This is a genomic window from Rhizobium sp. NXC14, from assembly GCF_002117485.1.
Classification (GTDB): domain Bacteria; phylum Pseudomonadota; class Alphaproteobacteria; order Rhizobiales; family Rhizobiaceae; genus Rhizobium.
Genome location: NZ_CP021030.1, coordinates 747,671 through 805,341, shown reverse-complemented (window position 1 = coordinate 805,341; position 57,671 = coordinate 747,671). Strand labels below are relative to the sequence as shown.

Below are 57,671 nucleotides of genomic sequence, written 5' to 3'. Positions count from 1 at the left end.
TCGCCCTAATTTGCGCGGATCCGGGCAGCACACGCTTTGCGCCCGCCGTCCAAAGCTGACATTTGGTTTCGGACGATATGAAGTCGCTTGCCCTGTTTAAAATTCGACAGCCACCTTCCCCCGCACCCCATCGGCAATCGCCGTCATCCTGCCCGCCGTCGCATGGCCGATCAGCATGAAGGCATGCGTCGCATTCGACCAGTAGACGACATTCATTCCCTTGCGGTTTTCAAGGTCCGGCGCCTTCGGCCCCGCGTCGGATTTCACGATGCAGAGCGCCATCGGCCCAGTCTCGGGATCGAGATAGGCGATTTGGGCGAGCGGCTTGCCGTCATATTGCAGCAGCAGGGCGCGTTTGAAATCGACCCCAGTGAGCGAAACGGCTTCAGGGGAGAGCGACAGGCCGAGCTTCTCGTCAAGACTGGCGAGCTGGGCGGCCTGGTCCTGCCTGCCAGGCACGGGGCCCGCAAGCGTTTCGGCGGTATAGAGCAAGATATAATCGGCGACCACGGCGCGCCATTCGCTGTTTTCGTCCTTTGCGGAAAAGCCCCTGCCGATGCCGATGGCGGCGCGGTCGATGGCGATGCCGGCCACAAGCGAGGCGGCGAGAGCACCGAGGAAGCGGCGGCGCGTGGCAGCGGGCGCAGAGGCGGACCTCGCGCCGTCATGCGCAGGAATGGCGGCGAGCATCGCCTCCAGTTTTTCGCGCGGGGCTTCGGTGAGCAGCGGAGCAAAGGCCGGCTCGAACGGCAGGCTGGCGCGGGCCAGGAAATCCAATCGTTCGGCGACGCTCTCATCTTCCTTGACGATGGCTTCGATGCGGGCTCTTTCTTCCGTCGTCAGCTCGCCGTCGATGAAGGCTGTGAGATCCTCGTCGGAGGGAATGGTGTGTTTCGTGCTCATGGGCGTCCCCCTGCCGGTCCGGCGCCGGAGAGCTTGGCGCGGGCGGCCGCCAGCCGGCTCATCACGGTCCCGATCGGAATATCCAATATGCCTGCAACCTCGCGATAGGATAGTCCTTCTACGTAGGCGAGGAAAACCGCCGTGCGTTGCGCCTCGGGCAACGCATTTACCTGCTTCAGCACCTGCCCTGCCATCACATGCGTTTCAGTCTCGTGCGCGCCGTCGAAGGTCAGCGCCTCGCCGGCATCTACGAAACCCTGGCCCTGGCGCACCCGGCGCGAGCGGATCTCGTTCAGCCAGATCGAATGCAGAATCGAAAACAGCCAGCGGTCGAGTCGGGTGCCGGGAACGAACTGGCCGGCGCGCTCGAGCGCGCGAAGGCAGGTCGCCTGCACCAGATCGTCGGCGACATCACGCTGATGCGAGAGAACGAAACCATAACGCCAGAGCCTGGCCAGGTTTTCCGTCAGACCGCTCCTGATATCCGCTTCGCTCGCGATGACCGCCTCCGCCAATCCTGCATCCCTTGGAACCGCCTGATGAACAGGCGATTCCATTCTCGCGCGACTATAGGCAGGAATTGTAGCGTGCGCGACCGACATGCGGATATCCTTTCCCGCTAGTGGCCTAAGCTCAGATCTTCGATGGGTCGAGGATAACAGCGTTCAGATCCTGATATTCCTCGCAAACCGTGCCGCAGATCGTCTTGATCGTGTTCAATTGCTCCTTTGCGAGATCGAGCCGGCCCTTGATGACATAGGCTTCGCCGAGATATTCACGGACCTTGGCGTATTGCGGATCCATTTTCACCGATTGCAGGTAGTAGGAGATGCCTTCGTCGGTGCGCCCGAGCTTGCGGGTGGCGTAACCGCGATAGTTCAGCACCTCGGCGCTGTTCTGGTCCTTACCGTATCGAGCATGGCAAGCGCCTCTTCATAACGGCCGGCCTTGGCCAGCGAATAGGCATAGTCGGTACGGTTCTCGTCCGAGACATTGGCGCTCTGCTGCTTGACGCATTTCTTGGTCTTCTGGTCGTAGATCTCGCCCTTCTTGCAAGTTGGCATCGTGCTGTTGTCGTTGCCGACAGCAAAGACCGGGCCGGAGAAGAGCGAAGCGGCAAGGCAGCCGCCAAGAAGGACGGAAGCGATACGGGCTGTCATGATCGTCATGGAAAAACTCCTCGAAAGTGACGTTGCGGAGAGAGAACACCGCTGCCCTGGGCTTTATTCGCCGGCCTCTCTATTTTCTCCATCACTGCTTCGTGAAGTCCAAAGCCGAATAAATCATCGGGACTGGGTGTTTTCAGCATTGCGCCGGAACGACAAGGAGAATTCCGTGACCGATACCGTCAGTCTCGTCAGCCTCGCCACCGCCACGCCCGAACATATCATCTTCCAAAACCAGGCGGCCGAAGCCTCGGCCCGGCTGTTTGCCGACCGCTACGAGGATTTCCATCATTTAGCCCGCGTCTTCGACAGCGCCGGTATCAACAAGCGCCATGCCGCGCGGCCGCTTGCCTGGTTCGACGAAACGCATGGCTGGCAGGACCGCATGCAGGCCTACGGAGAGGTGGCAGGCGGCCTTTTCGTTGAGGCGGCCAGCGCGGCGCTTCGCCGGGCCGATCTCGGCGCCTGTCATGTCGACTGTATCGTCACGGTCTCTTCCACCGGTTTTACGACGCCGAGCCTTGATGCGCAGCTTGCCCGCCGCATGGGCTTCAGGGCCGATATCGAGCGGGTGCCGGTCTTCGGGCTCGGCTGCGCAGCCGGCGTCTCGGGCTTTGCCATCGCGGCGCGGCTGGCACGGAGCCGCCCGGGCGCCGTCGTGCTTTTCGTCTCGATCGAGCTTTGCACGCTCGCCTTCCGGCTGGACGAGCTGACGCGGCCGAACATCATCGCGACAGCGCTTTTCGGCGACGGCGCGGCCGCCTGCGTGCTCCGCGCCGGCGAGGGCGGACTGGCCCAGGTGGAATCAACAGGCGAGCACCTCTTCCCGGATACGCTCGATATCATGGGCTGGAAGATCGACGATGGCGGCTTCGGCGTCGTGCTGGCGCAATCATTGCCGCCCTTCGCCGAACGGGAACTCGCCCCTGCGGTGGCGGCCATTCTGGGGCGCAACGGGCTGAGACCAGCAGATATCGACCGCTTCATCTGCCATCCCGGCGGTATGAAGGTGCTGGCCGCGATGGAGAGCGCGCTTTCACTGACACCTGGCACGCTCGATCACGAACGGGCCGTACTTGCCGAATATGGGAACATGTCCTCACCGACCGTGCTGTTCGTGCTGGAGCGGGCAATCCGCGCCGGGCTGCCGGACCGGGCGGCGATGGTCGCCATGGGACCAGGTTTTTCGGCAAGCTGTGTGACGCTGCGGAGGGCGGCGTGATGTGGCCGTCGATAGCGCTCCTGACATTCGTGACGCTGCAGCGGTTGGGCGAGCTCATGCTCGCCCGGCGCAACACTGCTGCACTTCTCGTCAGAGGCGGCAGGGAAGTCGCCACGGAGCACTATCCCGTCATGGTGGCGCTGCATGCCGCCTGGATCATCGGCCTTTGGCTGCTGGCGCCGGGTAGGCAGGTTCAACCCTTCTGGTTTCTGCTGTTCATCGGACTACAGGGGCTGCGGCTCTGGGTGCTGGCAACGCTGAAGGACCGCTGGACGACACGCATCATCGTCCTGCCCGGCGCGCCGCTGGTGAAATCGGGACCCTATCGCCTCCTCCGGCATCCGAACTATGCGATCGTCATCGGCGAGATTGCCGCTCTTCCCTTTGCCTTCGGCCTGCCCGCCTATGCGATCGTCTTCTCGCTTTTCAATGCCGCCATCCTGCATGTGCGCGTAAAGGCCGAAAATGCCGCATTGGAAAGCGCAATGATTTTGAAATAAATACAATTTTTCGTTTGCGCCGCGGGATCGGCAGGGGCATTTTCAACATATGACAATGCGGAATGCAGGGGAATGACGAAGAACGCAATCGTGCTTGGCGCCGGTATCGTCGGGGTGTCCACCGCAATACATCTTCAGCGGCGCGGCCGGCAGGTGACGCTGATCGACCGCAAGGATCCGGGCAGCGAGACCTCCTTCGGCAATGCCGGCCTGATCCAGCGCGAAGGGGTTGCGCCTTACGGCTTCCCCCAGCAGCTCGGCATGTTGCTGCGTTATGCACTCAACAACGAAATCGATGCCCATTATCATCTCAGTGCCTTGCCTAGCCAGCTCGCGTTCCTTGCCCGTTACTGGTGGAATTCGAATGCCCGGCGCCACGCGGTCATCACACGGGCTTATGCACCGCTGATCGTAAACTCGGTTGCCGAGCACAAGGACCTGATCGAGGCCTCGCAGGCACAGGCGCTGATCCGCAAGGACGGTTGGGTGAAGATCTTCCGGACCGAGACGATGCGCGACGAGGCCCTCGCCGAGGCCGCGCTTTGGCAGAGCGAATTCGGCGTGACCTATGACAGTCTGACGTCGGCCGATATCGCCCGCATGGAACCCGATATTACCGTCCCTTTTGCGGGCGGTATCCGCTGGCGCGATCCCTGGTCGGTGCTCGATCCGCATGCGCTGACAGCAGCCTATCGCCGCTATTTCGAAAGCCTCGGCGGGCGCTTCGTCACGGGCGATGCCGCTTCGCTCGGCCAGTTCGGCAGTGGCTGGAAGATGATGACCAGCGAGGGCCCGCTCGAAGCGGAGGACGCGGTCCTGGCGCTCGGCCCCTGGGCAGCCGTCGCGACGCGCCGGCTCGGCTATTCCTTTCCGCTCGGCGTCAAGCGCGGCTATCACATGCATTATGCCGCCAAGGGCAATGCCATGCTCAACAACTGGATCCTCGATGCCGAACGCGGTTATTTGCTGGCGCCGATGAACCGAGGCATCCGCCTGACGACCGGGGCGGAGTTCGCAAGGCTTGACGCACCGAAGACGCCGGTGCAGCTCGACCGGGCCGAAGCCGTGGCGCGTACCATTTTTCCTCTCGGAGGAAGGCTCGATCCCGAACCATGGATGGGCGCGCGCCCCTGCACATCAGACATGATGCCGGTCATCGGCAAGGCGCCGCGCCATCAGGGGCTATGGTTCGCCTTCGGACACGCCCATCATGGGCTGACGCTCGGGCCGGTGACCGGCCGCGTGCTTGCGGAACTCATCACCGGCGAGACGCCGTTCATCGATATTTCGGCCTACTCGCCGCAGCGCTTCAGGCCATAACACCGAGGGTGGAGAGACCCCTGAGGGCCGTTGCCGCAATGCCTTCGATGGTGTCGCCGATATCGACGGTGACGACACCGGATTCGCCTGTCGGCACCTCGAGCGTCGCCAGCTGACTTTCGAGCAACGAAACCGGCATGAAATGCCCCTTGCGCTCGCCCATGCGCTTGGTCAGCAGCGCCTTCGATCCTTCGAGGTAGACAAAGAGCAGATTGCCGCCGGCAGCAGCCCTCAGCCTGTCGCGATAGATGCGCTTCAGCGCCGAACAGGAGACGATGATGCCTTCTCCTTTGTCCAGCGATGCCTGCATGCGTTTGCCGATCAGGTCGAGCCAGGGCATCCGATCCTCATCAGTCAACGGAATGCCCTCCGACATCTTCTCCACATTGGAAGCCGGATGAAGCGCATCACCTTCAACGAAGTGGAGGTGCAAGGCCTCGGCGAGTTTCTCGCCGACCGAGGACTTACCGCAGCCGCTGACCCCCATGACGATGATCGCATGAGGTTTGTTGATCCGATCGTCCTGCATGTTTCCTCTCAAACGGCGGTTTCCCGCTCAATCGAGCGGGAAGTGACAGGCATATTGTTGTGCGCCTTCTCCACTTAATTCGGGAGAAACCTGGCGACAATAATCCTGCGCCTTCCAGCAGCGCGGGTTGAAGTGGCAGCCGGACGGCGGCTTCAGCGGCGACGGCAGTTCGCCCTGCAGCCGGATGCGGGTCTTGGCGCGCTCGGGGTCGGCGATCGGGGTCGCCGACAGCAGGGCGGCCGTATAGGGATGGCGCGGCCGGGCGAAGACTTCGGCGGCGGGACCGGTTTCGATCGGGCGACCCAGATACATCACCATTATCTCGTCGGCGATGTGGTGGACCACCGAGAGGCCGTGCGAGATGAAGAGGTAGGCAAGGCCCATCTCCTTCTGCAGGTCCATAAGCAAGTTCAGCACCTGCGCCTGGATCGACAGATCAAGGGCCGAAACTGGCTCGTCGAGCACCAGAACCTTCGGCCGCAGCATCAGCGCGCGGGCAATGGCGATGCGCTGGCGCTGGCCGCCGGAGAACATATGAGGGTAGCGGCCGTGATGCTCCGGGCGCAGGCCAACACGGGCCATCATCTCCTCCACCTTGCGGCGGCGGGCGCTGGCATCGAGATCGGTATTGATCTTTAGCGGTTCTTCCAGGATCGCACCGACCTTCTGGCGCGGGTTGAGCGAACCGTAGGGATTCTGGAAGACGATCTGCACCTGGCTGCGCAGGCTGCGGTCGCCGACCCGCGCCGGCTTGCCGTCGATCAGCAATTCGCCGGCCGTCGGATCTTCGATCATCGTGACCAGACGGGCAAGCGTCGACTTGCCGCAGCCGGATTCGCCGACGACGGCAAGGGTCTTGCCGGAATGGAGGCTGAAGCTGACGCCGTTCAGCGCCTTGACCGTGGCGTCGGCTTTGAAGAGGCCGCGGTTGACGGTGTAGAAACGGGCGAGATCCCTGCCCTCTAGAACAGCGCCCGTCATACCAGGTCTCCTGCAGTTTCAACGCGCATGACACCGGGATGGCCCAGCGGCTTTCCGTCCTTCAGTGGATAGTTGCACAGCGCCCGTCCGAGTTCAGGCCCCTGGCGCACGACGCCGCGTTCGCATTCGACGGTGGCATAGCCGCAGCGAGGAGCGAACAGACAGCCCGTCGGGCGGCCATGCTGGCCGGGAACGACGCCGGCGATAGAGGGAAGGCGCTGGCCGACTTCGGCGCGCTCAGGCAAGGCGGCAAGCAGGGCTGCCGTATAGGGATGGTGTGGATCTCGGAACAGCGCCTTCACCGGCTGCTCCTCGACCTTCTGACCGGCATATTGCACCTGCACGCGCTCGGCGGTTTCGGCGACGACACCCATGTCGTGAGTGATCAGCACCAGCGCCATGCCCTGCTCCTTCTGCAGGCGCACGAGCAGATCGAGGATCTGCGCCTGGATCGTCACGTCGAGTGCGGTCGTCGGCTCGTCGGCGATCAGGAGCTTCGGATTGCAGGCGAGCGCCATGGCGATCATGACACGCTGGCTCATGCCGCCCGACATCTGATGCGGGAAGTTCGACAGGCGGTCTTCGGGGGCTGGAATGCCGACGAGGCTTAGGAGTTCGATCGACCGTTCGCGGCGCTCCTTCCGGTTGAGGCCCATATGGACGCGCAGGGTCTCGCCGAGCTGGAAACCGACGGTGAAGCACGGGTTCAGGCTCGACATCGGCTCCTGGAAGATCATCGCCATCTCCTTGCCGACGATCCGGCGGCGCTGGCGGCCGGAGATGCCGCGCAGATCCTTGCCGTCGAACTGCATGCGGTCGGCGGTGATCCTCGCCGTCCACGGCAGCAGCCCCATCAGGGCCAGCATGGCGACGGATTTGCCGGAGCCGGATTCACCGACGACAGAGAGGATCTCACCCTTGTCGCAGGTGAGCGACACGCCGTCGACGGCGCGGAAAAGACCGGAGGACGTCTGGAATTCGACGGTCAGATTTTCGATTTCGAGGAGCGGCATCACGACCTCTTCAGTTTGGGGTCAAGCGCATCACGCAGGCCGTCGCCCATCAGGTTGATGGCGAGAACGGTGATGAGGATGGCGAGGCCAGGAAATGTGACGACCCACCAGGCGCGCGAGATGAATTCGCGGGACTCGGCAAGCATGGTGCCCCATTCGGGTGTCGGCGGCTGGGCGCCCATGCCGAGAAAGCCGAGGGCGGCGGCATCGAGGATCGCCGCCGAGAAGGCAAGTGTGGCCTGAACGATCAGGGGGCCGAGACAGTTCGGCAGGATCGTCTTGAACATCAAGCGGAGCGTGCCCGCGCCGGCGACGCGCGAGGCGATCACATATTCCTTCTCACGCTCGGAAATGACCGAGGCGCGGGTCAACCGCACGAAATGCGGCTGGTTAACCAGCGAAATCGCGATCATCGCGTTGGTAAGGCCAGGACCGAGGACCGCCACCAGCACGAGCGCGAGCAGCAGCGACGGGAAGGCCAGGATAATGTCCATCAGGCGCATGATGGCGGTATCGATCCGGCCGCGGAAATAGCCGGCGACGAGGCCGATCAGGACACCACATATGACCGAAAGTGTGACGACGACGACGCCGATGAAGAGTGAGAAGCGCGCGCCGTAGATCAGCCGCGATAGGATATCGCGGCCGACGGCATCCGTTCCGAGCGGAAAGGAGGCGTGGCCTCCTTCCATCCAGGCCGGCACTGCCAAGAGCACTTCACGATTCTGCTCGTTCGGCGCATGCGGCGCAAAAACCGGTGCAAAGATCGCAACGACGAGGATGATGACGAAAACAACCAGGCCGATGACGGCGCCCTTGTTGCGGGAAAAATAATGCCAGAATTCCGCAAAAGCGGATGGCTGGCCGGTTTTGACGGTGACCGTGCTCATGGACCGCTCCTAGTGACGAATGCGCGGATTGATGAAGCCGTAGAGGACGTCAACAATCAGATTGACCAGCATGATGACGCCGGCGATCAGGAGAAGGCCGCCCTGGACCACCGCATAATCACGCTTGAACACCGAATCGACCATCCATTTGCCGATGCCCGGCCAGGAGAAGATCGTCTCGGTGAGGATGGCGCCTGCAAGAAGGACACCGATCTGCAGGCCAATCGTGGTGATGACGGGAATCATTGCATTGCGCAGTGCATGCACGCCGACGACGCGCAGCGGCTTCAAACCTTTCGAGCGCGCGGTGCGGACATAATCCTCGCCGAGAACCTCGAGCATGGCCGAGCGCGTCTGGCGGGCGATGACGGCGAGCGGGATGGTCGCCAGCACGATGGTCGGCAGGATGAGATAGCTGACGGCCGAAGCAAAGGCCCCTTTCTGACCTGACAGCAGGCTGTCGATCAGCATGAAGCCGGTCACCGGCTTGAAGAAATACATCAGCGAAATGCGGCCCGATACCGGGGTCCAGCCGAGATAGCCGGAGAAGAATATGATGAGCAGCAGACCCCACCAGAAAATCGGCATGGAATAACCGACGAGGGCGACGCCCATCACGCTCTGATCGAACCACGTGCCGCGCTTGACGGCGGCAAAGACGCCGGCGGGCACGCCAAGACAGACCGCAAGGATGATGGCGCAGAAGGACAGTTCCAGCGTTGCCGGAAACAATGTCAGGAATTCGCCGAGAACGGGCCGCTTGGTGACGATCGAGGTGCCGAGATCGCCCTGCAGCACTTTTCCGAGATAGTCGAAATACTGCATATACATGGGCCGGTCGAAACCGAGATCGTGCATGATCTGGGCGTGCCGCTCCGGCGCCATCACGCGTTCGCCCGAGAGCAGCATGACGGGATCTCCGGGCAGCAGGCGGATGAACGAGAAGGCAATCAGGGAAACGCCGAGAAATGTCGGGATCAGCACCGCAAGGCGGCCGATAAAAAAACGCAACATGGCAGATGTCCAATAGTTTCCGGCGGTCAGGAGGCCCTGACCGCCGGCTGCGCCCAGCTATGCCGGGCATTCTTACATTATTCTTGTTATTCGGATACGTCGACGCCGTCGAAACGGTGAATGCCGAGCGGGTCCATCTTGAAGCCCGAGACCTTCTTGCTCATCGGAACGAAGACGAGCGAATGGTCGAGGGTTGCCCAGGGGGCTTCCTTCTTGAAGATCAGCTGCGCCTGCTCATAGGCCTTGGTGCGCTCGCCGACATCGGCGGTCAGCTTCGCCTTGGTCATGAGGTCGTCGTATTCCTTGTTGCACCACTGGGCACGGTTGTTGCCGCCGACGGCATCGCAGCCGAGCAGCGTATCCATGAAGTTGTCGGGATCGCCATTGTCACCTGTCCAGCCGAGAATGACGGCGCCATCGCGCTTCACGTCGGAAGAGAGCTTCAGGTACTCGGCCCATTCATGCGTGACGATCTCGACCTTGACGCCGATCTTGGCGAAGTCGGCCTGGATCAGTTCGGCAGCGCGGCGGGCATTCAGCATGTAGGGGCGCGATACCGGCATCGCCCAGACCTTCATGCTGAGATCCTTGACGCCGGCAGCGGCCAGAGCCTTCTTGGCTGCGTCCGGATCGTACTTCTCGTCCTGAACGGCGTCGTTATAAGACCACATGGTCGGCGGGATCGGGTTCTTGGCAACGGTGGCCGCACCCTGGAAGACCGCGTCGACGATCGCCTGCTTGTTGATCGCCGAATTCAGTGCGCGGCGAACTTCCGGCTTGTCGAAGGGCGCCATCTGCGTGTTGTAGGCAAGGTAGCTGACGTTGAGGCCGGGCTGCTCCAGGACGGTCAGATTTTCATCCTTCTTCAGTTCGGGAACATCGGCGGCATTCGGATAAGGGATCAGGTGGCATTCGCCGGCCTTCAGCTTCTGAGCGCGCACGGCAGCGTCAGAAGTGATGGCGAAAACCAGATCGTCGATCTTTTCCTTGCCCTTGAAATAGGTCTCGTTCGCCTTGTAGCGGATGACGGCATCCGGCTGATAGGCGACGAAGGTGTAGGGGCCGGTGCCGAGCGGCTGCTGGTTCAGCTGCGCCATCTTGCCGTCGGCGGCAAGCTTGTCGGCATATTCCTTGGACATGATGGAAGCGAAGTCCATGGCGAGGTCGGCCAGGAACGGCGCTTCGGGATGGTTGAGCGTGAACTTTACCGTAAGGTCATCGACCTTCTCGACCGACTTGATCAGTTCCGGGAAGCCCATGCCGGCGGCGTATTCGTAAGAACCGCCCTCGACATACTTGTTCCACGGATTGTCGGACTTCAGCTGGCGCTCGAAGGAGAACACGACGTCGTCGGCATTGAAATCGCGCGTCGGGGTGAAGAAGTCGGTGGTCTGGAACTTGACGCCGGGATGAAGCTTGAAAGTGTATTCCTTGCCGTCGTCGGAAACGCTCCAGCTGTCGGCCAAACCAGGCTCGATCTCGGTGCCGCCATGCTTGAATTCGACGAGGCGGCTGTAGACGGTGCGCGAGGACGCGTCGAAGGTCGTGCCTGCCGTATAGAGGCTCGGGTCGAAGCCTTCCGGCGAACCCTCGGAGCAATAAACAAGGGTCTTGGACCAGGCGGACGTCGCCATGACCGAAATCAGGGCCGTCGCTGCCAGCATGACAGAGATCTTTTTCATAATATTGTTTCCCGGTTGTTCTTTTTTGATGTCTGGAGACCCGTAGGCATCCCGATCGACGGTCGATGGAACGACATTTATCTACTGAAAGCAACGGCCTACGGAGAAAATTTTTCCAGCTGGACAATTTTAGAAATTTTTGGTCAAAAATCAGCCTTATTCGGAAATATTCGGACAAAAATGTCCGGGATTTCGTCGCATTTTGGATAATTGCGCCCTCTCAGCAGCGCATGTTGGACATTTCAGCACCCTTATGTGCAAGCGGATGGCGCAAACAAAAACCGCGATCGCCGAGGCAACCGCGGTTTCATAAGTCAGACCTGTTTCTTGAAATTAGGCGGCGGGGGCAACGGCCGCCGGCTTGCGGTAGTGCTGCTCGCCGGTAATTCCCAGGAGGAAATTGATCTGAGGACGGGCTTTGACGAGGTCGTCGATCGAGTATTCCGAAAGCACGCCGAAGAAGGCGTTCAACGCCTTGCGAAGCGCCGAGTTCAAGCCACAGCTGTCGACCAGCGGGCATTCGACCATGCCGTCGTCTTCGAAGCATTCGGCCATGGCGAAACTGTCTTCCGTGACCCGCACGACATCGAAGAGCGTGATCTCGGGCGCCGGCTTGCCCAAACGCACGCCGCCGTTACGGCCCCGCACGGTTTCGACCAGACCCGCCTTGTTCAGCGGCTGCAGGATCTTGAAAAGAAAGAGTTCGGAAACCCCGTAGGCCTTGGCAATTTCCGGAATCCGGCTCAGCTGCCCTTCGTTGGCAGCACAATACATCAACATGCGAACCGCATAGTTGGTCTGCTTCGTCAACCGCATGCCGATCTCCTGACTCGTGCTAGTTCAGACGTATATAGGCGGTTTGGCAGTTTTGAACAATTCCAAAATATGAAATTCGCATTCAGCTTATGAGGCCATTTGCCGCGACGTCAATCCTGCTCCGATCGTCTGGTTATAAGCCGGAATGGCCTGCCAACGCTCAAATGAAACGGGGGCCGAAAGGCCCCCGCATTGCAGATCGATCTGTCGCGCAGATCACTTCATGGTCGGCATGACGAACTCGGCGCCGCTCTTAATGCCGGAGGGCCAGCGCGCGGTGACCGTCTTGGTCTTCGTCCAGAACTTGATCGAATCCGTGCCGTGCTGGTTGAGGTCGCCGAAGCTCGAGGCCTTCCAGCCGCCGAAGGAGTGGTAGGCGAGCGGAACCGGGATCGGAACGTTGATGCCGATCATGCCGATATTGATGCGCGAGGCAAAATCGCGGGCGGCGTCGCCGTCGCGGGTGTAGATCGCAACACCGTTGCCATATTCGTGCTTCATCGGCAGCGACAGCGCTTCCTCATAGTTTTGGGCGCGAACGACGGAAAGAACAGGCCCGAAGATCTCGGTCTTGTAGATGTCCATCTCAGGGGTGACGTGATCGAACAGGCAGCCGCCGACGAAATAACCGTCTTCATAGCCCTGGAGCTTGAAGTCGCGGCCATCGACCACGAGCTTGGCGCCTTCCTCGACGCCACGGTCGATAAGGCCGCGAACGCGGTTATAGGCTTCCTTTGTGACGAGCGGGCCCATGTCTGCCTTGTCGTCGGTATAGGGGCCGATGCGCAGCGATTCGATCTTCGGCGTCAGCTTCTCGACGAGGCGGTTGGCGGTTTCTTCGCCGACTGGAACGGCAACCGAGATCGCCATGCAGCGCTCGCCGGCCGAACCATAGCCTGCGCCCATCAGCGCGTTGACGGCCTGATCCATATCGGCATCCGGCATGATGATCATGTGGTTCTTGGCGCCGCCGAAGCACTGGGCACGCTTGCCGTTCATGGCTGCCGTGCCGTAGACGTAGCGGGCGATCGGCGTGGAGCCGACGAAGGAAACGGCGCCGATATCGGGATCGGTGAGGATCGCGTCGACGGCACCCTTGTCGCCGTTGACGACGTTGAGGATGCCGGCCGGCAGACCGGCTTCGATCATCAGTTCGGCAAGACGGATCGGCAGGGAGGGATCGCGCTCGGAGGGCTTCAGGATGAAGGCATTGCCGCAGGCGATCGCCGGCGCGAACATCCACATCGGGATCATGCCGGGGAAATTGAAGGGAGTGATGCCGGCGCCGATTCCGACCGGCTGGCGGATCGAATACATGTCGATCGCCGGACCCGCGCCCTCGGTGAACTCACCCTTGGCGAGATGCGGGATGCCGCATACGAATTCGCAGACTTCGAGGCCACGAACGACGTCGCCCTTGGCATCCTCGATCGTCTTGCCGTGTTCTTTCGAAATCAATTCGGCAAGTTCGTCCATATGCTTGTTCAGGAGCTCGACGAATTTGAAGAAGACGCGAGCGCGGCGCTGCGGGTTGGTGGCAGCCCATTTCGGCTGCGCGGCCTTGGCGTTCTCGACGGCGGCGCGAAGCTCCTCGACGCTGGCGAGGGCGACGGTCGCCTGCACTTCGCCGGTCGCCGGATTGTAGACGTTGCTGACGCGGCCGCTGGTGCCGGCGACCTGCTTGCCGCCGATGAAATGTCCAATCTCACGCATGGATGTTCCTCCTGTTTGGATGGCCTATAATCGCACTTCAATTTGCACAAATCAACGCGTTGATATAAGCAACTGTTGTGCGAATTTTATAGTTCCGAGGCAGGCGCTGCTGCTTCCGAACTTGCCGCCTCCTGCGGACAAGTCAAACTCAGAAAGGTCGACCGATGAGCCAAAATCCTGTCGTGCGAATGGCGGAGCTGGAGATCGCCGCCGAGAGGCTCGACGACTATCGGACGTTGCTTGCGGAGGAAATCGAGGCTTCGGTCGCGCTGGAAGGGGGTGTCCTTTCGCTCAGCGCCGTTTCCATGCGCCAGGTTCCAAACCGCGTTCGCATTCTCGAAGTTTACGCCGACCAGAAGGCCTATGAGGCCCATCTGCGGACACCGCATTTCCTCAAATACAAAAAGGCGACGGCCGGCATGGTGACGTCGCTGACGCTTATCGACGTCGATCCGATTGCAATGCGGGCCAAGTGATGAACTGGGATGACGTTCGAATTTTCCTCGCAGTCGCCCGAACCGGACAGATCCTTGCCGCTTCGAAGCGCCTGGGGCTCAACCACGCCACGCTTTCGCGCCGGCTGACGTCGCTCGAAGACGCGCTGAAGACGCGGCTCTTCGTGCGCCGCACGAATGGCTGCGAGCTGACGGCCGAAGGCGGCATCTTCCTTAATGCCGCCGAGCGAATGGAAACCGAAATGCTCGCGGCGCAGGCCAATCTCGGCCACACCGATACGGCGATCGCCGGGACGGTGCGCGTCGGCGCGCCCGATGGTTTCGGCGTCTCCTTTCTTGCACCTCGCATGGGCCGGCTGATCGAGCGCCATCCGGAGCTGAAGATCCAGCTCGTGCCCGTGCCGCGCTCCTTCTCGCTGTCGCAGCGTGAGGCGGATATCGCCATCACGCTGGAGCGTCCCGAACAGGGGCGGCTCGTCTCCTCCAAGCTGACGGACTACACGCTCGGCCTCTATGCCTCGCGCGACTATCTCGCCCGCCATGGCAGGCCCGGCGATGTCGAGGCGCTGAAGGTGCATCCGCGCATCGGCTATGTCGAAGACCTGACCTTCACCGCCTCGCTGAATTTCTCCGGCGAGGTAATGCGCAGCTGGGATGCCGGCTTCGAAATTTCGACGGCGATCGGCCAGACGGAGGCGGTGCGATCAGGCGCCGGCATCGGCATCCTGCATGATTATATCGCGCGGCAATATCCGGAACTGCAGCGCATCCTGCCTGACATTTCGATCCGGCGCGCCTATTGGACGACCTATCACGAAACGGCGCGCGACCTGGTGCGCGTCCGCAGCGTCGTCGACTTCCTACAGGAACTCGTCGGCGCCGAGCGTCACATCTTCCTCTAAGTCTCCGAGACGTGCTTGGCCGGCTCGTCGTTCTCATCGGGGTTGGGAACAGGCGCCTCATCCGGAAGCCGGTCCGGCTCCGGCTCGGTGATCGGCGGCACCGGCTTCCAGCCGGGTGCCGGCATTGGCGGCTGATCGGGAATGGGTTCGTTGGGCACGGACATGACCGCCTCCCTTTTATGTTTGCGATGTTCGTCGGGACTATTTGTCCGACTTCAGCGTCTCGGCAGCGCGCATCGGCATGCTGTCGATAATGGCGAAGAGCTCGCCACTGATGATCGGCTCCCTGACCTTGAGTTTGACGGTTCCGTCCTTGCCGACAAGGAAGGCGGCGAATTCACCCGTCTCCGGCGCATCGAGATCGCGGCGGATCATTTCGCCGTCGAGGGCATCGGCAGCGCCGAAAAGCGCCCGCACTTTGCCGCCCGAGACCTTCAGCACCACCATATCGCGCTCATCGAGCGCGCTGCGGTCGGCCAGCAGCTGGTTTTCCTGGCGCGCCGCGCGGGCATTATCCCTGTCGGCGAAAAGAATGAACACACGGTACTTCCACTGGACGGCGGCCAGGCTTTCGATCGGCGAATAGGCGCCGTTCGTCTCGTCGATCTTGGTCGCGCCGTAGAGAAGCGTTTTCGACATGCATATTCTCCCATCACTTGGAGAACGGCCCGAGATGGCATGTGTTCCATGCCGTGTCGAATGGGCCTAAGATGTCGGCCGCTATCTGAATTCCTCTCTCAAGCAGACGCCGGATCAGTTCTTACCTCAACGCGCCGACACACTGACGGTGACAGCAGGAGAAAATTCAGTTAGTGACATCCTCGAAGCTGTTCAGGTCCAGCGACTCTCTCTTCGGACCCAAAGCTGCCAGCACGGTTAATGTTGCCTGCGAGCGGGGTAGACAGCTTTGGCGAAACCTGTGAGGCAGAAGACCGATAGGGCCGCGTTAAGGAGTGACGCCGGTAACGTTATATGGAGCTTGAAAGCTTGAAAGCCACGGAAACATACACAATTGACAGTGACGGTAGCCCGGGCAACGGAGTAGATTTTCTTGACATCCTCTTAATTCTCGCGAAATCAATTCGCGTCATAGTTGCAGTCCCACTTCTGGGTTTTTTTATAGTATTCAGCTTTTTGTTCTTTCTCCCCGGACGCTTCGAATCGGAAGCTATTGTTCAAATGCCTATCGAAAGGAGCTTACTGCTTCAGTCGGCCAGCTTCCTCGATGATGCAGTAAAGACCAACCAATGGCTCTTAGCGCAGTACGAAAAACAATACCAGGCTCGAGAGAAGTTCAAAAAATCTCTAAGAATTGTCAGTATCTCGGGAACGGATATATATCGGCTTCAATATATCGCTGACACGCCCGATCATGCAGAAGAGGCATTGTCATCAATTTTGAAAAAGCTTCTCGTTGCATCAAAGCCTTCGCCGGGCAAACTGGAAGAACTTAAGGCACAGTTGCTATCCCAAACCATTCTTCAGCAGACTCTACAAAAATTGTTGGAGCGGTTTAACGACCCTAGCGCAGGTCAGGGAAACTCGCCCGAGGTCCCGGGACAGTCAGTGGTTGCCATCGCAGATGCACTGGAAAAATCAAATCAAGCCATCTTAGCCATAGAAGCCTCCATGAAAGGAAGTATGTCGGATTCGGACATACTACAGTCCCCCACTCGCCCAGATGAACCTTTAGCGAAAGGCAGCCTTTCGAAGGCGGTCGCCGCTGCCGTCATTTTATTTTTCATTATGTTAATGTGGGCCTTCGTCCGGGAAGCTCTACAGAGAGCTGCTTTGGAGGAGCGCGGTATTAAGAAAATCCAAAGCATTAAGTCCCTGCTTTCGGTACGTCGAACGTAGCTCTAGCTGCTCTATCGCCGTCGACTCTCGGTCTCACTCACGTCATCCGAGTTGGAAGACGGACAACCGGTTGAGAATTGCCCTTCATCGGTGGCGCTCCGCTGACCTTGCCCCAAGTTTTATCCAGTTTTGAGTTTGCTCCAGCGGTTTTGGGTTGCTGTATTCGGGGCGGTAGCGGCGGGTTGCGGTGCGGAGCCATTTCGGCTGCGCAGCACCGCATCACGTCGCGGTTTGATTGTCTGAGCGAACTCGGCAGGTGTCATCCAGCCGAGTTCAGAGTGCGGTCGGTGATCGTTGTAATCGCTGCGCCAGTTTAAGAGCGCTGATCGAGCTTGGGTCAGTGACGAAAAGAGAGTTTCATTCAGGAACTCGTCTCGCAGCCGCCCTTTGAAGCTTTCGATGAAGGCGTTCTGGATCGGCTTGCCAGGCGCGATGTAATGCCATTCCACCTTGGTCCGATCCGTCCATTGCAGAATCCCGTTGCTGGTGAACTCGCTGCCATTGTCGCTGACGATCATCTTCGGCTTGCCACGCGCTTCGATGATCCGGTCAAGTTCGCGGGCAACCCGTAGACCGGAAAGTGATGTATCGGCGACGAGTGCCAGGCATTCCCTGGTGCAATCGTCGACGACCGTCAGCACCCGGAACCTGCGACCATCGGTGAACTGATCCGACACGAAGTCCAGCGACCAGCGATCATTGGCCGCCATCGGGACAAGCATCGTGAGCGTCCGGCGAACGCATTTTTCGGGTGTCGAGAGATGGAAGCTATAGGCCGCGTTTCATCTCATCGGCCATGATGCGGTCGATTATTTCAGGATCGCACTGTGTGTCGATGAGGAACTCGCGGATACCGCCGTCCCACGTCCTGATGTCGGCAAGTAGGCTTTGAAGTTCTTCGATGCCATTCTCGGTCAGACCCTTCGTGCCATCTTCAGTGCCATCGCTGACGTAAACCAGTTCGCCTTCGGAGATGTTGTCCGAGTTGGCCGTCACTTCTTCGATCAGTTCGAGGTTCTCGCCGATCATGCCGGCGACTTGCCTGAGTGTGTAAATGAACCTCGAGCGCGCCATCAGGCAGCCTCGCACCGAGCGTTTGCCGGCGTCCAGTTCCAAGGCAGCAGGTCTTCAACTCGGTCTTTGGGATGATCCTGGATCCGGGTCAGGACATCTGTCAGGTAGACCTCCGGATTATGGCCTTGCAGTTTGACCGTCTCGATGATGGTCAGGATGTTGGCGATGCGCTCGCCGCCCTTATCCGAGCCGGCAAACAGCCAGTTCTTCCGGCCGATTCCGAGCGGACGCATGGCTCGTTCAGCAATGTTGTTGTCAATCTCGACACGGCCATCATCGATGTAGACGCTCAAGGCTGTCCATCGCGAGAGGGCATATCGCATAGCCTCGGCCAACCTCTGCTTCTGTGGCAGCGTAGAGAGCGTGGCTTCGATCCAGGCTTTGAGCTCGTCCAGAATGGGCCGGGCATGGTGTTGGCGCAGGATGCGCCGCTCGTCAGCCGACATGCCTCGGATACGGTTCTCGATATCGTAGAGAGCGCCGATGCGCGACAGCGCTTCCTCAGCGATCGGACAAGGCTTCAGCTTGATCACATCATGGAACTTGCGCCGCACATGCGCCATGCAGGCGGCTTCAATGATCTGGTGGCCGTAGAGTTTCTTGTAGCCCCCGTAGCCGTCGGCATGCATGACGCCGCTGAAGCTTGCGAGGTGGTCAGCCGGATGCGCGCCCTTTCGGTCAGGACTGTAGTAATAGGCGATGGCTGCGGGAGTGGCGGATTGATAGCCACTGCCGTCAAAGACGTAGACCCAGACCCTGCCGGTTTTTGTCTTGCCCCGCCCGGGGTCGAGAACATCGACCGGGGTATCATCCGTATGTATTCGGTCGAGCGCGGCGATATGGGCTCTGATCAACAAGACGAGTGGTGTCAGCAAAGCGGATACGCGGCCGACCCAGCGGCCATCACGGATCGGGAGATGTCTATCCCGAGCCGGTCGTACATCTCTGACAGGCGGTAGAGGGGAATGTGATCGTCGAATTTGGCGATCATGATATGGGCGAGCAGTCCCGGCCCGGGTTTGCCGCGCTCGATCGGCAAGGTCGGCATTTCGCCTGCCACCGTCGTATCGCATTCCCTGCAGATCATGCGCTTCTCGACATGCCGAACAATCTTGACCGACGCCGGCACGTGCTCCAACACCTGAACCACCCTGTCGGGCGCCTTCAGGAATGAAGTGCCACCGCAGGTCGGGCAATTGCAAGGAGCCGCATAGACCAGTTCTTCGGTGGCGAGATCATCGGGGAGAGGCTTGCGCTTCGGCTTCTCGGATGCGTCGTCCAACTCCGGCAGAGGAGTTTTCCCGGAGCGCTGTTCAGCCTCGGCACGGGAGGCCTCGATCTCCTCCAGCATCAGCTCGAATTGCTCGATCTTCCGGTCGATCTTTTCCGAGGACGCGCCATGCTGCCGATGTCGGAGAAGCTCCAGTTGCGCGCGAAGAAGCCCAAATATGGAGTCTCGCTTGATGACCTCGGCTTCCTGGCTCTCAAGTTTCGCCGCCTGTTCGGCGACGAGTGCGCGCAAAGCAGTGAGCTCGTCCTGACTGTCCAGCGGCGCTGTTTCCATACCCGCGAAACTAGCCGATTTGCCTCTGACGCGCCAGCATTAAGCCTCGGATGCCTCTGCAAAATATAGCTTTTATCCCGTTCGGCCGGGAGCTGACGTCCACGCCGGGCGTCGCCAATCGATCCCCTCAACGAGCATGGAAAGCTGCGCTTGCGTCAGGTGCGCTACCCCATCCTTCGCCGTCGGCCAGGGAAAGTATCCGCGCTCCAAAATCTTGTAGAACAGGCAGAACCCCTGACCGTCCCACCAGAGAAGCTTGATCCGGTCAGCGCGCTTTCCGCGGAAGCCAAAGATTGCGCCCGAGCCCGGCGCCTCCTTCACGACCGTTTCGACCAGCGCCGATAGGCCATCGATGCCACGCCGCATATCCGTCACTCCGCAGGCCAGGTAGACCCGCACATTTCCCGATGGCCCGATCATGCCGCCTCCACGCAAGCGACCAGCGGGCCAAGCAGCTTCAACTCAACGTCAACCGGAACCTTCAAGCTCCGGCCGTTTCGAAGCAAGATCTCGACGATCGCCGGCCTCGTTGCTGCGGTAGACGGCTGGCTTACGCCAACCTCCTCGGTGACTTCCACCGGGAGGAACACCGTCGGCCGATCGGCATAGCTGAATGATTGCCGCCACAAGCGGATCTGGCCCGGATGAATGTCGTGCCGGCGCGCCACATCGCCAATGCGAGCACCGGGCTCATCAGCTTCCGCAAGTATCCTCAGCTTCGCCTCGTCCGACCAACGCCGTCTGCGCTCGGTACCGGACATGATCTCTATGCGAGCCATGAAACCTCTTTGTTCTGGTATTAATGTCAGCACTAATGCTGGTTCTAATGCCAGAACATCGCCTGATTTGCCCGATCAGCAAAAACAGCTCACCGGACGCTCACCAAGCATCGGTGCTCGTGTGCCGATCGCTCGCTTGCGGCCTCCGCGCTTGCGCACCGTCAGCTTCTCTTCCCGATAGAGCCGGAAGAGCCTCTTGTGGTTCACAATGTGGCCCTCGCGCCTGAGCAGCACGTGAATACGTCGATAGCCAAAGCGGCGACGTTCATGCGCCAATGCCTTCATTCGCTCGCGAAGGTCATGGTCGTCGCTGCGGCTCGTTTCATAACGGATCGTCATCCGGCAAACGCCGATGGCTTTACACGCCCGCCGTTCACTCATCTGATGGTGGCTCATCAGATGCGTTACAGCGTTCCGCTTTGCTGCGGGCGTCACCACTTCTTTCCCAAAAGGTCTTTCAAAGCAGCATTGTCGAGCATGGCATCCGCCAGAAGCCGCTTCAGTTTCGTGTTCTCGTCCTCCAGCGTCTTCAACCGCTTAGCCTCGGACACGTCCATGCCACCGAATTTGGCTTTCCATTTATAAATGCTGGCATCGCTGACGCCGTGCTTGCGGCAAAGCTCCGAGACTGGCGTGCCGGCCTCGTGCTCCTTCAGAATGCCGATAATCTGTTCGTCTGTGAAACGATTGCGCTTCATTCCCTGGTCCTCTCAATGGGCCAGAGCTTACTTCAAAATGGATTATTTCAACGGGGCAAGGTCATCAAGAGTTCCAGTTGTCGAGGCAACCATGATCTCGGTGCCACACGCGTCGATCCGTCCTAAAAGCTTGAAAGCAAAACTGCAGCAGCGATCGCGGCAGCAATAATGAGGCCGCCATACAACACTGCAGATTGTGATAGGTCGACATTTGTACCAAAACCGGCGGTCTTGTAATATGGAACCGCCATCAGAATATGTGCCGTGCCGAAGGCGAACGCCACCGCAATAGGACCAAGAACAAAGGTCAGCCCAAAGCTCGCGATAAACATCACTACAAGCGTACATGCGCTTAGGGACAGCATAGTAATAGTTCTGGATTGCATGAACAAGGAATGCTGCGCAGGCAGCGTCAGGAAGCGACAAAAATGTCCAGTTGCTACGCCTATTGATGCTACGACGGCTATCGCAAGCTGAGCGTGATCATTGGTGATGAGGTAAAATAGCGGCCAGCCCAGTAAGCAAAGACCGATCACGGGCAGTCCAACAATCTTAACTCCGAGATGCATCGTCTCCTTGCCGGTTTGAGCCGCGGAACGGATACCCCGGCTGGATTTCACCGATAGCACACGCGCTGAATATGACGACCAGAAGGATGTGACAATAACCGCCATTCCGCTTCCCACCATTGACCCAAGCGCGTAATGACCTTGTAATGACAGATTGGCGAAGCGGCTGAGAACGATACGATCTGCGTTGAGCAGCAACGATGTCATCAGAGAACTGGGCAGCAGAGGAAGTGAGAAGTAGACTCCGCGACGAAGACTTTCTAAGTCGAAGGAAATTTTAAATTCACGTGAAGTTAAAAGAAGATTGACGACGGCACCTACAAGTTCCGCTGCTATCAGCGCCTGCAGTGCACCAATAAGGCCGAGATCCGCCGACACTACTAAGGTTAGCCCTGGCAGTAGGATTATGCCATAGAGACCGGTAAGTTGCAGCACCTGCCAAGGTTTCTCTTGAACCTTGGCGACCGTCATAAGAAGCGTCCGGAACGTTGCAAAAAGCCACCAGAAGATCGCCCAAGTGAAGGCGGGATCTATCGGTATATCGACATTCGGAAAAAGTGCACGAATTGTGGAATGCCGAAAAATCCACAGCAGACCCAGGAGAGCTGTCTGTGAGACGGTTCCTGCCAGCACGGAAGTCCATATTAACTTGTGACGATCGGATTCATTAGTTGCGGCGTAGAAACGTAGCAATGACTGCGAAAATAATGTCGTCCCGAGAACCTGCATAAGTGAGCCAGTTTGGACGAGGATAGTGTAGAAACCCCACTCTTGAGCTGTCAGTGTCCTCAACATCAAAGGCACGGACAAAAGCGGAAATAGTTGCGCAAGGACGCTTGCGAGCGCAAACTGGAGGCCATTTGAAATGATGACCGATGAATCGTCTCCCCTTCCAAGACGCGCTAGGCTGCGGCACACTTTTTCGCGTACTGTCCGTTGTTCAGAGCTCATTGCATCAGCCGCCGGGCGATATGGCTAATCGCTTCTTCAGCTGTTTGCTCGGGGGAAATCCATTCGAAGAGATAGTTGGAAAATGATTGCGCTCGATCCATATGCTCAATAAAATGAGCTATCTTGTCCACAGGATTATCATTTTCTGAAATCTGGCATAGAAGTTCCGGTTTGCTGAAAAAATGCCTATCAAGATGCACCCAACGATTCGCTTGCGTAACCTCGGGAAACTTGGCTGGATCATTTAGCCGCAATTGAATTATTGGGATTCGAGCCGCTGCAGCGTCGATTGCGAATGTAGTGCCCAAGTTAATGACGGCGAAACAACGGGACAAAAGCTCCAATCGTTCGGCATTGTATTGTTCGTCCAAAAAATACCCGGTTGAACCGTCGTTGTCCTTGTAAGGAGCTATGCTGACGTGAGTGCCTTGATCAAACAGATCATCGAATTCACCACGAATACCATTGGGTTTAGGCTTAACGATTAGTTCGATGCCCAATTTCCTGGTGGCTTCGCATATGACCTTAAGCAATCTCAGTTCCGCCGCAAAAAAAATCGGGTCCGATCTTTTGCTGAAGGATGCGGGATAAAGGACCGCATTCCTAGCGACGGTCTGCTTTTGAAATCCCTCTAGAACATACCGCAACTTGAAGGGATAGCCGATACGAATGTCCCCATCTCCCTGGAATTCACGCCAATCTCTTTGGAGGGCGCGATTCCAGACGAATGCCGTATCCGAACGATAGCCCATCGGCGCCTTTGGCGGGTGATCCCAGCTCTCCATTAAGGACACGACGTCGAGATCGGGGTGGCACAAAAGATGACGGATGTCAGATCGAGTGACTACCAATATCCTGTTGCTCGGAAAAACCCGCGGCACGAAGGGAGCATAGAGCCGCTCCAGGTAGGAATTGACGTACTGTTTCGGTGCGCTGGGGAATGCCGATCTCAATCGAAGAGAAATGCCCGCCAGTCCCGCTCTGGAACAGGCAGGATCCCATTCTCGAAAACGATAGGTTTCCGAAAATTCAGGTCCCGCAACAAGTAGTTCTGTGTATCGGTGCGCGAGGCGCATCATGCGCGCCTTGGATAGTAGCTGATTGTAGCTGCGTATGCGTGAAAATGTCCCTCCCAAGCGTTGCCCGACAAACTCTCTATATCGGTCTGGAACGAAAAGAATTGTCTCTACGCCTGCCTGATCGAGCCTTCGCAGCGACGGCTCGACGGCGTTGTAATTTATTAGCGTGCTCGCCAGCACGGTAACCGCATTCGACGAAACACTCACAGTATTCCTCATTCCAAATTAGAGCACAGCCTGCAACGGAATTCCGCCGGTCAGGTTTTTTGTCCCCAAACGAGGAATGCCTGACCGTCTCCTTCTGGGCAAAGCCAAGGATTCTTGCCTGTCTGTTGATGCCGCTTTTCGAGAATCAGCTCGAAATGTTTCACGAGAACACGTTCAGCGTCTGAAGGCAGCAACGTGAAGGGAAAGTCCGGGGAATTGCTGATCATCGGAAGCGGATAAGTTCCGCTAGCACCAACATTCTTCAAACCCGCAGCCCCCATTGCGGCGAGATAGGGGGGAGACAGTTGATCGGATCTGTAAAGTGGTGTTTTCGTCTGCGCAGACGTCAGCGGTAAGATTGCCCTAAGAATATCACAGACCCAAGCATATTCTTTCTGCACGTTCTCAGGGATATGTGGAACAACATAACCAATGAACAGACCATTCGGCGCCAGGATTCGTACTTGCTCGGCTATTGCGTCTTCAATCTCCTCGAAATGCTCCAGAAGACCTATGGAGAACACTAAATCATAGCCGCCTGTTTCAAACGGCATGTCGAGGCAGTCGCCGACCTTGAATCTTGCGTTCAATCCTTGTGCTTCGAATGCAGCACGCGCAAGATTGATCGCAGCCGGCGAGATGTCGAGCAGAGTACAATCCCACCCGGCATCCGCGAAATATGCACTTAGAGATCCGCGCCCACAACCAACCTCGAGTACACGTTTGCCAGCGAGATTCGCCGGAAGCAATTCTTGAAAAGTTTTCCAATGCTGGCGGAATGCGAGCTGAATCTGATTTTCGGGTTCGCGACGCGTCCAGTGCAAGTAATGGGCCTCCTCCGTGGAGTTCCAGTTGCGTTCAAAACTGTCGCCGTCGCCGCGATATTCGGGCATGAGTTATCTCCTCAAAAGAAATTCCGCTATTTGGAAATCACGTTCTTCGTCGATGGTCAGTGCCCGTTCCTCGGAAACGACCAAGCAGAATATGCGCTCTCCATAGATCGATCGCCGCTGAACGAGGGTTTCTGTGCTGATCACATAAACAAGTCCCGTCCGAATAAAGTAGTCAGGCAGATCCTGTCTCCGTGACATCCGTTGCTCGTCGGCTAACAACCATGTCACCTCGTCATTCGCCGAGAGTGAGAACATTGTTGCCGGATGCCTTTGACCGGCGTGGAAGCCGGTTATCACCGTATCTGCTTGCTTGGCGATCGCCATTGCCACAGCGGAATCGATATCACCGGTCGTGACTGTGGGACTTGTCGCCTGCACGAGCGCGACGTACTCGTAGTCTAAATCACCTTCTCTTGCCAAGGCATCCAGCGCATGCAGGATGACGTCCACGACAAGACTCGAGTCATGTGATATCTCCGGCGGCCGCATCCACGGTACTTCCAGGCCACTATCAATCGCGGCTCGAGCGATTTCGGGGTCATCCGTACTACAAATAGCACGGCGCACAGATGACGAGGCAGAAAGCGCCTTACCCGCCCAATCGATGAGAGGACGGCCGTTCAGCGGCCGCACATTCTTTCGCGGCAGCCCCTTCGATCCCCCTCGCGCCGGAAGCAATCCCAGAACCTTTTTTTCCACGTCAGCCGCCAAACTTCTTGAATGCCACATCCGCAATACTTTCCTCTGTGACATGCATCGCATCCGAGGTACAGCCTCCAATGTGGGGGGTAATCAACACATTGAAGCCGTCTTTTGCGGCTCTGATTAAGGGAGACTCCTTCATCCAACCCACACCCTCGTCTTCGTCCCTCAAAACATCGACTGCAACGCCGCCTAGCTTTCCATCTCGAAGAGCATCGGCTAGAGCCGCCTCATCGATCAGCCCACCACGAGCCGTATTGACAACGAGTGCATGAGAACGCATCTCAGCTATCTCCGCACGCCCGAGAAAACCATAATTTGCGCCGGTCAACGATGCATGGATAGAAATGATGTCAGCTTCCTTTAGTAGAGGAAGCAAATCCGATCTGCGCACACCCAGTTCATCAAACTTCTCTTGTGGCTGATACGGATCATAAGCGACAATTTCCATGCAGAGCGCCTTCGCATACCGAGCCATATGCCGCCCAAGCCTGCCAAGACCTATAATCCCCAAGGTCATCCGTGACAATTGCCTGGAACGAAAGGCATTTCTATTCCAACTGCCATTTCGAACCACCTCGCTGGAAGCACACGGGATAGCTCGCAACAGCGATATCATAAGCCCAAGGGCGAGCTCGGCAGTCGACGTGATGTCGTTGATTGCATCCCGGCAATCCGACAGCGAAATCACCTCGATTCCGCGGCGCCGGCACTCTTCCACGTCAACGTGCGTGAGGGCGGTCGTCGGTGAAACGACTGCCTGCAGCGATGGGAAGCGATCCAGCAACGTTCCATCTATTCTGTAGGCGAGCCGTACAACGATAATGGACACTTCTGTGTTCGATTCCGCCTGACCCAACCAAACCTTTCCCATCTGCCTATAGGTTGCCAAAGCATGTGGACTGTAGTTTTCGGGCTCAAGGACAAGGATGTTAGTAATCTGAGACATATTGCAGCATTTTCTGCTGGTAGGGTTCGAAATTCTTGATCTTCTCAACGATGCGCACGCTTGCGTTACCTTCACCGTAGAGATTGGATACGGGATAGCGCCCATGTGCAATCTGGGCCTTGATGGCATCTATGATTAATTGCTTCTCTGGCCGGACGGCAGTTAGATTTTCACCGTGTTCCCGGCCGGCCTGCCTTTCGCCTACCAAGACAACAGGTGTTCCGGAAAACGTACTGTCCCTGATGAAGCTCGACGAATTGCCGATAGCGCATGTCGCCTTCTTGAGACACTTCTGAAAGGTGATCGGTTCAAGATTTTTGACAAGATGCAGCCACTCAGCCTTGTAATGCTCGCGATGAGTTCGCAACGCCTTTGATATGTCATCGGCACCCGCATCAATGTTCGGCCAGATCCAAAGGGTCGGGTGCGCCAGTTCGGCTAACCCTTCTATAAGCTGCTGAACCTGCTGCCGTTCATTGCCAAAATGCGTCGTAACAGGGTGATATATGACGAGAAAGAACGGATTATCCGAATTTAGCGCGCCGCCGACGCCAATATTCGTAAATAGGTTAGCAGGCAATTCCGTGTCGAGAGATCTAATGTAGTCGCCGGACGGACATCCCACATTAAAAACAGAGTCCGTTCTCTCACCCATTCTCCTGATAAACTGCGCAGATCGCTCAGTCGAAGGGAAATGGAGATGGGCGAATTTCGTGATTGCGTGACGTGCACTCTCGTCGATCGAACCGGAAACCTCCCCGCCCTGAATATGGGCGATCGGGATGTTCATATAAGCAGCCGCTATTGCAGCGGCCAGGGCTTCATACCGATCCCCGATCAACAGCACAATGTCGGGCTGAAGCCGTTGAAATTCAGTCGAGAATTCGATCACGCCCAAACCGATGCTTTTCGCCATAGTGGCTGGGATAGATCCCTCTACTTCCAAAAACACGCGACCGTCAATCTTGAAACCGTCGGCGCCAACGATCTTCTCTGCTTGACCAAAACGCTCGAGCAACATGGTGCCCGCACATACGGTAAGGAGTTCGAGATCGGCATCGGCATTTATCGCACGCATCACGGGATGCATGCGCCCGTAGTTCGCTCGATCAACCAGCACGGCGCAAATTCTGCGAACTGTCTCAACCATCTAAATCACTCTCTTTCAACTGCTCCCCAGCGAGATAATCGCGTTTGAGTATCTTGCCAACAGCATTGTCTAGCATCCGGGCAGGCATCCCGGTTCCCGGCTTCTTTAATGCGATATCTTGCGGCGTCAATATGTGCCCCTTCCGCAGGCCCGTCTTGCAATACAAGCTCTTACCGAAAAGGATGCTGAGCTCCTTCTTCTCCTCAGCCTCATGGTCCTTATCCATCGGGGCCATCATCATGGTTTCTGTAAAACGAATTCCATCCACTAACTGCTGTAGCTCCTTCGTCGTAACAGAAGCAGCAACATCGGGCCCGAAACATTCCTTTGAGAAGACCGTATGCACCTCAATCAGATTTGCGCCGAGCGTGACCGCCGACAGACTTGGGTAAATGGTGCCGCTATGATCTGACAGGCCCACCGGTACACCATATCGCAACTTCATCTCGCCGATCAGATTCAACCCGACCTTATCAGGTGGGCAGGGATAAGCCGTCGTACATTGAAACAACGCAATTTCCGCGCCATGCTTTTTGATTACTGCGAAGGCGTCATCCAAATCCGACCAACTCGACATTCCGCTCGACAGAAGAATGGGTTTCCCCGTTCGCGCCATCATCTCCAACATTGGAAGATTGCCGACTTCCCCAGATCCCACCTTCCAGGCGGGAACACCAAGTCTGTCCAGCAGTTCTACGGCTTCAAAAGAAAACGGTGTCGATAGAAATATCAGGCCTTTCTGTCGCGCATGATCGAAGAGGCCTGCCCACTGCTCTTTGGAAAATTCCATCCGACGCCAGTAGTCGTAACGGGTGGCGTCCTGTGGAAAAACCTTTACGCGGAATTTTTCGTCAGGAGTCGATTCTGCCTCCGCGATATGCGTTTGGAATTTAACCGAATTTGCACCCGATTTGGCGACGGATTCGATGTAGGCGTGAGCAGCGCCCAAACTTCCGTCGTGAGCTTGGGCAATTTCTCCAATGATAAAACATGGGAAGCCATTGCCGATCTGGGATTCTTCAATCTTCAAAGCGTTCTTCCAGGTTCAATTGCAGTACCCCTGTGAGAGTTTATAAAGATGCTAGGCGAACCCGATCTTCGCCGACCTTCTCAGCGGAATTGGCGTGTGATAGCGCACGCAGGCCCATTGTGACAAGCGTGGCACAGCTACATGGATATCTCGGGCGAATGGTTTGACCGTCCAAGATATATATCTTAATGCGTGAGCATGCGAGGCGATATCTCCGCTTACAGTGACCGAAGGAAAGCCCAATGACATCTGCAAGATACCTTGTCTGCGGCCCTTACGGCAGTGGCAATCTTGGGGATGACGCGATCGCCCTAGAGATTACAAATCAGATCGAGCGATACGGCGGAACAGTACATATTGCCGGAATTGATGCCGGGAACTTTACAAAATCGACCGGGAGGAAGATCGGATTCGTTAGGAGACTAGATCTGCGACGATTGAAAGTGTCTTTGATCGGAACACTGTGGAAGTGTGATGTGGTCGTGATCGGAGGCGGCGAACAATTTTCGGAGCCGCGCTTTCCGAATCCGTTATGGGGTCATCTCGCGACAAATTTTCAGCTTTATATGCTTGCAAAGATCTTCCGAAAGAAATTTGCAGCCGTAGGTGTTGGGGTGAGCGACGGGTTATCGTCATTTGGACGCTTTGCGATGCGCCGAATCGCGCTTGGCGCCGATTTTTTTAGTGTCAGGGATGAAGGATCATTCCAGCGTCTGAAGGCTCTTGCTCCGAGCGCAGATATCCTCTTGTCCGCCGATCCCGCATTTCTTGGTGAACGAATTGACAGGAAGAAGGCCCGTAGCCAACTTTGCACGCGATTTAAAATTGAATCATCGTCCAAAATTGTCATTATAATGCCGTCCAACGACAAGTTCCATTCACTGGCTTATGTTGAACAGCTCAACACATCTGTCAAAAAACTAAACGAAGCGGGGGTGGAGGTCGTTTATGCTGTATCGGATTCTCAAGAAGGCTATGATAGTGAGATTTTCGACAGGGACCTGCTACACACATCCAAGATGGCGCGTTGGGCCCAGCCCGGGTCTCTGTCTCTCATGGAACTGATTGAGTTGATCACCGCGGCCGATTGCCTCGTAAGTTCTAGAATGCATCCCTTGATATTTGCAACATGCCAGATGACACCATTCGTATGCCTCTCCCGCGCTGGGAAAATGGACGCATTGATGAAAATGTTAGGTGATGAGAACTACTTGAGAATGAACTTCACCCCAGCGCAGCTCGTAGATCTTGTCATGTCTAAACTGAATGCTGCCATGTCCGATGTCTATGTCTCCAGCGTCGGTCTCGCTCGAGCAAGCGCTTCTGCTCAGTTCGACAATCTTGCCAAGCTAGCCTTTAAAGAAGGTAGCGTCTGTGACTCTCGGTAGAAACATCGTCCCACCCCTGTTATTTGCCATCGCGGTCTGCCTTAACTTCGATTTCGTTCTGCAGGTAATCGCGGGAAAATCGCCTGCGCTCAATCTCTGGGCTTTGATACCAGTGTTCATGGCGCTCTTTTATCTCCCGTCGAATCTGATCAGATGCGATACGTCCTGGATCACATATGCGATCTTTCTCTTTTCATTGATACTTGTGGCAAGCGGCGTTCGAAACATGCTAGCGGTTGGACCGACCGGCTTTGTTTGGGCCTTGCTGTCATATGGCCTATGGCTGGGGCTTTTCCTCTGGACACAGAAACAATCGCCGCGATTTCTCTTCAAAGTCATCGTCAAACTTTTTCTCTTTTCTGCGTTGCTTCATGCGTCTGTGGCACTGTATGAACTTCTCTCCGGCCAGGCGCTCTTGAAAGTCGTGACCATCGGAACATCGGTTGAACGCCGCTACGGAATTTCGTTTAGCCTTGGCGTTTTGGGACTACAGCTCGGGTGCGGCGCACTGGCAGCCCTTGGCGCCATGCGCTTATACCAGTCCATGACATCAAAGGTACTTGTCCTACTCTGTTTTTATCTTATTGCTATGGCGCTTTACGCGACAGCGATCAGGGCGCCCCTTCTTTATCTTGTGTTGGCAGCCCTCGCTGTTGTTGTGTGCCGATATTTTTCTAGTGTCACGAATATTATGAACGTTATGTTTGTCGGGGCGCTTATTGTTGTCAGCGCAATTATTTTGGACCGATTAGGTGAAGTGAACCTCAATTTCGTCGGCTCCGCGTTCGAATTGTCCGATAGTGGCAACATAGGAAGGTTAGACCGCTATTCTGCGTCGATAGGGCTCCTTATGGAAAACTGGTGGGCGCCGATTTTCGGCTACGGTCCCGCGATGCTGACTCAGGTTCCCGTCTCCTTCGGATTGGATGACTTTGGAACCGAAAGCAGTGCCTTGAAGACCGTTCTTGAACTAGGGGCTATTGGAGTTTTGCCTCTGGCGATTCATATGTCGCTACTTTTCATGCGATTATGTGGCCCTGGCGGCTTGACAATCATAAAGGCGAACATCGAAGCCTTCGCGATTATGGCTTTCATCACGCTCGAATGCCTGACGAGCGAAATATTTAAATCATGGATAGGTTCTTTCTATTTTGTGCTCGTTTTGGGCCTGATAACTCGGTTGACGCTGTTTCCGCAGAAGGCGGACGTTGAAGACCAATAACCCAACCGTCGGTCTAAGGCAGGATCTATTTGCAATGAAATATGCTATTAATGCACTCTTCGTGCGATGGGGTGTCAATGCGGGTACCGAGACCTATGTCACTAACATTGTGAGGCCCTGGTATGAGAGCAAACCAAGTGGCTGCGAGTTCCTATTCTACTGCAATCAACTGCCGCCTTGGTGGAAGGGGGACCGTCCTTGGTTTCGAGCGATTGTTTTGAAAAGCGCAAAGCGTGTTGGTTGGCGAATCTTCTATGAGCAGTTATGGCTGCCCCTTGTTGGCCTCATAAGTTTCGATGCCCTCTTCGCCCCAGGATACGTGGGAAGTGCACTCCTGCAAAAACCACAGGCGATCACCGTTCACGATGCTTTTGCGTGGTTGTATCCGGGGGAAATCGGCCTCCTGCGCAGCCTCTACTGGCGAATGTTTATCCCCTTGTCGCTGCAATCCCGCAATTCGTTGATCACCGTTTCTGCAAGCACCGCTACTGATCTTAAACGTTTCTGCAACATTGATAGCCAGACGCTCCATGTCATCCATGAGGCGGGGTCTCATCTCTCGGAGATCAACGAAGGCGGCACCATTCTCGAGCGCCTTGGTTTGGAGCCTGGGAAATATTTCCACTGCGTTGGCTTCTTCAAGAGGATCAAGAACCCATATACGATATTGAACGCATACCGCTCCTATTGCGCGGCAGCCGGCAGTAACTCTGCAAACAAACTTGTCCTTGTTGGCCATGTGGGGAACAGCGTAGGGCAGGAAATAGCCGATTTTGCGTCTAAAATTCCTGGTGTGATCTTAGCGGGGCGATTGACTGACGAGTCCCTCTCGGATCTTTATCGCAATAGCGCCGCCCTGATTTTCGCCTCGCTTTATGAGGGGTTTGGAATTCCCATTCTAGAGGCGCAGGAACTTGGATGCCCCGTTATCACCTCGCGATCTTCTTCGATGCCGGAGGTTGCCGGAGACGGCGCTTTACTCGTGAACGAGAGAAGTGTCTCCGACGTAGCAGCTGCCCTTTCGAAAATTTCCGAGAAGACTGAGGCAGAGACACTTATTCGAAAAGGCAAGGTTAATTACCAAAAGTTTTCTTGGCAGAAGGCAAGTGATATGACGCTTGACGTTCTTCGTAAGGTTAATACATGAAACGAAAAGTGATCATTACCGGCAGCAGCGGCTTTATAGGCCGAAGCTTGGTTGCGTATCTTCGGCAGCAAGATTACGAAGTAATATCTTTGGATAACTCCATTGACATTGATTCTGAATCTGAAACCTGCCGCAGGTGTGATCTTCTGGAGCGGGAGAGACTGATCCACCTGTTATGCGAGATCAGACCCAATTCCATCATCCACCTAGCCGCGAGGACGGATCTGGACGAAAAGGCAAACCTTGAAGGTTACGACGTCAATATCAATGGCGTTCGAAATCTTATCGATGCGGTTAAGGCCGCTGGGTCGGTGGACAGAGTTCTTTTCACGTCGTCCCAGCTAGTGTGCGAAGTAGGATATGTCCCCCGGTTCGATGAGGACTACAGGCCGAACACTCTTTATGGCGAGAGCAAGGTGCGGGGCGAACAAATCGTCCGAAATGCGGATCTTCAGGGCATCACTTGGTGCATTCTACGCCCGACGACAATCTGGGGCGAAGGAATGTCTCCTCACTATCAACGACTTCTGCTTGCGCTGAAACGCGGCAGGTATTTTCATGTGGGCAAAGCTCCGCTTTTTAAATCGTACGGTTATCTCGGAAACGCCGTCTACCAATACGCCAAGTTTTTGGACGCCGCTCCAGAACAAATCGACCGCAGGACGTTTTACATCGCCGATTATACACCTCTGTCTCTTCGCGAATGGACGGCATCGTTGGCATGCATGCTTGGGGGACAAAGGATCGTGACCCTACCCAAAAGTGGTTCAATCTTGCTTGCTAAGGTCGGCGATTTGATAAATGCTCTTGGTATGAAGCGCTTCCCCTTCAACTCGTTTCGCCTCAATAACATCCTCACGGAGTATCAATTTGATATGTCGGAAACGGAAAAGATCTGTGGTCCGTTGCCATTTTCAATTGAGGATGGCGTAAAGCGTACTGCAGATTGGTTCCTCGACAAATCGTAAAGGTTTCGAAGCAGACATGGCTCCGAAGATTTCCATTATCACACCGACTTTCAACTCTTCGTCGGTCATTCTCGACAATATGCGGTCGGTGCGTCGTCAGGCCTATGCTAACTGGGAACAGATCATCGTGGATGGGGCGTCGACAGACGACACACTCGCGAAAATCAACACCTTCCTCTCCGAGGGAACCAAGGTCATTTCGGAACCGGATAACGGGATTTACGACGCGATGAATAAGGGCATTGCGCTTGCGGCAGGTGACATTGTCGGGTTCCTGAACTCGGACGATTTCTATGCACACGACCAGGTTCTTGCGACGATTGCAAGAATAATGGCCGACACCAGCGTCGATGCTTGCTATGCCGATCTCGACTACGTGGATAAGTGCGATACTCAGAAAATCAAAAGGGTGTGGCGTTCACAGCCTTACCACGATGGTCTTTTCGAAAAAGGCTGGATGCCTGCACACCCGACTTTCTATGTCCGGCGGGACATTCTCTATCGATCCGGAGGCTTCGATTTGGCCTTTCCGCGTCAGGCGGATTTCGAATTATGCATGAGGCTGATGGCCAAGAACAGAATTAAGGCGCGATATTGCAAAGATGTCTGGGTTAAGATGCGTACCGGAGGGACATCCAACAACTCCGTTGCTGGGATTCTGAAGGGAAATCTAGAGGCCTATCGGGCATGCAGAAAGAATCGGCTTCAGGTCAACGTCATGTTCATACCGGTAAAGATTCTCTCACGCATACCACAGTTTGTGGCAGCGTTTCTCCAACGGCAGGCGAGCTAGACGGAATATTGAAGCTTCTCTGAAACGCGAGAACAACTAAAGATTGATAAGGACATGACTTTGGGAACGTTACGCAATATCGCACACAGATTTGGCTTGACGAACTCGGCTAAATTCGAACGGTTGATTTTGGAAGATAGAGCTGCCGCACCAGAAGAATACAGGCTGGCAGATGAGGTGCTAGCAGCGTTTCACTCTGGGGGGGGTCTCGCACCAAAAATGCAAGCCTACAAACTGGTTTCCCTCAACCGGTTGCTTGAAGCGGAAAAGCCTACGTCGATTCTGGAGCTCGGGAGCGGCTCTTCGACAGTAATTTTCGGTCGTTACGCAGCTCAGAACAACGCGAACTTTGTTACGATCGATGAAAGCAAAGAATGGCTCCAAAATACAATGTCGATGCTGACCGCCTTTGGCGTGAGCAACTTCGTTACTCCTTATGTGCGAAACAAACATATTGATCTTGAAAAGAAGACGGCATCGTATGTCGATCGTCCACCATTTGATGCGGACTTTGTACTTGTCGACGGACCTGCATTGGAACTCAGCGGTAAAACCTACATCGATGCTGTCTGTACCGACGTATTCGATATGTTGCCAAGGCCAAAGACGATCATCGTGGATATTAGAAGGCCGACGGTCGAACGGATGGCAAGCGAAATATCGTCGACTCAGTATCGATTTACTCAATCGGATATCCTGTGCAGGTTACCGAAAAAGAATTTCAGTTATTTTTCGATCTTCAATCGCGTCTGAATACTTGCGCAGTTTCCTAGTTTGGCGGTTCAGGTTTTAGTCGTTTTTCCAGTCTTCGATAATCTCCCTCGCATGGCGGTAGCTGGTAAAGAGGTGCTCGTTGAGGCATTCGTCGCGCAAGCGTCCGTTGAAACTCTCCACGAAGCCGTTTTGCATTGGCTTGCCCGGCGCGATGTAATGCCACTCGACAGCATGGTCCTGCTGCCATTTGAGGATGGCGTTCGAGGTCAGCTCGGTTCCGTTATCCGACACGATCATGCGGGGATAGCCCGTGCTGAGCGCGATCCTGTCCAGTTCACGGCCGACACGCTCGCCGGAAAGCGAGTTGTCGACCACGGTGGCAAGGCACTCGCGACTGAAGTCATCGAGGACGCAAAGGACACGAAAGCGCCTGCCGTCGACCAGTACGACGACGGCGGCATAGAGGGTCGATACCCATAGGCAACTAGGTACCGGGAACAACGCCCACGGTTGATGCGATGACAAGCGACGTCACCTATGCAAAGAACACTCACGCCGATATTGGCACGGGCTGGACGACTGGCTAAGGATCGCAGCAACGTGTGGGTGCGCTTTGGACCACCCTAAGCTCAGAACTCGAAAGTCTTGTTATTGAAGGACCGGCGGAACTCTTCGTCCCACGGATCGAAGAATTTTTCGCCCTTGGGAAGTGGCGGCTTCGCCGGCTGTTCGGCTTCTTTGTTTTGATCTTTCGAGTCGCTCATGCGCCTTTCTAACCACGCGAGTGTCGCAAGTCGACGGAGCGCTGAACACAAATGCGCATCTGTGGATAAGATCTGTGATCCTCTCAGCTCTTAGGAAAAGCGGCATCCTGAATCCTGGCACCGAACGATGCTTCCTCGGTCGCGTACGTGCCAATGACCAAAACGTTGGTCTTTTGCGTCAGCCCACCGGCGGAAGCGCCGCGTTCTGTAACGGCCGCTTCGCAGTGGTTCCGCTGCCCATGGTAGTGTCGTACTGCTTCACTGGCACATTCAGCAGGCGCACGGATCTTATTGGGGATTTTGATGGGCGGGGTTCGGCCGATCAGAATCAATCGGACGCATCCGGCCGTCGTTGGCCGAAGAACAACGGCATCCGCATCGACCACCTGCTGCTGTCACCGGAAGCAGCCGACCGGATGACGTCGGCAGCTATCGAAAAACATGTGCGGGCCTGGGAAAAGCCTTCCGACCATGTACCGGTGATCGCCTATTTCGATTTCGCGGCCTGACATTCCGAGCCCATGGCAGCGCGTCAACTCAGGGCGCGATGGAGACGCGCGGGTTGAATGCCGCGTGGCGCTGATCGGAAAGCGTCAGTCGGAACCGCTCGCGATGGCGTGCGACAGCGAAACTGCCGTGCGACGGTCGGCCTCATTGGCAACCGAGAAGGCCTGCTCCTGCAGCGCTTCCATCCAGCTGCAATCCTTCGGCTTGCAGCGATCGAGAGCGGCGGTCATCAGCGCGAGACCGCGGGCCGTCTGGCCTTCGTCGAAAAGGATGTTTCCGAAAACGGCCATGGCGCCGGGATGGCCACTCTTGCGGGCCTGGTTCAACCACTTTTTCGCCTGCTGCGGGCTGGAACTACCGCCCTCGCCGGCCAGCATCATCTGCGCCAGCTGGAACTGTGCTTCGGGAACGCCAAAGGTGGAGGCCACCTGGAAATAAAGCTGGCGCGCCTGAGTGAGATCGATCTTGACAGGGCTGCCGGCAATACCGTGCTTGTAGTAATTGGCGAGCGAGAGAAGAGCGTTGACGAAGAAGCCTGTGTCTTCCGAGCCGGGTTCGACACCCTGCTGGGCGATCTCACTATAGATCTTGAAGGCTTCGAAATCGTCCTGGGTGACGCCGTCACCATCGGCATACATGTTGGCGAGCGCCCAGCGCGAACCGGTATGACCCTTTTCGGCGGCGTATTTGTAGGCTTCTACCGCCTCCTCCTTCTGTCCGTTTTTATAGGCCTTGAAGCCGAACTTGAACAGATCGAAAGGACCGGACTCCTTGCTGACGTCGCTCTTGATGTCGAAAGCATGAACCGGACCGGACAGCGATATTGCCACCCACATGCTCACCAGCATGAATTTGAACAGTTTGAACTCGGACGTTACCATTTCAACCGATTTCTTTCGTTCATCGCGCGCAGTCGGCGCTGACGCCGGGCATACCGCGGATGTATTCTTTCGAGGCGAGCGATCCCGCGGCGGGCTCCATGGCCCCTTTGCCCGCGTCGCATCCAGCCCATAGGCCTTTTCTCAAAGGCCGAATTTTCAGCACATCATTCACGACCACCCGGCTCCCGGCATGGCCCGACTGCAATCTTCCTGGCGCTCTTTCGGCGGGCGCGGCATCCGCCTTCCCGCCTTTACCGCATTCGTAAATAGCAAATGTGACCAAACCGGTATCGACATCTGCCGCGAAGCCCGCCTGCCTGTGCGAACGGGCAGACAACGACGATGATGGATGGATCGACGGCGTGATCTTGAGGTCGAACTTGTGGCCGGAACAGCGTTGGCCGGAAAGAAAAACGGCCGCAATCATGCGGCTGTCGCCACTTGCGCCGTACGATCTGCTGTTACCGGAAAAAAATCGACTCATGCTACTGATTACACGCACCGTAAGTCTGCCATCACCTCGCCCGCAAATACCGCTGCGCTCTCTTTGTGGCGGGAAATGGACAAATTCACCCCATCGCCACCATACGCGTATTAGTGCAAGCAAACGAGTAGTTATGGAGTGAACCGTCTGGCTCGGCCTCAGCAATCGCGTCGTTGGATCTCGTTCCATGGAGTTTTTCGTTATTGGTTTTTGCTGAGCCCGTGATCGAGCGCCGACGCTGAGGGCTCATTTATAAGGAGCTTGGTCGAGCGCTTGAGATCGGCAATTAGGGTATCGAAGACCCGGTGCAGTTCCAACGCCGACGAACCTGATCAGCGAGTATGGAGCGGTCGAGCTCGATGCCTTGGCGGCTCATGATCTGCGCCTACCAAAGACGCGGAAGATGGCCGGCGTATTTGGACGCAAGCACATGAGCGGTGCTCAGTTCTGTCGACATTTCAGTTTGAAGTCGTACGAGGACTGGAGCCTGAGCAACGCCATCGGTGCATCTGTTTGAAAATAGTGCTGCTCACTTAGATGCTTCGATGAGAGCAAGCGAGAAGAGCGCTCGCTAATGCAAAGAGGACAACAACCTAATGTCTTTGCCGGTTTGGCAGGAGGCTGTAATCCGTGTGCCTTCTGTGAGATGCTCAGTTGAGATTGTAGTATCGCTTGAACCAGGAAATGAATTTGGGGATGCCTTCGTGTATACTGGTAGTCGGCCGGTAGCCGACAGCCTCAGTGGTTTCGGTCACGTCGGCATAAGTGGCTTTGGTATCACCGGCCTGCATCGGCAGGTATTCGATATCAGCCTTGCGTCCCATTTCCTGTTCAATGATGGCAATGAAGTCCATAAGGTGTTCACTTCGCGTGTTGCCAATATTGAACACCCGCGCCGGAGGCTCATATTTATCGGGCTCCGGAGGATTATCCAAGCAGGCTAGGATGCCTGTTACGATGTCGTCAATAAATGTGAAATCGCGTTTCATCTGCCCGTCGTTAAAAACCGGGAGCCTCTTGCCTTCAGCAATGGCCTTTGTAAAGATAAAAAGCGCCATGTCGGGGCGTCCCCACGGGCCATAGACCGTAAAAAAACGCAAGCCAGTCTGCTTCAATCCGAACAAATGACTGTAGCAGTAGCTCATCAGCTCATCCGAGCGCTTCGTAGCAGCATAAAGTGAAATCGGGCGGTTGACGTCATGTTGGACTGAATATGGCAATTCAGTGTTACCGCCATATACAGAACTCGAGCTTGCATACACGAGATGCTCGAAGCCCTCGGTGTGTCGACACATTTCGAGTACGGTGACATGCCCCATGCAGTTGCTCGTGATGTAACTGTATGGGTTCTCAAGAGAGTATCGGACTCCCGCCTGCGCGGCTAGGTGAACAACGCGCTTGAACGGTCCGTGCTCCGCCCAAACCCTTTCCATCGCTGCCTTGTCCGAGATATCACCATAGACGAACGTGAAATTCTCGAACTTCGCCAGTTCGGCTAACCGCGCATACTTGAGTGTTGGGTCGTAATAATCATTGACGACATCGTAGCCGACGACGATTTCGCCGCGCTCAAGAAGACGGCACGCGGTATGAAAACCGATGAAGCCTGCGGCTCCCGTTACAAAAACCTTTGACATTAAAGGCTCCAGTTCAGGCGCTTCGAGGCGTCGAGGGCGTTCTTGTCCAGGACAGATTTGACGTCGATGATAACCCCGCCCTCTACAACCTTGGAAATGTAAGAATTGAATTCACTTACATAGCTTTCATGTGGAACTGCAAGGATCAACCCATCCAGCTGATCAAAGTCTATGAGGGGCCGCAGCACCACATTATACTCCTCGTGAGCCTCTTCGGCTGAAGCCAATGGGTCATGCACTATCGGCTCAAGGCCGAACTGTCGTAGTTCCTTGATAATATCCGGAACGCGACTATTTCTTAAATCTGGAACATTCTCCTTGAACGTCAGTCCGAGAATGCCAATCCGAGCGCCATTCAGCGGACGCTTTGCGGCAACCAGCATCTTTATCATCTTCTGGGCTACAAAGGCGCCCATGCCATCGTTGATGCGTCGCCCGGACAGGATGACTTGCGGATGATATCCCAGCGATTCAGCCTTTGCAGTCAGGTAGTAAGGATCAACCCCAATACAGTGCCCGCCAACGAGTCCGGGGCTGAACGGAAGAAAATTCCATTTGGTGCCGGCAGCCGCCAGGACCTCGCTGGTGCGTATATTCATTCGCTCGAAGATGATGGCAAGCTCATTCATGAGAGCGATGTTTAAGTCCCGCTGTGTATTTTCAATAACCTTTGCTGCCTCCGCCACCTTAATGGACGATGTCTTGTAAACCCCAGCGTCCACAACGGCTTCATAGACGGCGGCAATCTCGTCAAGGCTTTCCGCCGTGTCTCCCGCTACCACTTTTGTTATCGTCTTGAAGGTGTGCTTTTTGTCACCTGGATTAATGCGCTCCGGCGAATAGCCGAGGTTGAAGTCCACGCCTTGGCGAAGCCCCGAGAGTTCGGAGAGGATCGGCCCACATATCTCCTCGGTCGCGCCAGGAAACACCGTCGATTCGAAAACGACGATATCGCCGACCTTGAGTAACGAAGCCACCGTTCTAGACGCAGCGATGAGCGGCGTGAGATCCGGTTGCCGATTTTCATCAATAGGTGTGGGAACCGCGACGATGTAAAAGTTACATTCCTTTACATCGGCTATATCATAGGTCAGTTTGAGACATGAGTTTCGCAGGACTGCACCTTCGACCTCCCCGGTTACGTCCTTGCCAGCTTTCAGGGTCTCAATACGGTATCGTTTGACGTCGAATCCCACTACCATCGGAAACTTTTCCGCCAATGCCACCGCAACGGGCAAACCGACATATCCGAGACCGATGACAGCTATCTTTCGGGCCATCATGTTATCCTCATTCTTTGCCACCACACCTTGCGTGGCACCTAAACGATATCTTCAAAGAAAGCTAGGCTAAGACCGCATCTACCATCTTACAGAAGCTTGGACGTTCGCGACTTGGTGTTTAAAAGGAGTTCATGCATCGCCATTGTGAGTGCTGGATGACCCTGGATGAAATATGGTGCTGGCCTGCTGGCCACCTCGGGTGGCTGTAGCGCCTCAGACGGCCCTACTCGGTTCTCCGCGGACACGGACAAGTAGCGACCGCGCCGCTGACGAGATTAGCAAACGATTTGGCTCTCGAGATCTCCAAACGTGGCTTCTAGCAAGGCAGTTGGAGCGCCTTGTCGTTGAGACATGGCGGGCTAATACCTTGTACTCGCCTCCGACGGCGTCAAATCACCGTTGCCTCAGCCGCCTCTCCAGCCGCCGTCAAAAACTGAGGCCACGGCCAGGGCCGATGCTGCGCTGACGCCGTTCCGCGAGGATCTGCTGACTGCCTTCCGCACGGACTGCCTGCTGCAGGACCTTCAATTTCTCCTGCATCGCGACGAAGGCTTGGCGCTGCGCCTCTGGCACATGGTTGATGAGATCCTTGTCGCCACGGATGATGGCATTGCGCCCGAAGCGCTCGTCGAGCGCCTTGCTGACGACGTCGAACTCCCGGCGGATGTTCGCATCGAGTGGTGCAGTCGCGATGCCCCGTTTGCAATCATTCTTCCGCGCCTCCACGGTCAGACGCACGAGTGCCTCTTCTGCCGCCTGCGACAGGCCGGGAATAGCAACCGCCATACGCTCCCGCTCTGCCTTGATGGCCTGTCGTTCTGCATCGAAGAGATTGGCATAGGCGCTCCCGAGAGAGCGCAGCCGGGTGGCCGCCTCGGGCACGGCCTGCACCGCATCTTTACGCTCCCGGCCGGAAGCCAGCATCTTGTCCATCAGACGGCCGGAGCCGCGCAAGGCGCCATAAGCGGCCGGATCATTGGTCACCGCAGCAGCGATGCGATCGGCAGCAAAGCCTTTGGCAAGGAGTTCCTCGATCTTGCCGACAGCGCCTGCCGGATCGCGCCAGATCGTTCTTGCCGCGTTGGCCAGTGCCGCACGCTGCTGACGGTAAAGGGGAGCGGAGAGAGTTCGCGTTCGCGCCTCGTCGTCGACTGCTGTCTTAAACTCGGTGACGGCGGCAAGCATGGGCAGCACGGTCACATTCTCCTTGCCTCCCCCCTTGTCTTGCTCCGGGTCCGGAACGGCACTGGCCGCCGCGACGATCTTTGAACGGTCCTGGCGCTCGGCCAGATGCTGCTCCTCGGCAAAACGTTTGACGGCTTCGAACAGGTGGGTCAGCTTCTCGCCCTCGCCGGCCACCAGATCATCCGGCAAACGCTCGGCCATGTTGCGCTCGGCGACCGCATCCGCCTTTGCGGTGAAGGCGCTCCAGCCGAAGCGGGCCGACAGCGCTTCGCTGACCGCCTTGATCTCTTGCACGACCGTGCGGTCCTTCGCGGCAAGCGCAAAGGCGGTCTTATAAGCATCATCCCCGCCCCTGTTGCGCACCGTCTCGATCTCCATGAGACGCGCCATGGCGCCTTCGGAGAGTGCCGGGACCGACAATGACATATGCGCGCGACGCGCCTGCTCACGGATCTCGAAGCGTTCGGCGTTCCTGCGGAACTCGGTCGCATGGGCGCGGGCCATGGGAAGCAATTCCGTCACAGCCGCCAAGGCGACATTCCGCTCCTGGCGCTCTGCGCGTCCGTCGACGATGAGCTCGGAGCCGCGCAGGCGGCCAAGCCGATCGGGGCTCGCGGCAAGATCGTCGGCGAGCCTGCGGGGTTCGGCGCCGGCCTCTGAAGCACGCGCATTCAGGGCGACAAGTGCGCCATCCGGATCGCGATAGATCTTCTCCAGCACCGGTCGCAGGAGGGTTTCCCGATCCTTCCACGCCGGGGATGACAATTGCGCCAGCCGCGCATCCTCATTGAGGCTTCTGGCGAAGTCGGTGGTCGGCGGGATCAGAGAATGGGTTTTGCCGGCGTTCGCGCCCGAGGGGGGCTGGGGTTCAGTTGGGTGGGATTCGGTTCGCTCGTCGCTATAGGAGACGCGCCGTTCCCGCTCGATTGCAAAGCCGAGCGCCATGCTTGCCCGTTCCCAGAGCTTTTCCACCTGCTCGCGCTTTGCGGCAATCCACGCAAAGCGCCGTGAGATGTCCCCCTCAATCTCGGCCGCAGCCAGCGAGAGATGATCGAACCCGCGGCGGCGGGCGAAGTCTTCCGCATGAGCCCGATAACCGGCCTCGCTCTCAAAATCGAGCGTCGTCGTCTTGGCGCCGGAGCGCGACAACCGCTCGACGAGCGGCTTGAACAGATCCGGCCGATGACTTTCCCGCTCGATGCGGTCCTGGCGCGCTTCGGCGGTTTCGATCTGCCTGGCCGTCCAGACGTTGCGGTCGACCTCCCGCTCCTCATAACGCTTCTGACCTGTCTCTTCATCGACAACGGCAATCTGGACCTTGACCCGCTCCACGCCGTCCTTGCGCAGCGTGACGGTGTCGCCCTCAGAGACGCCGGCTTCCTCGAGCGCCTTTGGCAGGCTCACGCCCCACAGCCGATGGACGGTTCCATCATCGGTCCTGACATCGGCATAGGGGCTGTCGTCGGCATCCTCATCATCAGGCCGGAATTTGGCCTCTCCGGTTTCGACAAGCTCGCCGGTCACGCCGGCGGCATGATCGACACGCGGTTTGCGTCCCCATTCCGGTCTTGGCTCAAAATCCTCCCTTGCCGCATAAAGATCGACGCGATCGCGATGCCTCGTCATCGCTACATAGGTCAGGTGTTGGTCCATCATGCCGGTGGCAAGCACCAAGGTGCGCTCGACGGTGGTACCCTGGGCTTTGTGGATCGTTGCGGCATAGCCGTGATCGACATTGCGATAGCTGTCTTCGCTGAAGACGACTTTATGGCCGTTGTCGAGACGAACCGACATCAGCGCTTCGCCGCGTTTGTCGCCGGTGGAGATGACCGTGCCGAGCATGCCGTTCTTGACGTATTGCGGACCATAACTGCTGGCCCGCGGCTCGAGAAAGCGGGCGTTCTCCAAAAAGATGATGCGATCGCCTGCGGCGAACTCCCGCGCCCCGCGTGCCGTCTGGAAGGTGCGGCTGTCGGAAAGCGCACCATCGCCTGCCATCACCTGACGCAGCGCCTCGTTCAGCTTGCCGACATCGTCATTGGTGTGGGCAAGCACGAGCAGTTCGTCCCCGCGCAGCCGACCATCCCTGCCCTCGGAAACGGATCGACCGATTGCCTCTCTACGCGCCTGGCTCCAGTCGGCAACAATCCGCTCGATCGTTTCCGCGCGCGTGCGCGCCTCGGCAAGGTGACCATGCCGGGCATAAACGTCGAGACCTTTCTCGATCTCGCCGCGGGCAAAGAGCCGCGAGGCCTCACGCGCCCATTCTTCACGCTGGCGGCGCACGCCGGCAAGCTCGGCAAAACCGATGCGTTCGCTGATCGCCCGAAAGGCTGCACCCGCCTGGATCGGCTGTAGCTGCATGGCGTCGCCGACGAGAACGACTTTCGCGCCCGCCGCCTCGACGATGTCAAGCACACGGGCCATCTGCTGGGATGACACCATGCCGGCTTCATCGATGACGAGCACATCACCGCGATGGAGTGTGTCGCGGCCATTCGCCCAGGCCATCTCCCAGGCGGCGAGGGTGCGCGACTTGATGCCGGAACTGTCTTCCAAGCCTTCCGCCGCCTTGCCTGCAAGGGCGGCACCGATCACCCGGCGCCCCTGGCTTTCCCAGGCAAGGCGGGCTGCCGCCAGCAGCGTCGATTTGCCGGCGCCGGCAAGGCCGACAACAGCCGCAATACCGCTGTCGCCGGTGACATGACGGATCGCATCGACCTGTTCCGCGTCGAGCTTGAACGGCTTTTGTGGATCGCCGCTCTCGACGCGCTCGATCGCCGTATCGACCTGCCGAGCCGATACCCCATAGCCTGCTTGCTCCGACAGAACCCGCGCCGAACGCGCCATGTCGTATTCGATGCGCAGCATCGCCCGTGTGGTGAACACGGCCGGTTCCGACGCCTTGCCGGTCTCAGCGTCAAGCTGCTGCGGCTTCAACATGACCAACTCGTCCGACGCCATCAGCCGGGCGCGGATATTGGCGAAGTCTGCCGGATCGTCGACATATCGATGCAGCGCCTTAGCAATATCCTTCTCGTCGAAGGTCGAGCGCTCATTGCCGAGCTGCTTCAGCAGCAGCTCCGGCTCTGCCAGCAGCCGATCGGCCATCTCCTGGCGGCGGGCGAGATCGGCCGGTGCGAAATAGAGCTCCCTCCTCTTTCGCGCCAATGCCGCCTTCTCCGGCGCGAGATGCCTTTGCGCGATACCGTCGAAACCCTGTTCGGCATAGGAGCGACCGTCGAGGCGGATCTCATGACCGGCGAGCGCCAGATGCCGATTGGCTGTTTCCGCCCAGGCGATCTTCCAGGCCTTCAAGGTTTCCTTGTCGCCCGCCCAGCGCTCATAGATGATCTTGCCGGTTCTTTTGCGACGTAATGGCTCGCCATTTTCTTCCAAAATAGGAGAGTTTTTCGGACCAAAGCCATCTTCGGTCAACGCCCGCAATGTAGTCATCATATGGATGTGTGGATTACCGTCCTTGTCATGATAGACCCAATCGGCGACAATCCCGGTCGCGGTTACAGTGTCCCGCACAAACTCGCGCACCAGCGCGACGTTCTCCACCCTCGTCAGTTCCTCCGGCAGTGCGATGATCAGCTCGCGGGCGAGCCTCGCGTTCGCCTGCGTCTCGAACGCCTCGACGGCATTCCACAGTCCCTCGCTCGCTCTCGCGACCGAAGAGCCGTGGATCAGCTCGCGCAGCCAAGCGGGTATCTGCTCAGGAAACGCCAGTTCCTCATGCACCAGCTCTGGACTCCCGCCGCGATAGCTGAAAGATCTGCCCACCTGGTGATCCATCATTCGTGTGCGATGGCGATAGGCGGCGGCCGCGACGACGCTGCGTCCCGCGCCCCTACTGATCACCTGCGCCCTCACAAACATGATCGCCAATGATGTCTCCTGCCCCTTGAATCAAGTTGCACCAGCAAGCCCGTCGCTACCGGGGATATACGACCCGAAGAGGCCACCGCCCCGTCCACAACGTGTTTCGAGGGCTTTTTCTGCAACCGTGTAGTTTTCGATCACCACAACCTATGTCATTTTACTGCGTAATTCAAGTTAGTATAATGCGCACGTTTTGAACTGCTTGCTTTAAGCTCCGCGGGTTGAGGTACACAGCGACCAAGCGCATGAAAAGCTGGAAACCCAAGCAAATGGCCTAAGCCGTGCAGAACTTGTCGTAGACGGTGCAGGATCTTTCGCCTATCGATGGTGCTATGAAGTCGTCCCTCAACCATATGCCGCTCCGCAAACAACGCGAGATTGGCCGTATTCTGGAGATCCTCCACGAGGAATTCGAGGATGCGCTGAGGGACGGTACGGCCGAGTTCAAAAAGCGCGGCCGGATCCTGAAGATCATCCTGTTCGGCTCCTACGCCAAGGGCAGCTGGGTAGACGAGCCCTTCACGATGAAGGGTTATCGTTCGGATTTCGATCTCCTCATCATCGTCAACAACCGCAAGCTCTGTGAGTTCGCCGAGTACTGGCACAAAGCCGCCGACCGTTTGATCCACGAAAAGGCGATCGAGACGCCGGTAAGCTTCATCGTCCACTCCAGGCGAGAGGTGAACAACTATCTCAAAGAAGGGCAGTACTTCTTTTCCGACATCAGGAGGGAAGGCATTGTTCTCTATGAACTAGATGACGAGCCCTTGGCTGAGCCGCGGCCACTCTCATCAGCGGATCGACTTCGCCTCGCAAAGGAGCATTTTGATCGGAGATTTGCAGAAGCCAGTGCGTTCCTCGCAACAGGGGATTTCCAACGCGAGAAATCGGAAGGGGCCGGTGACGCGTGGGGAAATCTTTCCGCGTTCAGCCTCCATCAGTCTCTTGAGCAAGCCTATTCCTGTGTTCTGCTGACGCTCACTAATTACGGCCCGCCTTCCCATAATATCAAATTTCTCCGTTCGCTTGCGGAGGAACAGGACCGGCGTCTGGCCGAAGCATTTCCCCGCGATCAACATCGGGAACGCGCCTGGTTCAACACGCTGAACGAGGCATATGTGAAGGCGCGATACTCGAAGCATTTCGAGATGAGCGCGGAGGCTCTCGGATGGCTTGCACAACAAACCGCTTTATTGCTTGATCTGGTTAAGACGGTTTGCTGCGAGCATCTGGCGAAGCTTCAGCGGCCCTCCCAATGATTCCTCGGAAGTTCGTGTGCTCGCTAGCTAAGTGTGTGGCGACGCGGCAATGTCCGAGCAAGGATTAAGCAAATAAGAAGTCCCACGACTGCAGACTTGAAAGAGCCACGTTCCTTAGCGTTATGGTGTTCTCGGAATCGGCCGTGATGATTGTATCACTTCCGGACTGTTCGGTTGCGGCAAATAGCGATTCCCAGTCGGCGAAAATGTTGTGATCGATCGAGATCGCGTCATGTGCGGAGCCGGTTGCCACGAAGTTTGTGATCGTATCGTGACCCCAGTTCGACGAATAAATGAAGAGGTCGGCTGCCGCGCCACCCGTGAGGGTGTCATTGCCGGCGCCACCGGTCAGCGTATTAGAACCACCGCCACCGACGATAACGTTGTTCAGCGCATTCCCCGTGCCCGCAAACGGCCCTGTTCCGATAAAGGTGAGGTTCTCGACATCGGCGGCAAGCACATAGCTCGCCAGGTTGGTGCGAACCGTATCGGTCCCCTCATTGGCGGCTTCGGTGACGAGGTCACCGGCATTATCGACGATATAGATATCGTGGCCAGCCCCGCCGATCAAGGTATCCGCACCTGCCCCGCCATTCAGCACATCATTGCCGGCGCCGCCGGTGATCGTATTGGCGAGCCCATTGCCGGCGCCGCTGAAGTTGGCGGATCCGGTGTAGGTCAGGTTCTCGACATTGTTGCCTAGCGTGTAGCCGACAAGGGCCGTCCTGACCGTGTCTGTCCCTTCATTCACATTCTCGATTACCACATCGGTCGCGACATCGACCACATAGATGTCGTCTCCAATCCCACCCAACATCGTGTCGGAACCAGCCCCGCCGATCAGTGTGTCGTTGCCGGCAGCGCCTATAAGCTTGTCGGCAGCAACACCACCGATGATAACGTTATCGAGCAGATTCCCTGCCCCGGTAAAGGCCGCCATTCCGATGTAGGTGAGGTTCTCGACATTGGCCGCCAATGTGTGGGCACTCAGGTTCGTGCGAACGGTGTCGATCCCCTCATTGGCGACCTCGGTGACGAGGTCGCCGGCATGGTCGACGATGTAGCTGTCGTCACCAGCACCACCGATCAAACGATCAGCCCCGGCCCCACCATTCAGCGTATCGTTGCCCGCGGCGCCCGATAGCGTGTCGACCCCCGCCCCCCCGGTTAGAATATTGTTCAGCGTATTGCCTGTTCCGGTAAAGGCTGCCGTGCCGATATTGATGAGGTTCTCGACATCGCTGCCAAGCGTATAGCTCGCCAATGTCGTGCGGACCGTGTCGATCCCCGCGTCGGCAACTTCGGTGACGAGGTCGCCGACATGGTCGACGATATAGGTGTCGTTGCCCGTACCGCCGATCAGGGCATCGGCACCGCCCCCGCCATTCAGCATATCGTTGCCGGCGCCGCCGGTGATCGTGTTGGCGAACACATTGCCGGTGCCGGTGAAGCTGGCGGAGCCCGTATAGGTCAGGTTCTCGACATTGACCAATGCCGCGATCGAATAGGCTGCAAGCGCCGTACGGATTTCGTCGGTGCCGGCGCCGACCGCCTCGTTGACGACGTCGCTGGCACTGTCGACCACATAGATGTCGTTGCCGGCACCACCGGTCAGCGTGTCCTTGCCGGCGCCACCATCCAGAAGATCATTGCCGGCGCCGCCCGTGATCGTGTTGACGAGCGCATTGCCGGTGCCGGTGAAGCTGTCGGATCCCGTATAGAGAAGGTTCTCGACATTCACCCCTAGTGTGTAGACGGCCAGCGTCGTGCGAACCGTGTCGATACCGACGACGGCCGCTTCGGTGACGATGTCGCCGGCATTGTCGACGATATAGATGTCGTTGCCCGCACCACCAATCAAGCTGTCCGCACCGGCCTTCCCATCCAGGATATCGGCACCTGCCCCGCCTAGAATGGTGTTGTCGAGATCATTGCCCGTTCCGACAAAGGCTACCGTGCCGATGCCGATATAGGTGAGGTTCTCGACATCGCTGCCAAGCGTATAGCTCGTCAGCGTCGTGCGAACCGTGTCGGTTCCCTCATCGGCAACTTCGGTGACGAGGTCGCCGACATGGTCGACGATATAGGTGTCGTTGCCCGTACCGCCGATCAGGGTATCGGCACCGCCCCCGCCATTCAGCATATCGTTGCCGGCGCCGCCGGAAAGCGTATCGGCAACAGCGCCACCCGTGATCGTGTTGTCGAGATTGTTGCCGGCACCAGCGAAAGTTCCTGTACCGGCAAAGCTCAGGTTCTCGACATTGGCGGCAAGCACATAGCTCGCCAGGTTCGTGCGAACCGTATCGGTCCCCTCATTGGCGGCTTCGGTGACGAGGTCGCCGGCATCGTCGACAATGTAGGTATCGTTGCCCGCACCACCGATCAAGGTATCCGCATTGGTCCCGCCATTCAGCACATCATTGCCGGCGCCGCCGGTGATCGTGTTGGCGAGCGCATTGCCGGCGCCGCTGAAGTTGGCGGGGCCGGTATAGGTCAGGTTCTCGACATTGTTGCCGAGCGTGTAGCCGGCAAGCGCCGTCTGGACCGTGTCCGTCCCCTCGCTCGCATTCTCGATCACGATGTCGGTCGCAATATCGATGACGTAAACATCGTCGCCAATCCCGCCCAACATCGTATCGGAACCGCCGCCTCCGATCAGTGTGTCGTCGCCCGCAGCCCCCATGAGCTTGTCGGCCGCAACACCGCCCTTGAGGACGTTATCGAGCGCATTGCCGGTGCCAGTAAACGCGGCCGTTCCGATGTAGGTGAGGTTCTCGACATTGACCCCCAGCGTATAGGCAATTAGCGCCGTCTGCACTGTGTCGGTACCCTCGTCGACATTCTCGATGACGATATCACCGGTGGAGATGACATAGGTATCATCGCCCGCGGCGCCCGATAGCGTGTCGACCCCCGCCCCCCCGGTTAGAATATTGTTCAGCGTATTGCCTGTTCCGGTAAAGGCTGCCGTGCCGATATTGATGAGGTTCTCGACATCGCTGCCAAGCGTATAGCTCGCCAATGTCGTGCGGACCGTGTCGATCCCCGCGTCGGCAACTTCGGTGACGAGGTCGCCGACATGGTCGACGATATAGGTGTCGTTGCCCGTACCGCCGATCAGGGCATCGGCACCGCCCCCGCCATTCAGCATATCGTTGCCGGCGCCGCCGGTGATCGTGTTGGCGAACACATTGCCGGTGCCGGTGAAGCTGGCGGAGCCCGTATAGGTCAGGTTCTCGACATTGACCAATGCCGCGATCGAATAGGCTGCAAGCGCCGTACGGATTTCGTCGGTGCCGGCGCCGACCGCCTCGTTGACGACGTCGCTGGCACTGTCGACCACATAGATGTCGTTGCCGGCACCACCGGTCAGCGTGTCCTTGCCGGCGCCACCATCCAGAAGATCATTGCCGGCGCCGCCCGTGATCGTGTTGACGAGCGCATTGCCGGTGCCGGTGAAGCTGTCGGATCCCGTATAGATCAGCTTTTCGATATTATTGCCGAGCGTATAGACCGAACGCGCCGTCTTGATCAGGTCAGTTCCTTCATTCGGCCTTTCCGTGACAATGTCGCCGGCATTGTCGACGATATAGGTATCGTCGCCCGTTCCGCCGATCAGCGTGTCTGCTCCGGCCTTCCCGTCCAGGATATCGGCACCTGCCGCGCTCTGGATCGTGTTGGCAAGGTCATTGCCCGTCCCGGTAAAGCCTGCCGTGCCGCTATACGTGAGATTGTCGACATTGGCTGCCAGAGTATAGCTCGCCAGCGCCGCCTGCACCGTATCGATGCCCTCACCGGCGTTTTCGGTGACGACGTCGAAAACGTTGTCGACGATGTAAGTGTCGTTGCCCGTCCCACCGATCAGCGTGTCGGCACCGGCCCTGCCGTTCAGCGCGTCGTCACCGGCACCGCCCGACAAGATATCGATGGCCGCGCCGCCGGTGATGGTGTTGTTGAGGTTGTTGCCAGTCCCGACAAAGGCACCCGAGCCGATTTTAGTGAGGTTCTCGACGTTGGCGCTCAGTGTGTAGCTCGCAAGATACGTCTGAACCGTGTCAGTGCCCTCGTCGGCGTTCTCGATGATAGTGTCGCCGGTATAGTAAGCGACATAAATATCGTTGCCGGTCCCACCGATTAGCGTGTCAGCTCCCCAGCCACCGTCCAGCGTATCGTTGCCTGCCCCACCAGAGAGCGTATCGTCGCCTAACCCACTAGTGATTATATTGTCGAGGCTATTACCCGTACCAGTAAAATTGCCGCTACCTAGGAAGGATAGATTCTCGACATTGGCGATGTCCGCAAGCGAATAAGCGGCAATATCGGTCCAGATCTTGTCAGTGCCGCCGTCGGTCGCCTCGACCACGACATCGCCGAGACTATCGACGTCATAGGTATCGTCGCCCGCACCACCGATCAGCGTATCGTCGCCGGCCTTCCCATCCAGCCAATCAGATCCCGTCCCGCCGGTGATCACATTGGCCGCCGCATTGCCATCACCGAAGAACCTGGCGGTGCCGGTGTAGGTCAGATTTTCGACGTTGGTGCTGAGTGTATAAGAAAGCGTCGTCCGGACCGTGTCAGTCCCCTCATTGGCATTCTCGATCACAGTGTCGTTGGCATTGTCGACGATGTAGACGTCGTTGCCCACCCCGCCCGACATCTTGTCGATTCCGGTCCCGCCGTTAAGGGTGTCATTGCCGGAATCGCCGTTAAGGGTGTCATTGCCGGCGTTGCCCCAGAGAGCATTGTCCGCCTCGTTGCCTGTGATCGAATCATTGCCGGAGCCGGCCTTAACGTTCTCAATCAACGACGCCGTATTGCCTTCATGAAGAAGGGCGTTGAAAATGTTGCCGCGGGCATAGCCGTTATTCGGACCTCCACCCAGGTAGGACAACTGTCCTTGAGAAAAAACCGAGTACCCGCCTGCTCGCAAGTCGATCTTGAGGGCAGTGGTATAAGCACTCAAATCATAAGTATCGATACCGCCGCCGTCCCAGATTGTCGCGAAGATGCGGTTGGCTGCGGGCGTGATAGCCGCAACGCCGTTGACATAGGTGATGCCCTGGTTCGGATTCCACTTGTAAACGGTATCGCCACTGTTGGTCGTGTAGTCTGCGCCATACATTTCCTGCAGGGCGGCGATATCGAGCATCATGAAGGTTTGTGGCGCGCCATCATGCTCGTACTTGTACCCGCTCAAACTGTCTCCGACATACGTGCGGTAAGACATGATCGTATACTCGACCGAATCGTAAGCACGCGGAACGACTGTCGTATTAGGATAACCAGCTTCGTGAGCATGTTTCAGTCCGAGAGCGTGACCCAGCTCATGCGCCACGGTATGGCCCGCATAGTTGCCGAACCTCGGGAAGCGAAGATCATCTTCGGTGCCGGCGTACCCCGTCCCAAACCAGACATCGCCGCCATGGCCGCCGATATTTGGAGTGTAGGCCCATGCCGTCGGAGGCTGCGACGATTGAGCGAACCGCACAGTTGCGTTAGCCGCGCTTCCGGCCTCAAAGTTGGCGTTCGTGAACCCCTCTACGGAGAAGCCGTCATTTGCCGCACTCCCATAGGATTGCTCCATGAAGAACGAGGCAAAAGACCGCTGTTGTGACGAAATCGAAGAGAATGAAGAGTCTTTCTCGCCGCTATAGGCATAAGACGACGAGGTCGTAGGAAATGCATAGGTTATCGTTCCGTCCCAGGCAGTGCCGTTGACGAGCCCGTCAACTTTCTGATCACCGGTCAATGTGACGTTCTTCGTCGGAGTAATGAGGTTCGTCATAAAATTCCCGTTTATCTATTCCATTTCGACCGCGTCTTACGCCGATTTCCCTCTGCTGCATTTGGAAAGGAAATTCAACCAAAAGCTTTATTTCTGTTCGGGAAGATTTTTGATCCTGGCGACTTGCGCTTATGAAGCTTTTCCTCCGCAACCTCTAACATTGGCTAGAAGACATATTTCCAAGATCCTGCGCGTCCGAACCTTCGCAATTGCTGGCATGACGGCACTTAAATTGAAGTTACGGTTATCTGCTGAAATTTAGTAAGTGTCCGGGCTCATCGGGAGCGAGGTCCGGCTTTTTCGGCACCAAACGTTGACCGTACCTCTGCTGCCGCGGGTGGGCTAGGCAGTTCGCATCTTCCGCAATTTTCCTTGCGTGGTCGGATCGTTCATAATCGAGTGCCGGACTATGGCAAATAAGCAGCAAAGTCGCCTTCGGAAGCGTATATTCTCTTCGGCACCGCTTAATCAGCCTTCAGCACGCTCCAGTCGACAGGAGGCGCGCCTCGTCAGCCATTCCACGCGTCAAACCCGGGGCTTTCTGGCAGGACACGACAACACCCGTGCAGGATCATTACGGATACAGTTTAACATTTCTATCGAGATGCGCGGTCGAGATGAGATTATCTAGAAGGAGCGATCTGATGGGGGACTGAAGTGGGGAGATGGTACGGTTGAGTGGGGTCGAACCACTGACCTCAGGTGCCACAAACCTGCGCTCTAACCAACTGAGCTACAACCGCATAAATCACGTTTGGCGCGACGGGGGTCACATACGAGGACTTGGCGATGAATTCAAGCCCCATTCCTCATCAATATACAAAAAGGCTGGACGCGAGGTCCAGCCTTTTATTTGCGATAGGCCGGAGCCGATCAAGCGACCTTGAAGGATGCCATGGCCTTTTCGGCGGCTTCCTTGGAGGGCTTTGCGAGCTTTTCGGCAACCTGCTTGGTGGTTTCCTGCATCGACTTCGCCTGATCGACGGCAAGCTCGGCCTGCTTGCGTAGGAACGAGGTCTGCAGCTCGACGAATTCGGCGACGGACTTGACGCCGAGCAGTGCTTCCATGTGCGAGAGCGAGGTCTCGGCATTGACGCGCAGGACGTCGATCGCCTTCAGGCCGATCTCGACGGTGCCAGCCTGGGCCGTCTGGACGGTGGCTTCGAGCGTCTTGCCGGCTTCTTCGCCAGCGCTCTTCAGCTTGGCGTAGGCGTCTTTCGACTGCTGTGCGCCCTTTTCAGCGAATTCGCGGTAGGATTCAGCCAGCTTGGAGGGGTCGAAAGAAGCGATTGAAAAAACGTCATCGGTCTTTATGGTAGCCATGGGTCGCATTCCTTTGGGCTAAGGCAGTCGCTGCCTGTGATCATCGAATGACGTCTATATAAAACATCCGATTGTGCATTGCAACATGAATTGTGCAGCGCACAAGTCGTTAACCCTTTCGCCCGAAAGCACCCCACTGTTCTGGACCGGCATGCGACCTGCAGTTATTAATAAGCCGTTAATTTAGAAGGCCGACAGCGACAAGGTTCGATTATGCCCGCAGTCCAGTATCCGTTCATTGATATCGCCGTGCATGCGCGGGTGCGGGAGCGCTTTTCGCGCGGCGAAGCCATGGTGCTGTTCTCGGCCGATCTTGCCCGCCTGCTCTGGGCAAACGGCGCAGGTGCGGAGCTTTTCGGCCACCCGGCGGTCTATGACCTGCTCGATCAGGGAGCCGATCGCACCGGCATTACCTTTCGCCAGCTGGAAACGGCGGCGCGTCAGCTCGCCGATATCGGCGACAACAGAAGCCTGATGATCCGCGTTGCCAAGGGCTTTCAGCGCGTGCAGGTGCAGGCGGCAGCCGAACTGATCCGGCTTTCATCAGGCGAGAAGGCCATTCTGTTTTCCGTGCCCGTGTCGGCAAGGCCGCTGACGGCGGGCGCTGCGGCGGCCCAGATGCTGCAGGGGCTCGATGATCCCGACACGCATATGGCCGTCATCGGCGCCAATGGCGAAGTCATCGCGGCCTCGCCGGGCTTTGCCTCGCTCGCCATATCAGGCGAGACCGCAAAGGCCTTGATCAACCTTGCCGGCGCGCATCCCGATCGCCTGGTGAAGCGCCCGGTCGCCACCGGCAGGGGCTATCTTCCCGCTGCGGTCGGCAGGCTCAGCGACGAGCCGGCGCTCAATCTGCTCTTTGCCGTGGAAACTGCGATCGGGCATCTCGATCCGGTCGACGCGCCCGTGCTCGATGCAGTCGACGGACCGCCGCAGGCAGCTGACGCGCCGGCGGGGGAAGAAGGCACGTCGTCATCCGAACTTCCTTCGCAAGCGGCGACTGCGGCGACCGGGATCGGCGAGATCGTCGATGCGGTCTCGGGGATCGAAGAGGTCGAGGAGACGCTGGAGGAGATCGCCGACGACCGGGCACAGCCGGCCGAGCCGGCTGCCACAACCGCAGAGGCGGCGGTTGCCGACGAGAATCTAGCCGCAGACGAAGCCCCGGAGAACGAAGACGGCGCGACCGAGGGCCGCATGGATGAGGTCGACGAGCCCGCTGCGACCGCCGACGACGTGGCGGAAGCGGCCTTGACGGCTGAAACGCCTGCCGAAGCCAGCCAAATGGCCATCGATGAGGCGCTGGAAGCCGCCCGCGAAGAGCCGGCCATCGCAACAACCGCAGCGTCCGACTCTGCCCCTGCCCCGTCGCTTGCGCCCGAGCCCGGTTTCGTCTTCAGGCCGAACAGCCGTGCTACCCGCTTCGTCTGGAAGATCGATGCGGAAGGCCGGTTCAACGAGGTCAGCCACGAATTTGCCGAGGCCGTCGGCCCGCATGCATCCGCCATCATCGGCTCCGCCTTCAGCGATATCGCCGCTCTCTTCAATCTCGATCCCGAGGGCAAGATTTCCGAGGCGCTTGCGCGCCGCGACACATGGTCGGGCAAGACGATCCTCTGGCCGGTCGAAGGCACCAGCCTCGTCGTCCCGGTCGATCTCGCCGCGCTGCCGACCTATACCCGCAATCGCGACTTCGACGGCTTCCGCGGCTTCGGCGTCGTCAGGCTTTCCGATGCGCAGGAGGATCCGCTGGCGCTCGGCCTGACCCTTGGCCCGAACGGCGTCGGCCATGATACGGCAGGCCTCGGTCCGGCGGCCGACGCAGTCATTGAACCGTCAAACGACGTTGACGCCGCGCCTGAAGCGGCCCCGGCGGAAACGATCGCGGCGGACGCGATCGAGGACCACCCGCAGACCGAAGAGACGCTTTTCGAAGCGGCCGGAGAAGAGGCCGGCTTCGAGCCGCCCGCCCGCGAGAGCGCCGCCGAAGAGATGCAGGAGTGCACCGGTGAAGCGCCGGCTGCCGATGACGCACACGAACGCCCGGCGCTTCGCATCGTGGAAACGCCCAATCGCCGTTCCACCGACAAGGTTGTCCAGCTTCACAGCACAGGCGCCGCATTGACGGCTGCCGAACAGGCGAACTTCCGCGAAATCGCCAAGCGCCTGGAGGCCTTCGGCGCCCGCAGGGAGGAGCCCGGCACCCCTGCGCCAACGGACGCCACCGCCACGGAACCGGCGGCTTTCGAGGAAAGCGCGGCACCCGAAACCATCACCAGGGAAACGCCCGCCGCCGATACGGCCGACACAGCTTCGGTCGAGGAGACGGCGCCGCAGGAAGCGATCTTCGAAAACGCGGCCGAGTCGTTGCGCGAAGACGCCGCTGAAGAACCCGACGCCATCGCCGAGGACGAGGCGACGGAAGGGCTCGAGGAGACGGTCAGCCAGATCGAGGTTCTCACAAGTTTCATCCCGCCGCGCGTGAAGATGATTGACGGGCTTTCGGCCGGTACGGTCGACCAATTGCCCGTCGCGGTGCTTATCCATGTCGGCGATCAACTGATCCATGCCAATCCCGAATTCATGCGGCTGACGGGTTACCATTCGCTCGACGCGCTGCGTGAGGTCGGCGGTATCGAAGCGCTGCTGCAGCGCCGCGAACTTGTGGAAAAGGCAGCCGGTTCCGGCACCATGATGCTCGTCAAGGCCGACGACACGCTGACGCCGGTGACTGCCCGGCTGCAATCGGTGCGCTGGGAAGATGCCAATGCTCTGATGCTGGCGTTGATGCCGGTGGAAGGCAAGGAAGATGGCCGCGGCGACAGCAACAGGTCCGAAGCGCGTCCGGAGCGGATGGTCGAGAAGGTCGCCAAGCTTCAGGTCGAGGTCGAGGAATTGCGCTCGATCCTCGAAACGGCGACCGACGGCGTCGTCGTCATCGGCACCGAGGGTGATATCCGTTCGATGAACCGGTCGGCAAGCGCGCTGTTCAATTACGACGAGCAGGAGACGCGCGGCAAACCCTTCGTCATGCTGTTTGCCCATGAGAGCCAGAAAGCCGTCCTCGACTATCTGAACGGCCTTTCCGGCCACGGCGTGGCAAGCGTGCTGAACGACGGGCGCGAGGTGATCGGCCGCGAGGCCGGCGGCGGCTTCGTGCCGCTGTTCATGACGATGGGCCGGCTGACCTCCTCGAACGGCTATTGCGCCGTCATCCGCGATATCACGCAGTGGAAACGCACCGAGGATGAGCTGCGCAACGCCAAGGGCGCGGCCGAAACCGCCAACGCCCACAAGACCGATTTCCTCGCGCGCGTCAGTCATGAAATCCGCACGCCGCTCAATGCCATCATCGGCTTTTCCGACATGATGGCCGGCGAGCGCTTCGGTCCGATCGGCCATCCCCGTTATATCGAGTATGCCAACGATATCGGCCGCTCCGGCCGGCACGTCCTCGATATCGTCAATGATCTCCTCGACATTTCGAAAATCGAGGCAGGCGAGATGGATCTTGACTTCGCCGCCGTCGGCCTCAACGAGGCAGTCTCGGAGGCCGTCGCCCTCGTCCAGCCGCAGGCAAACGGCCAGCGCGTCATCATCCGCACGGCGCTGTCGCATTCGGTCCCGGAGGTCGTAGCGGATCTGCGCTCGATCAAGCAGATCGCGCTCAACATCCTGTCGAACGCCATCCGCTTTACCCCGTCTGGCGGGCAGATCGTCGTTTCCACCTCCTACGAGGCGAATGGCAGCGTGGTGTTGAGGGTCCGCGATACCGGAATCGGTATGACGCGCGCCGAACTCGACCATGCGATGAAGCCGTTCCGCCAGGTCT

At 57.7% G+C, this 57,671-nt stretch carries 44 protein-coding genes, 1 tRNA gene and 8 pseudogenes (2 of these 53 running past the window's edge); 16 read left to right on the top strand and 37 right to left on the bottom strand.

Annotated elements, in window-relative coordinates; all coding sequences use genetic code 11:
• A pseudogene (locus NXC14_RS03915) lies at positions 1 to 59 on the top strand (O-antigen ligase family protein); its annotated part reaches 1,011 nt to the left of the window's first position; the annotation flags it as partial.
• 37 nt (positions 60 to 96) lie between these two features.
• Here NXC14_RS03915 and NXC14_RS03910 read toward each other — a convergent pair.
• The 3 genes and pseudogenes from NXC14_RS03910 to NXC14_RS03900 all read right to left on the bottom strand — a co-directional run bounded on the left by NXC14_RS03910 (position 97) and on the right by NXC14_RS03900 (position 2,072).
• Positions 97 to 903: a Fis family transcriptional regulator gene (locus NXC14_RS03910; protein ID WP_085777045.1), complete on the bottom strand. Its 807-nt coding sequence runs from the start codon at positions 901 to 903 to the stop codon at positions 97 to 99.
• On the bottom strand, positions 900 to 1,505 hold the full coding sequence (locus NXC14_RS03905; RefSeq protein WP_085777044.1) for an RNA polymerase sigma factor: 606 nt from the start codon (positions 1,503 to 1,505) through the stop codon (positions 900 to 902). Before NXC14_RS03905 ends, NXC14_RS03910 begins: the two co-directional genes overlap by 4 nt.
• A gap of 31 nt (positions 1,506 to 1,536) precedes the next feature.
• Positions 1,537 to 2,072 (bottom strand): annotated as a pseudogene (locus NXC14_RS03900) (tetratricopeptide repeat protein).
• A 166-nt stretch (positions 2,073 to 2,238) separates the two neighbouring features.
• On the opposite strand from NXC14_RS03900, the gene NXC14_RS03895 reads away from it, so the two are divergent.
• The 3 genes from NXC14_RS03895 (at position 2,239) to NXC14_RS03885 (ending at position 5,111) form a co-directional block, all read left to right on the top strand.
• A complete protein-coding gene (locus NXC14_RS03895; RefSeq protein ID WP_085777043.1) occupies positions 2,239 to 3,291 on the top strand; it encodes a type III polyketide synthase in 1,053 nt (350 codons plus the stop codon).
• Entirely contained in the window at positions 3,288 to 3,791 is a 504-nt protein-coding gene (locus tag NXC14_RS03890) for an isoprenylcysteine carboxylmethyltransferase family protein (protein ID WP_085777042.1), read from the top strand. Before NXC14_RS03895 ends, NXC14_RS03890 begins: the two co-directional genes overlap by 4 nt.
• 72 nt (positions 3,792 to 3,863) lie before the next feature.
• Positions 3,864 to 5,111, top strand: coding sequence for an FAD-binding oxidoreductase (locus tag NXC14_RS03885; RefSeq protein WP_085777041.1), 1,248 nt, complete (start codon positions 3,864 to 3,866; stop codon positions 5,109 to 5,111).
• Here the strand turns inward: NXC14_RS03885 and NXC14_RS03880 are convergent.
• From NXC14_RS03880 to NXC14_RS03845, 8 genes are all read right to left on the bottom strand, one after another.
• Positions 5,101 to 5,640, bottom strand: a complete 540-nt coding sequence (locus NXC14_RS03880) for a gluconokinase (RefSeq protein WP_085777040.1) — start codon at positions 5,638 to 5,640, stop codon at positions 5,101 to 5,103. The genes NXC14_RS03885 and NXC14_RS03880 overlap by 11 nt on opposite strands.
• Positions 5,641 to 5,667: 27 nt before the next feature.
• Positions 5,668 to 6,621 (bottom strand): peptide ABC transporter ATP-binding protein, encoded by a 954-nt coding sequence (locus tag NXC14_RS03875; protein ID WP_085777039.1) that lies wholly within the window; start codon positions 6,619 to 6,621, stop codon positions 5,668 to 5,670.
• The gene (locus tag NXC14_RS03870; protein WP_085777038.1) at positions 6,618 to 7,634 is read right to left on the bottom strand and encodes an ABC transporter ATP-binding protein; all 1,017 of its coding nucleotides are present in this window, start codon (positions 7,632 to 7,634) and stop codon (positions 6,618 to 6,620) included. Before NXC14_RS03870 ends, NXC14_RS03875 begins: the two co-directional genes overlap by 4 nt.
• Entirely contained in the window at positions 7,634 to 8,524 is an 891-nt protein-coding gene (locus NXC14_RS03865; protein WP_085777037.1) for an ABC transporter permease subunit, read from the bottom strand. Before NXC14_RS03865 ends, NXC14_RS03870 begins: the two co-directional genes overlap by 1 nt.
• Positions 8,525 to 8,533: 9 nt before the next feature.
• Complete coding sequence (locus tag NXC14_RS03860) at positions 8,534 to 9,538, bottom strand: ABC transporter permease subunit (protein ID WP_038686996.1); 1,005 nt, start codon at positions 9,536 to 9,538, stop codon at positions 8,534 to 8,536.
• An 86-nt stretch (positions 9,539 to 9,624) separates the two neighbouring features.
• Complete coding sequence (locus tag NXC14_RS03855; RefSeq protein ID WP_085777036.1) at positions 9,625 to 11,220, bottom strand: ABC transporter substrate-binding protein; 1,596 nt, start codon at positions 11,218 to 11,220, stop codon at positions 9,625 to 9,627.
• Between the two features lie 333 nt (positions 11,221 to 11,553).
• Positions 11,554 to 12,036 carry an iron-responsive transcriptional regulator RirA gene (gene rirA, locus NXC14_RS03850; RefSeq protein WP_085777035.1) on the bottom strand — a complete coding sequence of 161 codons (483 nt, stop codon included), beginning with the start codon at positions 12,034 to 12,036 and terminating at the stop codon, positions 11,554 to 11,556.
• A gap of 216 nt (positions 12,037 to 12,252) precedes the next feature.
• Positions 12,253 to 13,749, bottom strand: coding sequence for a CoA-acylating methylmalonate-semialdehyde dehydrogenase (locus NXC14_RS03845; protein WP_020920434.1), 1,497 nt, complete (start codon positions 13,747 to 13,749; stop codon positions 12,253 to 12,255).
• 164 nt (positions 13,750 to 13,913) lie between these two features.
• Between NXC14_RS03845 and NXC14_RS03840 the strand changes: the two genes are divergently transcribed.
• Positions 13,914 to 14,225, top strand: coding sequence for a putative quinol monooxygenase (locus tag NXC14_RS03840; protein WP_085777034.1), 312 nt, complete (start codon positions 13,914 to 13,916; stop codon positions 14,223 to 14,225).
• On the top strand, positions 14,225 to 15,106 hold the full coding sequence (locus NXC14_RS03835) for a LysR family transcriptional regulator (RefSeq protein ID WP_085777033.1): 882 nt from the start codon (positions 14,225 to 14,227) through the stop codon (positions 15,104 to 15,106). Before NXC14_RS03840 ends, NXC14_RS03835 begins: the two co-directional genes overlap by 1 nt.
• Here the strand turns inward: NXC14_RS03835 and NXC14_RS32865 are convergent.
• The gene (locus tag NXC14_RS32865) at positions 15,103 to 15,270 is read right to left on the bottom strand and encodes a hypothetical protein (RefSeq protein WP_088395265.1); all 168 of its coding nucleotides are present in this window, start codon (positions 15,268 to 15,270) and stop codon (positions 15,103 to 15,105) included. The genes NXC14_RS03835 and NXC14_RS32865 overlap by 4 nt on opposite strands.
• A 37-nt stretch (positions 15,271 to 15,307) precedes the next feature.
• Positions 15,308 to 15,745, bottom strand: coding sequence for a DUF4174 domain-containing protein (locus NXC14_RS03830; protein WP_085777032.1), 438 nt, complete (start codon positions 15,743 to 15,745; stop codon positions 15,308 to 15,310).
• A gap of 333 nt (positions 15,746 to 16,078) precedes the next feature.
• On the opposite strand from NXC14_RS03830, the gene NXC14_RS03825 reads away from it, so the two are divergent.
• Positions 16,079 to 16,963 carry a Wzz/FepE/Etk N-terminal domain-containing protein gene (locus NXC14_RS03825; protein ID WP_085777031.1) on the top strand — a complete coding sequence of 295 codons (885 nt, stop codon included), beginning with the start codon at positions 16,079 to 16,081 and terminating at the stop codon, positions 16,961 to 16,963.
• 119 nt (positions 16,964 to 17,082) lie between these two features.
• Here the strand turns inward: NXC14_RS03825 and NXC14_RS03820 are convergent.
• From NXC14_RS03820 to NXC14_RS03760, 13 genes and pseudogenes are all read right to left on the bottom strand, one after another.
• Positions 17,083 to 17,685 (bottom strand): annotated as a pseudogene (locus NXC14_RS03820) (integrase core domain-containing protein); the annotation flags it as partial.
• Positions 17,686 to 17,731: 46 nt separating this feature from the next.
• A complete protein-coding gene (locus NXC14_RS33935; protein WP_085777030.1) occupies positions 17,732 to 18,037 on the bottom strand; it encodes a hypothetical protein in 306 nt (101 codons plus the stop codon).
• Positions 18,037 to 19,601: pseudogene (locus NXC14_RS03810) on the bottom strand (IS66 family transposase). Before NXC14_RS03810 ends, NXC14_RS33935 begins: the two are co-directional and overlap by 1 nt.
• A gap of 72 nt (positions 19,602 to 19,673) precedes the next feature.
• Positions 19,674 to 20,021, bottom strand: coding sequence for an IS66 family insertion sequence element accessory protein TnpB (gene tnpB, locus NXC14_RS03805; protein WP_085777029.1), 348 nt, complete (start codon positions 20,019 to 20,021; stop codon positions 19,674 to 19,676).
• Entirely contained in the window at positions 20,018 to 20,380 is a 363-nt protein-coding gene (locus tag NXC14_RS03800; RefSeq protein ID WP_085777028.1) for a transposase, read from the bottom strand. Before NXC14_RS03800 ends, tnpB begins: the two co-directional genes overlap by 4 nt.
• 105 nt (positions 20,381 to 20,485) lie before the next feature.
• A pseudogene (locus NXC14_RS03795) lies at positions 20,486 to 21,078 on the bottom strand (transposase); the annotation flags it as partial.
• A gap of 122 nt (positions 21,079 to 21,200) precedes the next feature.
• Positions 21,201 to 22,598: an oligosaccharide flippase family protein gene (locus NXC14_RS03790; protein ID WP_085777027.1), complete on the bottom strand. Its 1,398-nt coding sequence runs from the start codon at positions 22,596 to 22,598 to the stop codon at positions 21,201 to 21,203.
• Entirely contained in the window at positions 22,595 to 23,884 is a 1,290-nt protein-coding gene (locus tag NXC14_RS32280) for a hypothetical protein (protein WP_157131370.1), read from the bottom strand. The genes NXC14_RS03790 and NXC14_RS32280 overlap by 4 nt, the downstream gene beginning before the upstream one ends.
• A 50-nt stretch (positions 23,885 to 23,934) precedes the next feature.
• Positions 23,935 to 24,777, bottom strand: coding sequence for a class I SAM-dependent methyltransferase (locus NXC14_RS03780; RefSeq protein WP_085777025.1), 843 nt, complete (start codon positions 24,775 to 24,777; stop codon positions 23,935 to 23,937).
• A gap of 3 nt (positions 24,778 to 24,780) precedes the next feature.
• Positions 24,781 to 25,476: an acylneuraminate cytidylyltransferase family protein gene (locus tag NXC14_RS03775; protein WP_198175497.1), complete on the bottom strand. Its 696-nt coding sequence runs from the start codon at positions 25,474 to 25,476 to the stop codon at positions 24,781 to 24,783.
• Between the two features lies 1 nt (position 25,477).
• On the bottom strand, positions 25,478 to 26,428 hold the full coding sequence (locus NXC14_RS03770; RefSeq protein ID WP_198175496.1) for an NAD(P)-dependent oxidoreductase: 951 nt from the start codon (positions 26,426 to 26,428) through the stop codon (positions 25,478 to 25,480).
• On the bottom strand, positions 26,412 to 27,578 hold the full coding sequence (gene neuC, locus NXC14_RS03765; RefSeq protein WP_085777022.1) for a UDP-N-acetylglucosamine 2-epimerase: 1,167 nt from the start codon (positions 27,576 to 27,578) through the stop codon (positions 26,412 to 26,414). Before neuC ends, NXC14_RS03770 begins: the two co-directional genes overlap by 17 nt.
• Complete coding sequence (locus tag NXC14_RS03760) at positions 27,571 to 28,608, bottom strand: N-acetylneuraminate synthase family protein (protein WP_245362125.1); 1,038 nt, start codon at positions 28,606 to 28,608, stop codon at positions 27,571 to 27,573. Before NXC14_RS03760 ends, neuC begins: the two co-directional genes overlap by 8 nt.
• A gap of 242 nt (positions 28,609 to 28,850) precedes the next feature.
• On the opposite strand from NXC14_RS03760, the gene NXC14_RS03755 reads away from it, so the two are divergent.
• From NXC14_RS03755 to NXC14_RS03730, 6 genes are read left to right on the top strand one after another with little or no spacing between them, the layout of a single operon-like run.
• Positions 28,851 to 29,996: a polysaccharide pyruvyl transferase family protein gene (locus tag NXC14_RS03755; RefSeq protein WP_085777021.1), complete on the top strand. Its 1,146-nt coding sequence runs from the start codon at positions 28,851 to 28,853 to the stop codon at positions 29,994 to 29,996.
• Positions 29,983 to 31,218: a hypothetical protein gene (locus NXC14_RS03750; protein ID WP_085777020.1), complete on the top strand. Its 1,236-nt coding sequence runs from the start codon at positions 29,983 to 29,985 to the stop codon at positions 31,216 to 31,218. Before NXC14_RS03755 ends, NXC14_RS03750 begins: the two co-directional genes overlap by 14 nt.
• Complete coding sequence (locus NXC14_RS03745; RefSeq protein ID WP_157131369.1) at positions 31,205 to 32,365, top strand: glycosyltransferase family 1 protein; 1,161 nt, start codon at positions 31,205 to 31,207, stop codon at positions 32,363 to 32,365. Before NXC14_RS03750 ends, NXC14_RS03745 begins: the two co-directional genes overlap by 14 nt.
• The gene (locus NXC14_RS03740; RefSeq protein ID WP_085777018.1) at positions 32,362 to 33,333 is read left to right on the top strand and encodes an NAD(P)-dependent oxidoreductase; all 972 of its coding nucleotides are present in this window, start codon (positions 32,362 to 32,364) and stop codon (positions 33,331 to 33,333) included. Before NXC14_RS03745 ends, NXC14_RS03740 begins: the two co-directional genes overlap by 4 nt.
• 16 nt (positions 33,334 to 33,349) lie before the next feature.
• Positions 33,350 to 34,126: a glycosyltransferase family 2 protein gene (locus tag NXC14_RS03735; protein ID WP_085777017.1), complete on the top strand. Its 777-nt coding sequence runs from the start codon at positions 33,350 to 33,352 to the stop codon at positions 34,124 to 34,126.
• A 54-nt stretch (positions 34,127 to 34,180) separates the two neighbouring features.
• Entirely contained in the window at positions 34,181 to 34,879 is a 699-nt protein-coding gene (locus NXC14_RS03730) for a hypothetical protein (RefSeq protein WP_085777016.1), read from the top strand.
• Here NXC14_RS03730 and NXC14_RS03725 read toward each other — a convergent pair.
• Both NXC14_RS03725 and NXC14_RS33845 read right to left on the bottom strand, forming a co-directional pair.
• Positions 34,832 to 35,278, bottom strand: a pseudogene (locus tag NXC14_RS03725) (integrase core domain-containing protein); the annotation flags it as partial. The gene NXC14_RS03730 and the pseudogene NXC14_RS03725 sit on opposite strands and share 48 nt — an antisense overlap.
• Before the next feature lie 191 nt (positions 35,279 to 35,469).
• Positions 35,470 to 35,604, bottom strand: a complete 135-nt coding sequence (locus NXC14_RS33845; RefSeq protein WP_259664438.1) for a hypothetical protein — start codon at positions 35,602 to 35,604, stop codon at positions 35,470 to 35,472.
• A 353-nt stretch (positions 35,605 to 35,957) separates the two neighbouring features.
• On the opposite strand from NXC14_RS33845, the pseudogene NXC14_RS03720 reads away from it, so the two are divergent.
• Positions 35,958 to 36,113 (top strand): annotated as a pseudogene (locus tag NXC14_RS03720) (exodeoxyribonuclease III); the annotation flags it as partial.
• A gap of 84 nt (positions 36,114 to 36,197) precedes the next feature.
• Here NXC14_RS03720 and exoR read toward each other — a convergent pair.
• The 6 genes and pseudogenes from exoR to traA all read right to left on the bottom strand — a co-directional run bounded on the left by exoR (position 36,198) and on the right by traA (position 45,475).
• The gene (gene exoR / locus NXC14_RS03715) at positions 36,198 to 36,992 is read right to left on the bottom strand and encodes an exopolysaccharide production regulator ExoR (protein WP_085777015.1); all 795 of its coding nucleotides are present in this window, start codon (positions 36,990 to 36,992) and stop codon (positions 36,198 to 36,200) included.
• 19 nt (positions 36,993 to 37,011) lie between these two features.
• Entirely contained in the window at positions 37,012 to 37,419 is a 408-nt protein-coding gene (locus tag NXC14_RS03710) for a hypothetical protein (RefSeq protein ID WP_245362124.1), read from the bottom strand.
• A gap of 302 nt (positions 37,420 to 37,721) precedes the next feature.
• Positions 37,722 to 37,984 (bottom strand): annotated as a pseudogene (locus NXC14_RS33260) (transposase); the annotation flags it as partial.
• A 142-nt stretch (positions 37,985 to 38,126) separates the two neighbouring features.
• On the bottom strand, positions 38,127 to 39,113 hold the full coding sequence (locus NXC14_RS03705) for an NAD-dependent epimerase/dehydratase family protein (protein WP_085777013.1): 987 nt from the start codon (positions 39,111 to 39,113) through the stop codon (positions 38,127 to 38,129).
• A complete protein-coding gene (locus NXC14_RS03700; protein WP_085777012.1) occupies positions 39,113 to 40,396 on the bottom strand; it encodes a nucleotide sugar dehydrogenase in 1,284 nt (427 codons plus the stop codon). The genes NXC14_RS03705 and NXC14_RS03700 overlap by 1 nt, the downstream gene beginning before the upstream one ends.
• Before the next feature lie 426 nt (positions 40,397 to 40,822).
• Positions 40,823 to 45,475, bottom strand: coding sequence for a Ti-type conjugative transfer relaxase TraA (gene traA / locus NXC14_RS03695; RefSeq protein ID WP_085777011.1), 4,653 nt, complete (start codon positions 45,473 to 45,475; stop codon positions 40,823 to 40,825).
• Positions 45,476 to 45,801: 326 nt separating this feature from the next.
• Here traA and NXC14_RS03690 point away from each other — a divergent pair, with 326 nt between their 5' ends.
• Positions 45,802 to 46,728: a nucleotidyltransferase and HEPN domain-containing protein gene (locus NXC14_RS03690; RefSeq protein WP_085777010.1), complete on the top strand. Its 927-nt coding sequence runs from the start codon at positions 45,802 to 45,804 to the stop codon at positions 46,726 to 46,728.
• Between the two features lie 64 nt (positions 46,729 to 46,792).
• Here the strand turns inward: NXC14_RS03690 and NXC14_RS03685 are convergent, their stop codons facing one another.
• The 3 genes from NXC14_RS03685 to NXC14_RS03675 form a co-directional block, all read right to left on the bottom strand.
• Complete coding sequence (locus NXC14_RS03685) at positions 46,793 to 52,516, bottom strand: M10 family metallopeptidase C-terminal domain-containing protein (protein WP_085777009.1); 5,724 nt, start codon at positions 52,514 to 52,516, stop codon at positions 46,793 to 46,795.
• Between the two features lie 666 nt (positions 52,517 to 53,182).
• Positions 53,183 to 53,259 (bottom strand) — tRNA-His (locus NXC14_RS03680).
• Between the two features lie 130 nt (positions 53,260 to 53,389).
• Complete coding sequence (locus tag NXC14_RS03675) at positions 53,390 to 53,839, bottom strand: phasin (RefSeq protein ID WP_085777008.1); 450 nt, start codon at positions 53,837 to 53,839, stop codon at positions 53,390 to 53,392.
• 213 nt (positions 53,840 to 54,052) lie between these two features.
• Between NXC14_RS03675 and NXC14_RS03670 the strand changes: the two genes are divergently transcribed.
• Positions 54,053 to 57,671, top strand: the 5' portion of a protein-coding gene (locus tag NXC14_RS03670; RefSeq protein WP_085777007.1) for an ATP-binding protein. Its footprint extends 164 nt past the window's final position; only the first 3,619 of its 3,783 coding nucleotides appear in the window; the start codon lies at positions 54,053 to 54,055; its stop codon lies beyond the right edge, outside the window.

Bases quoted from the DNA above. Each gene is read 5' to 3' on its own strand.
- NXC14_RS03675 (WP_085777008.1), bottom strand. From the start codon at position 53,839: ATGGCTACCATAAAGACCGATGACGTTTTTTCAATCGCTTCTTTCGAC.
- NXC14_RS03840 (WP_085777034.1), top strand. From the start codon at position 13,914: ATGAGCCAAAATCCTGTCGTGCGAATGGCGGAGCTGGAGATCGCCGCC.
- neuC (WP_085777022.1), bottom strand. From the start codon at position 27,578: ATGGTTGAGACAGTTCGCAGAATTTGCGCCGTGCTGGTTGATCGAGCG.
- NXC14_RS33845 (WP_259664438.1), bottom strand. From the start codon at position 35,604: ATGAGCGACTCGAAAGATCAAAACAAAGAAGCCGAACAGCCGGCGAAG.
- NXC14_RS03705 (WP_085777013.1), bottom strand. From the start codon at position 39,113: ATGTCAAAGGTTTTTGTAACGGGAGCCGCAGGCTTCATCGGTTTTCAT.
- rirA (WP_085777035.1), bottom strand. From the start codon at position 12,036: ATGCGGTTGACGAAGCAGACCAACTATGCGGTTCGCATGTTGATGTAT.
- NXC14_RS03845 (WP_020920434.1), bottom strand. From the start codon at position 13,749: ATGCGTGAGATTGGACATTTCATCGGCGGCAAGCAGGTCGCCGGCACC.
- NXC14_RS03860 (WP_038686996.1), bottom strand. From the start codon at position 9,538: ATGTTGCGTTTTTTTATCGGCCGCCTTGCGGTGCTGATCCCGACATTT.
- NXC14_RS03830 (WP_085777032.1), bottom strand. From the start codon at position 15,745: ATGTCGAAAACGCTTCTCTACGGCGCGACCAAGATCGACGAGACGAAC.
- NXC14_RS03730 (WP_085777016.1), top strand. From the start codon at position 34,181: ATGACTTTGGGAACGTTACGCAATATCGCACACAGATTTGGCTTGACG.
- tnpB (WP_085777029.1), bottom strand. From the start codon at position 20,021: ATGATCGGGCCATCGGGAAATGTGCGGGTCTACCTGGCCTGCGGAGTG.
- NXC14_RS03825 (WP_085777031.1), top strand. From the start codon at position 16,079: ATGGAGCTTGAAAGCTTGAAAGCCACGGAAACATACACAATTGACAGT.
- NXC14_RS03910 (WP_085777045.1), bottom strand. From the start codon at position 903: ATGAGCACGAAACACACCATTCCCTCCGACGAGGATCTCACAGCCTTC.
- NXC14_RS03885 (WP_085777041.1), top strand. From the start codon at position 3,864: ATGACGAAGAACGCAATCGTGCTTGGCGCCGGTATCGTCGGGGTGTCC.
- NXC14_RS03755 (WP_085777021.1), top strand. From the start codon at position 28,851: ATGACATCTGCAAGATACCTTGTCTGCGGCCCTTACGGCAGTGGCAAT.
- NXC14_RS03905 (WP_085777044.1), bottom strand. From the start codon at position 1,505: ATGTCGGTCGCGCACGCTACAATTCCTGCCTATAGTCGCGCGAGAATG.
- exoR (WP_085777015.1), bottom strand. From the start codon at position 36,992: ATGGTAACGTCCGAGTTCAAACTGTTCAAATTCATGCTGGTGAGCATG.
- NXC14_RS03710 (WP_245362124.1), bottom strand. From the start codon at position 37,419: ATGATTGCGGCCGTTTTTCTTTCCGGCCAACGCTGTTCCGGCCACAAG.
- NXC14_RS03780 (WP_085777025.1), bottom strand. From the start codon at position 24,777: ATGCCCGAATATCGCGGCGACGGCGACAGTTTTGAACGCAACTGGAAC.
- NXC14_RS03865 (WP_085777037.1), bottom strand. From the start codon at position 8,524: ATGAGCACGGTCACCGTCAAAACCGGCCAGCCATCCGCTTTTGCGGAA.
- NXC14_RS32865 (WP_088395265.1), bottom strand. From the start codon at position 15,270: ATGTCCGTGCCCAACGAACCCATTCCCGATCAGCCGCCAATGCCGGCA.
- NXC14_RS03740 (WP_085777018.1), top strand. From the start codon at position 32,362: ATGAAACGAAAAGTGATCATTACCGGCAGCAGCGGCTTTATAGGCCGA.
- NXC14_RS03770 (WP_198175496.1), bottom strand. From the start codon at position 26,428: ATGTCTCAGATTACTAACATCCTTGTCCTTGAGCCCGAAAACTACAGT.
- NXC14_RS03870 (WP_085777038.1), bottom strand. From the start codon at position 7,634: ATGCCGCTCCTCGAAATCGAAAATCTGACCGTCGAATTCCAGACGTCC.
- NXC14_RS03800 (WP_085777028.1), bottom strand. From the start codon at position 20,380: ATGGCTCGCATAGAGATCATGTCCGGTACCGAGCGCAGACGGCGTTGG.
- NXC14_RS03685 (WP_085777009.1), bottom strand. From the start codon at position 52,516: ATGACGAACCTCATTACTCCGACGAAGAACGTCACATTGACCGGTGAT.
- NXC14_RS03835 (WP_085777033.1), top strand. From the start codon at position 14,225: ATGAACTGGGATGACGTTCGAATTTTCCTCGCAGTCGCCCGAACCGGA.
- NXC14_RS03880 (WP_085777040.1), bottom strand. From the start codon at position 5,640: ATGCAGGACGATCGGATCAACAAACCTCATGCGATCATCGTCATGGGG.
- NXC14_RS03855 (WP_085777036.1), bottom strand. From the start codon at position 11,220: ATGAAAAAGATCTCTGTCATGCTGGCAGCGACGGCCCTGATTTCGGTC.
- NXC14_RS33935 (WP_085777030.1), bottom strand. From the start codon at position 18,037: ATGGCGCGCTCGAGGTTCATTTACACACTCAGGCAAGTCGCCGGCATG.
- NXC14_RS03735 (WP_085777017.1), top strand. From the start codon at position 33,350: ATGGCTCCGAAGATTTCCATTATCACACCGACTTTCAACTCTTCGTCG.
- NXC14_RS03690 (WP_085777010.1), top strand. From the start codon at position 45,802: ATGAAGTCGTCCCTCAACCATATGCCGCTCCGCAAACAACGCGAGATT.
- NXC14_RS03790 (WP_085777027.1), bottom strand. From the start codon at position 22,598: ATGAGCTCTGAACAACGGACAGTACGCGAAAAAGTGTGCCGCAGCCTA.
- NXC14_RS03875 (WP_085777039.1), bottom strand. From the start codon at position 6,621: ATGACGGGCGCTGTTCTAGAGGGCAGGGATCTCGCCCGTTTCTACACC.
- NXC14_RS03700 (WP_085777012.1), bottom strand. From the start codon at position 40,396: ATGATGGCCCGAAAGATAGCTGTCATCGGTCTCGGATATGTCGGTTTG.